We start from the raw sequence: 54,554 nt of genomic DNA, 5'->3' as shown, positions 1-54,554 counted from the left end.
ACCCGCTGCGCTTCTTCCTCGACGCGTACGAGGCGCTGGGCGTCAGCGGTGACACCGCAGGACATTTCCACCGCGAGCTCTCCGCGACGCTGGTCGCGGACGCGCGGCTGCTCGACGCGGGCGTTTCCGCGGCCGAGCTCGCCGGCTTGGACTACGTGAGCCTCGAGGGGTACCAGACCGGTCACCCGTGGCTCATCCCGAACAAGGGCCGGGTGGGCTTCTCCGATTCGGACGCCGAACTCTACGGCCCGGAATCGCGCCGCGCGCACCGGCTGCCGTGGATGGCGGTGCACCGCTCGCTGGCCGACTACCGCGCCGTGCCCGGGCTCGACCAGGACGTGCTGCTGAAGGCGGAGCTGGGCGACGAGGACGTGCGGGAGTTCACCGCGGTGCTGGCCGAACGCGGCCTGGAACCGGCGGAGTACGTGTTCATGCCGGTGCACCCGTGGCAGTGGGACCACGTGGTGGTCCCCGACTTCGCCGCGGAGATCGCGCAGGGGCTGATCGCGCCGCTGGGCACCGGATCGGACCGGTACGTGGCCCAGCAGTCGATCCGCACGTTCGCCAACGTCGACGACGAACACCGGCACTTCGTCAAACTGCCGCTGTCGGTGCTGAACACGCTGGTGTGGCGGGGATTGCCGACCGAACGCACCGTCGCGGCCCCGGCGGTGACCTCCTGGATCCAGGACCTCGCCGGTTCGGACGCGTACCTGCGGCAGACCGGGGCCGTGCTGCTCGGCGAGGTGGCCTCGGTGGCGGTGCGGCACCGCGGGTTGGAGCGCATCACGAACGTGCCCTACCAGTACAGGGAGCTGCTCGGCGCGATCTGGCGAGAACCGCTGGCGGGCAAGCTCGACAGCGGCGAGAGGGCGCGGACGCTGGCCGCGCTGCTGCACGTGGACGCCCACGGCACCGCGTTCGTGACCGAGCTGGTGCGGCGGTCCGGCCTCGACGCGCAGGACTGGCTGCGGCACCTGTTCCACGCGCTGATGCCGCCGCTGCTGCACTTCCTGTACCACTACGGCGTGGTGTTCTCGCCGCACGGGGAGAACACCATCTTCGTCTGCGACGAGAACGACGTTCCCACGCGGCTGGCGGTGAAGGACTTCGTCGACGACGTCAACATCAGCGAAACCCCGCTGCCGGAACTGTCCGGGATGCCGGCGGACGTGGACGACGCGCTGCTGCGGGAACCGCCGGAAATGCTGCGCCAGTTCGTCCAGAGCGGCTTGTTCGTCGGCCACTTCCGCTACTTCGCGCCGCTGGTGGAAGAGCACCTCGGCGTCTCCGAGAGCGCGTTCTGGACGCTGCTGCGCGAGGAGGTCCTCGACTACCAGCGCAACTTCCCGGAGCTGGCCGAGCGTTTCGAGATGTTCAACCTGTTCACCCCGCGCATCGACCGGTTGTGCCTGAACCGCAACCGGTTGCTGCTGGACGCCTACCGGGACCGCCCCGAACGACCGCACGCGGCGGTGCACGGCACGGTGCCGAACCCGCTGGCCGGCCAGGTGGACTGACAGGTCGTGCTCGGACGACGACAGGACAAGCGGCTGCACCGCTGTTGAAGCAGGCCCGGTGAACCCGTTCTCGAATCGTGTCCGCGCGGGCAGTGCTGCGCGCGGGAAGGACCGCGGGGCGGACCTTCCCGCGCGGGAGCGGATCAGCCGAGCGCGTCGGTGACGGCCTCGCGGAGGATGCCCAGGCCCTGCTCGAGTTCCTCCTCGGTCACGGTCAGCGGGGGCATCACCTTGACCACCTCGTCGTCCGGACCGGAGGTTTCCACCAGCAGCTTGCGGTCGAACGCGGCGCGTGCGACCTTCGCCGCCGATTCGCCGTCGGCGAAGCTCAAACCACGTGCCAGGCCGCGGCCCTTGGCGGTGCTGCCGGGGTGTTCGGCGGCGATCTTGCCCAGCACCTCACCGGTGCGTTCGCCCTTGCGTTCGGTGCTGCGGCGCAGTTCGTCATCGCTCCAGTAGTGCCGCAGGGCGGCGGATCCGGTGACGAACGCCGGATTGTTGCCGCGGAACGTTCCGTTGTGCTCTCCCGGCTTCCACACGTCCAGCTCCGGTTTGAGCAGCGTGAGCGCCAGCGGCATCCCGTAGCCGCCGATCGACTTGGACAGGCAGACGATGTCCGGTTCGATCCCCGCTCCTTCGAAGCTGAAGAACGGTCCCGTGCGGCCGCAACCCATCTGCACGTCGTCGACGATCAGCAGGATCCCGTGGTCGCGGCAGATTTCCCGCAGCCGGCGCAGCCATTCGTCGCGCGCGGCGTTGACGCCCCCTTCGCCCTGCAGCGTTTCCACGATCACCGCGGCCGGAGCGTCGAGGCCGCTGCCGGGATCGTGCAGCAGCCGTTCGAGGTGGCCGAAGTCCGGCTCCGGGCCGGTGTGGTCGTCGTAGGGCACGGGTGTGGCGTGCGGCAGCGGAACTCCCGCACCGCGGCGTTTTCCGGCGCTGCCGGTCACGGCCAGCGCCCCCAGCGTCATCCCGTGGAAGGCGTTGGTGAAGCCGATGACCTGGTGGCGCCCGGTGACCTTGCGGGCGAGCTTCAGCGCCGCTTCGACCGCGTTGGTGCCGGTCGGCCCGGGAAACTGCACCTTGTACTCCAGGCCGCGCGGGTGCAGCACGATGCGCTGCAGGTCTTGCAGGAAGTCGCGTTTGGCCGCGGTGGCCTGGTCCATGCCGTGCGTGACCCGGTCGTCCTCCAGGTAGTCGATGAGCGCGCGCTTGAGCACCGGGTTGTTGTGGCCGTAGTTCAGCGCCCCCGCGCCGGCGAAGAAGTCGAGGTGGGCATCTCCGCGCTCGTCGAAGAGCCAGCTCCCCCTGGCCCGGTCGAAGACGGTCGGCCAGTTCCGGCTGTAACTGCGCACTTCGGATTCCAGGGTGGCGAAGACGTCGTTCACGGTCCTCCATCCCACTCGGGCGCGCCGAGCATCGGATCGCGAGCGAACCGCCGCGGGCGGCGGGCTCGATGTACGGAATGCACGGAAAACACGTGGGACTGCCACGCGTTGCGCCGAGACGCGAGCAACATCGCGACGGCGGTCGCACTTCGCGCGGGCGCGGTGGATCGCTCCGCCGCCAGTTCGGGATGCCCGCAACATAGCAAGGCAGGGCGCGGATGTCAGTCGAGCAGGAGGGTATTCGACACCACACGCGCAGGAGTTTCCCGCGACGCGCCGATCCTCGGCCACGGCGCGCTCGGCGAGGACGCCGGGCCGGTCCGGGTGCTCAGGGTTTGCGCGCCACCGCGCCGTACATCGCCACGTCCTCGTCGGCGATCGCGCCGATCTCGCGCGGTTCGGGATGCCAGTGGTGCACCTGCACCAGACCGGGATCGACGAGCTCCAGCCCGCCGAAGAACGCTTGCGCTTCCTTCCCACTTGACCAGGCGTGTGTACGTTTCTCGAGAAAAGTACGCGACATTTCTCGAGAAACGTACACACGCCCGGCCGGGCCCACCTCGCGGCCGCGCTCGCCGCACGGGCGGCGGAGGGCCAGGTCAGGCAGGTGGTTCGGCGGCACCGGCGGAGGGGAACTGCGGGCTGCGCTTCTGCCGCAGCGCGGCAACACCTTCGGCCACGTCGGGGCCCATGAACCCGAGCATCTCGTACGCGGCGGACTGGTCGAAGATCGGCCCGGCGCTCCTGACCCAGCTGTTGAGCGCGCGCTTGGTCCAGCGCACGGCGGTCTGCGAGCCGGTGGCGAGGGTGTCGGCCGCGCCCAGCGCGCTGTCGAGCACCTGCTCGGCGGGCAGCGCCTTGCTCACCAGCCCGATGCGTTCGGCCTCGGCGCCGCTGAGCATCTCGCCGGTGAGCAGGTAGTAGCGCGCCTTCGCCATGCCCGCGAGCAGCGGCCAGATGATGGCCGCGTGGTCGCCCGCGGCCACGCCGAGCTGCACGTGGCCGTCGCCGAGCTTGGCCTCCTCGGCGCAGATCGAGATGTCCGCGAGCAGCGCGACGACCAGCCCGGCGCCGACGGCCACCCCGTTGATGGCCGAGACGACCGGCTTTTCGCAGTTGACGATGTTGTAGACGAGGTCGCTCATCTCGGAGAGCATGTGCGCGACCCGGTCGTGGTCACCGGCCATGCGCTCGACCATGTCCAGGTCGCCGCCCGCGGAGAAGGCCTTGCCCGCGCCGGTGATCACGGCGACCCGCGTGTCGGGGTCGGCGGAGACGTCGCGCCACACGCGCGCCAGTTCCGAGTGCATCACCTCGTCGGCCGCGTTGTACTTCTCCGGCCGGTTGATCGTGATCACGAGGACACCGTGCTCGCGGCGTTCGAAGGTCAACTGTTCGTAGTCGGCGTAGTCCATCGCGGTTGCCCTCCTCAGGCGGTTTCGAACATTCCCTGCGCGCATTCGGCGGCGGCCTGCTCGCGCGCCCTGCAGTGCACAGGGTGGACGTTCTCCCCGCCGGAGACGACCATGTCGTCCTTGCGCCCGACGATCGTGACGAACTCCGCGGAGTTCCAGGTGGCCAGACCGCACTCGTGCTGCGCGGCATCCTCGCGCCCGAGCGCCGCGAGCAGTACCGGGAGCTGATCGGCGGGGAGCAGGTGGTGAGCCGCAGGTCGGCACAGCGGGCGTGCGGACCGTGCCACTCGAGCTCCCCACCATGTCTTCGTACAGTTGCTGGACATGACCCTTGAGGACCTCCAACAGCGCCTGCGCGCTTTCGCGGATGAACGCGATTGGCACCAGTTCCACAATCCGAAAAACCTCGCCATGGCGTTGTCCGGCGAGGTGGGAGAGCTCGTCGAGGTCTTCCAGTGGCTCACGCCGGAGCAATCAGCCCAGATCATGAACGACTCCGCGGCCGGCGAGCGCGTGCGGCACGAATTGGCCGACGTGCTCGCGTACCTGCTGCGCTTGGCGGACGTGCTCGACATCGACATCCTGACGGCTCTGGACGCGAAGGTGAACCTGAACGCGGCCAAGTACCCGGTCGAGCTGTCCAGGGGGAGCGCGCAGAAGTACGACCAGCTCGGGCACGAGGACTGCTGAGGGGCCCGCTCCCGCCCACCCCGCCCTGGGTGTCTCCACCATGATCGATCCATTAGCCTTGTGGGGCAAGATCGCGGCCCGACGGGCACCGAAGTCGCCACTTCGTCGCTGCCCCCACCCGCGCGTGGACCACGCGTGCCCAGTGGGGGTTGGAAGTGGCGCTGGTTCGCCGGAACGCGGCGGAACTGCTCGACGAGGCGAAAGCCGACCGGTTGCACCTGCTCCTCAACGAGCAGGCCAAGTTCCAGTTGGGATCCCGGGTAGGAGTCTCCGAGGTGCGTTCCTGGCAACGCAGTCTGCCGGTGCTGCTCGGGGATCTCGCCGACGCCGGTCTCGGTCACGTCGAGGTGCTCCTGGAGCACAAGCTCCCGCACAGCCCGCGGCGCGTCGACGCCGTGCTCTGCGGGACGCACCCCAAGACCGGGGAACCCAGCTACGTGCTCGTCGAGTTGAAGCAGTGGTCGCACGTCGAAGCGGCACTCGGGGAACTCGTCCACGTCCCCTCTCACGGACCGGACCACCTGCTCCACCCGGTGGAGCAGGTCCGCCGCTACTGCTCGTACCTCGTCGATTCGACCCCCGCCCTGGCCGCACGCCCGCACTCCGTGCACGGAATCGCTTACCTGCACAACGCGCGCGATTCCGACGTCTCTTCATTGCGCGATCACGCGCTGAGCGACTACGGACGCCTGTTCACCCTCGACGACCGGGGCGAACTCGTCGACCACTTGCAGTCCAAGCTCGATCGAACTGGTGACAGCGACACCGCGCGCAAAGCGGCTGACGAGTTCCTGGACTTCCACCACGCGCCGTCCAAACCACTGCTCGACATCGCGACCAGGGAGATCCAGGAGCGCGAACAACTCGTCCTGCTGGACGAGCAGGAAGTCGCCTTCGAAACGGTCATGCAGGCCGTCCGCAAAGCTCGCGCCGCCAGCACCCGTACCGTGGTGATCGTCCTCGGTGGCCCCGGTTCCGGGAAGAGCGCTATCGCTCTCAACGTGGTCGGCGAACTCGCCCGGCAAGGCCGCACCGTGCATCACGCCACCGGATCCGGCGCCTTCACCCGCACGCTCCGCAAGATCGCGGGCAGCCGCAACACCCGCGTGCAGGGACTTTTCAAGTACTTCAACAACTACGTCGACTCCGAGGCCCGCGACCTCGACGTCCTGGTCTGCGACGAAGCCCACCGCATCCGCGAAACCAGCGTCAACCGCTTCACCAAGAAGGACGTGCGCGCACGCGCCGGACGTCAGGTCGACGAGCTGATCGGCGTCGCCTCGGTGCCCGTGTTCCTCCTCGACGAGAACCAGAACGTGCGCCCAGGAGAAATGGGGTCGCTGGAGGAGATCACCGCAGCGGCGGAAGCGAACGGTTGCAGCGTGGAAGTCGTCCGCTTGCAAGGCCAGTTCCGCTGCGGCGGATCCTCAGCGTTCGACACGTGGGTCTCACGACTCCTCGGGCTCGAACAGGCCGCGCCGACGGAATGGACCGAGCTCGCCGCTTCGACCGACGACGACTTCGCCGTCACCAGCGCCGGCTCCCCGCAGGAGATGGAAGCATGGCTGCGGGCCCGGCACTCCGAGTGCGGTGGCACCGCGCGCATCGCGGCTGGTTACTGCTGGCCGTGGAATGATCCGATCAGTACCGATCAGGGCAAACGACTCGTCGATGACGTCGTCATCGGTGATTGGCAACGCCCGTGGAACGCAAAACCCGACAAACGCGTCCCCGACGCGCCGGAGTCCTACTTCTGGGCCTCCGACGAACGCGGCTTCGGCCAGCTCGGATGCATCTACACCGCTCAGGGTTTCGAGTACGACTGGGCCGGGGTCATCATCGGTCCTGATTTCGTGCGCCGCGACGGGCAGTGGGTTGCACGTCGCAGCTACTCCCATGATCCCGCTGTGAAGAAGGCCAATGATCTGCACTTCGCGGGGCTCATCCGCAACACCTACAAGGTTCTCCTCACCCGCGGCATGAGGGGAGTCTGCGTGTACTCCCCCGACGCCGAGACGCAGGAGTTCCTGGAGCAGCTCACGCGATGAGCGGACGGGCCACTTCCGCGGGGTGCGTGCTCGGATGAACACCGTTCGTTGACGTGAGTTCCCGCGGGGCTGGCGCCCGTGCGCAACACGCGCGCTCGGGAGCGCTCGCGCGTGGTGGTTGGGGCGCCGCGCCAGGACTCGATGTAGCGCAGGGTTCGGCTCCAGGGCTCTAGCTCCAGCCTGCGGTTCCAAAACCCCTCTCACAGCGCGGCGAGCGCGGCGAGGATGCGCCGCAGCGTCGGCGCATCGCGGCGCCAGCCGGAGCCACCGAGCGACGGCATCGCGGGGTGGTTCCGCGACCGCTGCCGCGGCGACTCCGAGGCCAGGTGCGAAGTCGACGGCTGCGGTATCGGCAGCGTGCCCGACCAGCTCATCCGCCGCGGGCGCACCCGGCCTGTGGGGATCATCGCCGCGGCGGTCACTGCTGAACCTCGCGGTTGTGCGACCGGATCATTCGACGATCTCCCCTTCGATCACGGGGTCGGCTGTGTTCTCCTGCCGCAGTTCGCGCGCCAGGATCTCGAGGGCATCGGCCATCGCGCGCCGCTGGTGCGCGTCCACGCGACCGATCGGCACGTTCTCCGTGGCGTGGTGCAGCATCAGCGAGGCCTTCCGCATCTGGCATGCGAGGTGGTGGTCGGCGGCGCTCATCCGGACCGCCTCGCCTTCGGCGTTCCGGCCATGTCGTGCGCTGCCGCGTTGCACTCCGCGCAGGTCGGCCACAACCACGCGGCATCGCTGTGATCGGCGGTGACGGCCGCACTGCACAGCGCCGTCACATCGGTCCCGCTCTGCGGCCGGTGACCGGTGGTCGCGTGTCGTGCTCCATCGCCGGGACACCACGAGAACGGATGCGGTCGGTAGGTCATGCTTTTCCTCAGGCAATCTGCAGCGGTGCATGTGTTGAATTTGGTGCCGATTGGCACCAAATAAAGTGCCATTGCAGTTCCAACTGGCACAACACCTCGTCCGAGTGAACCAACATCGCGCTCACTCAAACGGTTATGCTGTGGCACATGGCTGGCACCACCCCGAAAGCGCGGGCCATCGGCGTGGAACTCCGTCGCGCGCGCGAAGACGCCGGACTCAGCGCGCGGCAGCTCGCTGACAAGCTGGAACTGAGCCACACCACCATCGGTCGGTGGGAGAAAGGGGAACGTGCGCCCCGCCCTGTGGACGTGGCGACCGTGCTCTCGGCCCTCGGTGCCGACAACCAGACGCGCGAAGAGCTGATCGAGCTCGCCCGAGACAGCGACGGCTCGCATTGGGTGGCCTCCAGCCTGCCCGCCCAGCGTCAGCAGCTGGCCGCATTGCTCGAACTGGAACGAACGGCAACCACGATCACCGAGATCTCGCCGCTGCTGGTCCCCGGTCTTCTGCAGACCAGTGACTACGCACGCGCGATGATGACCTCCGCTGACATTCCCGGGGATGAGCGTGAAACACGGGTGGCGGTTCGCGTCGGTCGACGCGATGCGATTACGCGTCGCAACCCGACGCATTACACGGCGCTGATCGGCGAGGCCGCGCTGTGGCAGACGATCGGCTCGGCCGATGTGATGGCCGAACAACTGGAGTACGTGCTCGAGCTGACCCAGCTCAACAGCGTGGATCTGCGAGTCATCCCCTTCATCAGCGGTTGGAACCCGGCGCTCGAAGGGCCGTTCCTGTTGATCGAGTCACAGGAGGGACCCGTCGTGCAGATCGAAAACCGCCGGTCAGGCCTGTTCCTGCACGAGGCGGCCGACGTCAGCGCCTATCGTGACGCCACCGATGCTGTGCTGAACTCTGCCTTGTCCTCTGAAGCGACATCCGAGCTCATCACCGGTGTCATCGAGAAGTGGAGACAGCAACAATGAGCGCCCCACAAGAACCGCGCAACTGGCGCAAGTCCACTCGGAGCGTCAACACGAGCACGTGCGTCGAGGTCGGTCGGATCGCCGACGGTGCGGCGGTGCGCGACACCAAAGACCGCGGTCGCGGTTACTTCACCACCACCCGCGGCCAGTGGAACGCCTTCCTCGCCGCGGTGAAGACCGACAAGTTCACCGGCTGAGCAACCGCCGAACGCACCAGCGCCCTCGACGCGGAAACTCCGCGCCGAGGGCGCTTTTCCGCCTCGGAGGAGTGCAGCTCCGGGTCGGCGAGCAGTTTGGCCTCGCTGCTCGGGATTGCGGATCAGCAGCAGGACTCCGAGGTCGATGCGGATCATGGTGGTCTCGCGACCGGCGAACAGCAGGCCGGGGCCAACCGGGCGACCTCCTCGACCGGCAGGGCGGTGCCTTCGCCGGTGCCGCCGGAGCGGCTGGCCCAGACCACGCGCGCGTTGGTGGACTCGCTGCGGACGGAACGTCCGAGCGGTGATGCGGCGTGCCGGGCAGTGCCAGCGCACCGCCAGCGGCTTCCGGTGCGGGCTGGTTCGGCCCGGTCGGGCGCAGCGCGCCTCGCCCGCGGAACTGCCGCAGACGAACGAGCTCGGCAGGTCCGGGCGATCGGTCGCGCTTCGCACGTACCGCCGCTTCCGGGATACGTTCGCACGATGACGAACACTGCGACACCGCTTTCCCGGATGCCGCTGCGGGTGCGTTACCACGAGTGCGACCCGCAGGGCGTCGTGTTCAACGCGCACTACCTCGCGTATGCGGACATGGCCAGCTTCGAGTGCGTGAAGGCGCTGTTCGGATCGCACGCCGAACTGCTCGCGCGGGGCGTCGACCTGGTGGTGGCCGAGTCGAACCTCCGGTACCTGGCGCCGTGCCACTTCGACGACGAGCTCGTCGTGACGGTCCGCACCGAACGCGTCGGCACGACGTCGCTGACGTTGCGCTTCGAGATGCACCGCGGTGACGAGCTGGTGGCCGAGGTCACCAACCGCTACGTCTGGATCGGCACCGAGACCACCACTCCGACGGCACCGCCGGAGGACGTCCGCAACGCCTTCCTCTCCGCTGCCTCCAGCAACGGCGGGTGACGCTCGCGCGGACCAGCGTGTGGCAGCAGCGCCCTCACACCAGCGGCTTTCCCATCCTCCTGCGCCGGCGCAGGTCGGCGAGGAAGAGGTTCAGCGGGAACCGGCGCACCGACGGCGGCAGGTTCAGCGCCACCACCCCGACGCCGCGCGTGAGGCGGTCGAAGCGGCGCTGGTCCTTCCCGCTCCAGCTCAGACCCATCTGCTCGCGGAAGGCCTGCGGCAGGAAGCCGGTGGTGACGAACCGGTTGAACCGTCCGAAGAGGACTCGCAGCGCGGCGGGCAGGAACTGCAGGTCGGCGATGGACAGCAGCATGTCCCGCACCGGCGGGTCGATGGAGACCTCCTGCAGCCCTCGCTGCCAGTACTGCTCGAACTCCTCCCGGCTTTCCGGCCACTTCTCGGCCGGCACCTGCAACGTCGTGCCCAGCGGCGCGGAGGCGGCGTAGACGGCTTCGCGCCGCTGCGGCGGGATCGGCTGCCCGGCCAGGGCCTCGTAGGAGTCCTCGAAGCCCTTGTACAGGCAGGCGGCCACCCACAGCTGCAGCTCCGCGTCGAAGGCGTTGTAGGCCACCGGGCTGGACTCGCCGGAGCGGACGTGCGCGTGCTGGCGGTTGACCGCCCGCCGGTAGACCTGCCTGTCCTCATCGGTGCCCATGGTCGCCACCGCGAGGTAGGTGAACGTGGTGCGGGCGCGTTTCCACGGGCGCTGGAACAAGTTCCCGCTGTCCACTGTGCTCTCGAGGACTCCGTGACCCACGCCGGAAAGTCCGAGCTGCATGATCACGTTCGCCGCTCCGGCCATCAGGCCGGCGCCGGCGACGAGGTCGTCGAACCGGTCCGCGGGCCGACGCGCGGGAGCACGCATGCCGCACCTCCGCACCCGAAGCTGTCTGCGCACGCATGTTATCAGCGAACGAGCACGCCGAACGCCGTGCGCAGGCGTTCGGCGTCGCCAGCGGCGTGCGCCGCGGGCCGCCACCGCTGCCGGCGAAGCGTCAGCAGAACGGCGGAGCGGCCCCGCCGAACCGGGCGAGGCCACCGACGCAATCCAGCGCCTCGGGAAACCCGAGCCCGACGGGCCGTCCTCGGCAGTGTTGACACCGGGGCGGCAGCGGGTCAGCGTTGAGCCACCTGGCAACGTGCGCCCGCTGTTCGCGACGAAGGGAACAGGCCGTGTCCACAGCAGAGCAGGTACGCCGCGCCGTCGACGGACTCACGATCACCGGACTGCTGCGGCGCAACGCCCGGCAGTACCCCGACCAACCCGCGCTGACCAGCGGCATCGGCCCCGACGCGAACACCCTGACCTGGTCGCAGCTGCGCACCGAGACCGCCGCGCTCACCCGCGGCCTGTCCGCCGCAGGGCTGCGCGAGCGCGACCGGATGCTCATCGCCATGTCGAAACGGCCCGAGCACTGGATCGTCGACCTGGCCGCGGTGCACCTCGGCGCGCTGCCGTGCACCACCTACGACACGCTCAGCACCGCGCAGATCCGCTTCATCGCCCACCACAGCGCCGCGACGGTCGTCGTGCTGGAGGGCGCCGAGCAGATGCGGAGCTGGGGCCCGGTGCTGGACGAACTTCCGCACCTGCGCGCCGTCGTCGTGATCGACCCCTCCGCCGCGCCGAGCGGTGATCCGCGGTTCGTCAGCTACGCCGACCTGCGCGGCGAACCGTCCACTGAGGACGCAGGCGCGCACTTCGAGCGGCTCACCGACGCGGCCACACCGGAGAAGCCGATGAACGTGGTCTACACCTCGGGGACCACCGGTGATCCGAAGGGCGTGGTGCTGTCGCACCGCAACGCCGTGCACGAGACGCTGATGCAGGAGGACATCCTGCCGGTGCCGGAGCACCCGCGTTCGGTGTCCTACCTGCCGCTGGCGCACATCGCCGAACGCATGCTCGGCATCTACATGCCCGTCGTCAACGCCGGGCACGTCACCATCTGCCCCGAGCAGTCGCAGCTGCTGCCGACGCTGGCCGAGGTGCGCCCGCACGGGTTCTTCGGCGTTCCGCGGGTGTGGGAGAAGCTCGCGACCGGGCTGCGGACCGAGCTCGACGCGCTGCCCGAACAGCGGAAGACCGCGGTGGACCAGGCCCGCGAGATCGCGCTGCGCGAATTCCGGCTGCGCTCTGCCGGATCCGAGGTTCCGCAGGAGCTCGCCGAGCAGTTCGCCCGCGTCGACGAGCGAGTGCTGCGGCCGATCCGGGCGGCGATCGGGCTCGACGAGTGCTACCGCGCGTGCAGCGGCGCGGCGCCCATCCCGACCTCGGTGCTGGAGTTCCTGGCCAGCGTGGGGCTTCCGGTCTACGAGGTGTGGGGTCTGAGCGAGACCACCGGTGCGGCCACGGTGAGCACGCCGGAGCTGTTCGCGCTGGGCGCGGTCGGCTCGCCGGGCCCGGGCATGGAGGTCACCGCGGCCGCGGACGGCGAACTGCTCATCCGCGGCCCCGTCGTCTCGCCCGGATACCTGCACGAGGACGGCACGATCGTCCCGGGAACCGACGAGGACGGCTGGTTCCGCTCCGGCGACGTCGGCACGGTCGACGAACGCGGCGTCGTCACCGTCACCGACCGCAAGAAGGAACTCATCATCACCGCCTCGGGGAAGAACATCGCACCGACGAAGGTCGAGTCACTGCTGCGCACGCATCCGCTGGTGGCGCAGGCCGTGGCGATCGGCGACAAGCGCCGCTACGTCACCGCGCTGCTCGTGCTGGACGAGGAGGCCGCTCCGGCGTGGGCGCAGGCCAACGGGATCGACACGGCCGAGCTCGCGGAGCTGGCGCAGCACCCGGAGGTGCACTCCGCGCTCGACGAGCACGTGTCCGCGGCGAACGGGCAGCTCGCCCGCGTCGAGCAGGTGAAGGACTACCAGGTCTTCGCCGGGCCGTGGACGGCGGAATCGGGCGAGTTGACGCCGAAGATGAGCCTGCGCCGCCGCGTCATCGAGGACCGCTACGCCACGGAGATCGAGGCGCTCTACGGCTGATGCTGCGCTGCTCCCCCGTCGGGCAACTGCTCCCCGTCGGGCGACGGGGCGGGCGGCGCCAGGCACCCGCTTTCTGGAACGACCCCAGAGAACTCAATTTTCATGAAAATTGTGCGCTGTCCCCACACTTTTGCGGGACAAATCATCACCACACGATCGTGAGTGGTCCACGGTGCATCCTCGGCCCGTCCGTCGAAAGGCCTCGGCACGCACGCTCGTGATCGCGGTGCTGGATGCGTCCCGGGCGGCCGGCTTCCACAAGCAGTCGGTTTCCGCGGATTGCCGGGTTACACGGGCAGTCGGTTTCCGCAGGTTGCCGGCCCCCGGCGGACGGCCCCCGGCGGACGGCCCCGGCGGACGGGCGTTGCGGTGACGCACGTCGCGGCGAACCGGGAACGCGTCGAGACTTGAACCTGACGCGGCGTCAGGGCCTAACTTCGACGTCACCGGCGCAGACGGCGCCGGAGGAAGCGAGAACCGATGCAGTCGGCGAACTCCGACCAGCTCCACAAGGTCGGCCAGCTGGCGGCAGCGACGGGCCTGACCGTGCGCACGCTGCACCACTACGACCACGTGGGGCTGGTGCGCCCGTCGCGGCGCACAGAGTCGGGACACCGCCTCTACGCCGAGTGCGACGTGCGGCGGCTGTACCAGGTGCTGGCGCTGCGCCAGCTCGGCCTCTCCCTGGACGAGACGGCCTCGGTGATGGCCGGTTCCGCCGACATCGCCGACGTGCTGGCCGCGCACCAGCAGTACCTCCAGCAGCAGCGCGCCGCGCTCGACCGGCTGGAGGCCCAGGTGGCCGCGCTGCGCTCGACGCTGCAGGAATCACCGTCGACATCGGTCGAGAGCTTCCTGGACCTCATCCGGAAGGTGATCATCGTGGACGAGACCGTGAAGCAGTACTTCGACGAGGACCAACTGGCCGCGCTGGCCGAACGCCGCCGGCAGTTCGGCGAACAGGCCATCGCCAACGTGGAGGCCGCCTGGAGCGAGCTGATCCCGCGGGTGCAGGCGGCCGTCGAAGCCGGCACGGACCCGACCGCCCCCGAGGCGCAGGAGATGGCCCGCGAGTGGATGGGTCTGCTCGAACAGTTCCACGGCGGCGACGAAGGGCTGCGCGACAGCCTCTACCGCATGCACGCCGACAATGCGGAACGGATCGAGCAGGAGCACTCCGGCCCCACGCCGGAGCAGATGGAGTTCATCAACCGCGCCAACGCCGCCCGGCAGAACGAGGGGTGATGAGCGCGCCCGCGCCGCGAAAGCAGCGCGGGCGCACCGTCGCCGCTGCCGCGGGCGCCCGGGCCTGCAAGCGTGTTCAGACGCAGGGCCCCAGGACGCCGACGAAGCCACATCGCTGCGGCCGTGTTCACCTCGCCGAACTACTGCACCTGACGAGCGGCCACTGCAGCACGTGCTGAAGAGGTCCGGTCACCGTGCCGCCACGGTGCTGGCGATGCTGACGCTGGCGGGCGGCGCGAGCGGGTGCAGCTTCAACTTCTCCGTGGGCGCGAAGCAGGCCGTGAGCAAGGACAGGTGGCGGAGAAGATCAACCAGCAGTTGGAGCAGCAGGTCGGTCAGCGCCCCCGACTCGGTGACCTGCCCGACGGATCCGTCCGCCGAGGAGGGCGCCGAAGAGCCGGCTAGACGGGGACCATCGCACGGATCGACCAGCGGTTGAGCGCAGCGTTGCGCGTTCGGCGCAGCCGCGAGCACTTCTCGTGATCGGATACGCGCACCTGCACGCAACAGGCGACTCGAACGGCCGCGGACAACGGTGGGATTCCTCCGATATCCGCCACGTTGCGAGTTTCGCCGGAGCAGCGGTACGGCCGTACCTCCCGCGCACGGAAACATCCGGTGAGTCACCGTCGAGTCTCGCCGGGAGAGGAATTGGCACAGCACCGCAAACATCCGCCCAACTGCGAAACGGCCATCCGAGAGAGGTGCAAGTGCGGTCACTGCGCGGGCACGAAACACGGCTGGCTCGGTGCCTTCGTCCTGGTCAGGAACGAAACATCGGAGGACCTGCACTACCTCGAACAAGACGTGGAGCGGCGCTGGCTCCAGGAGTGCGCCAAGCAGGACGCCAAGAACCAGAAGCGGCCGGAAGCCATTCTCGAGCACAAGAGGGCGGCCGTCGACTCGACACGCCTCGACCTGATCAAGTGGTTCCGCCGACGGAGGCTGGCGGAACGGGGGAACGGCCCTGTCGAACGCCTGGAAGGCCTCGGGACCGACCCCGCGCGCACCGACCGCGCGCTCGCAACGGCTTCCTCGGAAGACGAGCAGGCCGAAGCGGTGGGACACCTCCTCGGAGAAGTGCTCGATGACGTCGAAAGGACCGTCGGACCACTCCGAACCGAGACCCGCCGGGCCATGGCGGAGCACTTCTGGTGCGAGCTGCTCGTCCAGCTGGTGCTCGTGATCGAGGAGTCGAACCACCTGCTCAACGCGGTGCCCCGCACGGTGACGGCGAAAATCACGGAGTCGTACCACGTGCGCAAGCTCTCCGTGATCGACAAGAGGGTCATCACCGCCTGCGTGCGACAAGTCTGGAAGCGGCTGACCGACGCGCTCGGGCTTACCGTGATCACCGATGCCAAGCCGCTGCTGCCGGCGTTGCGCGTACTGGCGCTTCTGACGTGCAAGTCACCGCCCCGTCACCCGGCAGTGGTCCAGTACTGCGCGGACCCGCTCAAGAGCTTTCTGCTCCACAGAACGAAGAAGCGGCTCAGCTGGGTTTTCGGTGAGAAAGTCCCGCACATCACCTCCGACCTCGAAAGCGGTGCTTCGCTCGAACAACCGAGATGACGAACGCGCGGGTCACTACCTCGTTCGGCGCACCGTCGCCGATGACGTGCGTGGCGACCTGCCGACCCTCGGGAGGAAGACCTTTTCGACCGCGATGCCGACGGCGATCCCGACGAGCCGACCCGCTGACCTGCGGTGCGCCCCTGTTCCGGTGCGCCCCTGTTCCGGTGCGCCCCTGTTCCGGGTCCTTCCGGCAGACGCGTATTCTGGGCGGTGCCGGGCGAGATCTACCGCCCGCGCGACCGGCCCTCGATGGTTCCGGTCGCCGTCTTCATGCACAGCGCTTGTATCGGGCACGAGCGTGCCGGGGGTGGGCGGGCACGCCGGAAAAGTGAGGCGTCGTGCCGGAGCGCGTCTCCTATCGGAACTTGTTGTCCCTGTGCGGCCCCGTCCTGCCGGTGGTCGCCTTCTCGGCCCGGATGCCGCAGACCATGGCACCGATGGGGGTGCTGCTGCTGATCAGCGCCACCCAGAGCAGCCTCGGTGCCGCCGGGCTGGCCTCAGCTGCGCTGGCGATCGGCCAGGCCGTCGGCAGCGCGCTGATCGGGCGGCTCACCGACCGGCACGGGCAGCGTGCCGTGATCACCCCGGTGGCCCTGGTCAACGCCGCGCTGCTGGTGGTGCTCACCCTCATCGCCGTGCACGGTGCCGCGCTGTGGCTGTGCGCCGTTGCCGCGTTGGCCGCCGGACTGACCATCCCGCCGATCGGGCCGCTGTCCCGCACCCGCTGGATCCACCTCGTGCAGCGGCACGAACGTCCCGCCGCCGCAACGAGCACCGCGTTCTCCCTGGAAGGGGCGCTGGACGAACTCGGATTCGTCGTCGGACCGGCGCTGGTGGGACTGTTCGGCGCCGTCGCGGGCGCGGAAGCCACGTTGCCCTTCGCCGCGGTGTTGGGCGGTGCGGCCGGCACGGTGTTCGCGCTGCACCGCACGTCCCCGGCGGGCCAGGTGGACCACGCTCGCCCCGCCGAGGGGGCCCGCCGCATCGGAGGTCGGCGGGCGTTCGACCCGTTGCTGCTGGGACTGCTGGTGGCCATGGTGCTGCAGGGCATGATCTTCAGCAGCGTGCAGACCGGGGCAACCGCGCTGGCCGGGGAGGCCGGTCAGCCGGGTCTGGCCGGTGTGCTCTACGCGACGATGGGGGTGACCAGCGCACTCGCCGGACTCGGAACGGCTGCCCTGCCCAGGAGTTTCGACCTGCCGGCGCGGTTGCGGGCCACGACCGCGGCGATGTTGGCCCTGTCCGTTCCGGTGGTGCTGTTCGCCGACAGCACGGGGTCGCTGGCCAGCATCCTGCCGATCCTCGGCGCGGCCGTCGGTCCGTACATGATCACGGTGTTCAGCCTGGCTGAGCGGGTCGTCACCGCCGACCGGCTGGCCACGGCGATGGGTGCGCTCAACAGCGGCGTCGTCGTGGGATACGCCGTCGGCTCCTCGCTGTCCGGCCAGTTGTCCGATGTGCACGGTGCGACGGCGGCATTCGGGGTCACCGCGGCGGCGGCGCTGGTGGCGTGCCTGTTGGCGTTGGTCACCGCGGGCCGCTACTCGCGCCGTCGGGATCCGATCTCCGTCACCGGGCACACGGCCCGCACCGAGCTGGACCGGGCCTGATCCGCTGCTCCACCCGGCGACCTGCGGGATGCGGCGACTGCTGCGGGATCCAACGGGCGGGGCGCAACGGGGTGGATCCAACGCGGCGGGATCCAACGGGGCGGGCACGCGGCGCGGCGCTGCAGGGCGGCGCCGCGCCGCTCAGGACACGTCCAAGTGCCGCAGGCGTGGCCAGAGCGACTCCCAGGGTTCGCGCTTGCCGGAGCCCAGCCACACGCTCGCCTCGGAAGCGTTGGCAGCACCGTCGACCCTGCGCACCTCCGTGAAGTGGGGGCGCAGCTCGGCGGGGTCGGTGCCGACGTAGAGGACCTGGTCCTGCGTCTCGGGCGGCGGTGGGAAGTAGCCGTAGCTGCGGTTGCTGCTGTGCGCCTTCGGCAGGTCGTACTGGGGCGCATAGCTGTCGATGTAGGCGGCGATGATGTAGGTCTCGCCCATGATGGCGGTGCGGTCGCGTTCGTGCTCTGGCAAGCCGCGGTACGCGGCGGCGGTGCGCTGCGCGACCTCCGAACCTGTGGAGTCGCTCGCTTCGCTGTCCTGCATCCCCCTGGAGCCGTACTCGTCGGTGGAGGTGAACCCCGACACCAACATGCCACCGGCTGCTGCGGCGCTGAGCGCGAAGGCCGGCCACGCCATCCACCGCCGGCGGCGCTGACCCGCTTCTCGGCGCCGTTGCAACCCCACCGCGCCGACCGCGACGAGCAGCCCGCAAAATCCGCCCAGGTAGTACGGGCGGCTGAGCGTGGCCACGAAGACGACGTAGAGCACGAGAAACGTCACCGCGAGGAAGCGGTAGGAGCGCAGCTCCTCGGCGCGCAGCAACCGCCACAGGCCGTAGACGGCGAGCACGGTCCCGGCGACTCCGGCGATGCAGATCAGCGCAACCGCGATCCCGATTCGCCCCCCGTACAGCTCGGGGGCCTCCGCGGCCACCACCTCACCCATCCTGAGCTGCGGCCAACCGTGCACCGCCTGCCACGCCAGCGTCGGCAGTGCGATGAGCGCCCCGATCCCGCCCCCGAACCACAGCTTCGGACGGCGCAGCAGCTGCCGCGGGCCGAACACGAGCACGCTCAGCAGCAGGACGGCGCACAGCAGCAGCACCTGGAACTTGGTCTCGGCGGCGATGCCGGCGACCGCGCCGAGCAGGAGCAGCAACCGGTCGTCGCGCACCCGGATCCACCGCACCAGGGCCCAGAGGAGAACGAGCCATTGCAGGGGCTCGAGGGTGTAGGGGGCGAGCCAGTGGCCGGCCATGGCGGCCCACAGGGCGGTGGCCTGCGCGCCGGCCGTCATCACCTGGGCGCGGCGGTCACCGCCGAACTCGCGGGCGATGAGCGCGGCGACCACGACCGCGGCGGCGGTCGCCAGCACCGCGGGCAGTCGCAGCGCGAGCATCGAACCCGGCGCGATCCAATCCATCAGCCTGGCCAGCAGCGGCGTCACCGGCGGCTGGTCGGCCGATCCCCAGTCGAGGTGGTTGCGGCCGATGGCCAGCATGTAGGCCTCGTCGAACCAGTACCCGGGGTCGAAGCTCGCCGCGAGGTGCACCAGCGCGACCACCGCCGCGATCAGCAGCACCACCCACGTGGCCAGCGGCGGCATGCCGGTCGAACGCGACATGGTGGCTTGCGACATGACCTCTCCGACTGCTGTGGGCCGGCCCCGCCGCCACCGGTGGGTCCGGACGGACGGGATGGTCGACGTCGGGTGCTCGCGCGTGGAGCGGGCAGTGGAGTCGAGCTCACTGTGGACAGCGGCTCGGCCACTCCCCGGTTGCGGTGCCATCTCCTCCATGCTCCGCCATCGGCCGAGACGAACGAAGCCCTGGTCGGCGAAGTTCGCCGACCAGGGCCTGAAGAAGATCGGTCGCGGGCGACCTGGCTGTTGTGTGGAGCTGAGGGGAGTCGAACCCCTGACCTTCTCGATGCGAGCGAGACGCGCTACCTCCTGCGCTACAGCCCCATTTCGGTTGTGCAGGGACAGCTTAACAAGCGTGTGCGGCGCACTCGGGACACCCCCGCCTGTGAGGTCCGCTACTCCCCCGCTGCCCGCCGGTACGGCGGCTCCCACGTGCGTTCGTCCAGCTCGTCGAACAGCGGGTCCTCGTCGTCGAGCGCCACCGGTTCCGCGTGCGAGAGGTGCGCCACGGTCCCGGTGCGCCGCTGCGCCGGATCGGCACGCTCCTCCCGGTCCTCGTCGTCCCGTTCGTCGTAGTCGTCGTACTCGGCGTACCCGTCGTGGTCGGCCTCGTGGTCGTAGTAGTCGGTTTCGTCCCCGTCGGGGCGTCGATCGCCGTTCATCCGCGCCAGCCGGCGGTTGCGCACGTCCTCCTCGATGTGCACCTGCCGGCGCAGGTAGGTCAGGTATCCGACGACCGACAGGTCCACCAGGCCGTGCACCCACCACAGCGGCGTCCAGGCGAAGCCGGCGAGCAGGGCGGTGCCCACCGCCGCGGCCAGCAGGATCAGCACGATCCGCTGGCGCCGCGCGTACTTGGCCCGCGCGGCGAGCGCGGCCGCCTCCGGATCGAAGCCACCGCGACCCGGCCGGTAGCGCCGCCCGGCGCGCGCGTCCTCGCTGTGCACGCGGCGCGTATCCGCCTCGTCGTCGTAGTCGTGGTCCCGGTCGGAATCGACGACCTCACCGTCGTGCTCGACGCGCTCGTCGGTGAACTCGTCGCTGTCGCTGCCCGGCATCCCGTCGGCCTCCTCCACGTAATCGGGTCGCGCTTGGACGGTGGTCCCTCCCCGCACTGTGGTCGCAGCCCGCGCATCGCTGCCGCGACGCACCACACGTGCCGCCAGCGCGCTGTCGGTGGTCGTGGACACTTCCTGTCGACGGCGAGCGAACATCGGCACCAGCACGACCAACCACGCCACCGCCAGTGCGGCGAAGATCAACGAACTGAGCACGCCTCGCCACCTCCCCCTGGTCGCCGGCCGCACATGCCTTCACGCGTCACACTAGCCACATTCGCCACTGCTGTGTGGCAGCCACGCCGATTCGATGCGCTCGGCGAAACGCGACAACCGGGTCCGCACCGAAAGTAGTCCACCGCACCCGCTCCGCGGCGGAGACGAACCCGCATGTCGCGGACCGCTCCGAATCGCGCGAAAAACCGGGCGGACCCCGGCCGCGGGGCACCTACTCCGGGCGGTGCGCCCAGCCCCGCGCCAGCAGCGAGGCGACGACACCCGCCCCGGTCTCCTCCGCGGTCAACCCGTACACGAAGTGGTCCCGCCACTGGCCGGCCACGTCGAGGTAGCGCTCGAACAGCCCCTCGCGGCGGAACCCGACCTTCTCCAGCACGCGGATGCTCGCCCCGTTCTCCGGACGCACGGTGGCCTCCAAGCGGTGCAGCCCCACCGGCCCGAAGCAGTGGTCCACCGCCATGGCGAGCGCGCAGGTCGCGATGCCGCCGCCGGCGAGCCGTTCGGTGACCCAGTAGCCGATCCAGCCGGAACGCAGCGCTCCGCGGACGATGTTGCCGACGCTCAGCTGCCCGGCGAACTCGCCGTCGACGGCGATGACGAACGACAGCCCCTCGCCGCGCCGCGCGGTGCCGCGCAGCGTGGCCCACTGGCCCGGCCAGGCCAGCGCGGCGTGCCGCTCCTGCCAGTTGCCGAGGGACGTCGGCTCCCAGCGCTGCAGGTAGGCGCGGTCGCGCACCCGCGTGCGGCTCCAGGCGCGCGCGTCGCGCAGGTGCGGTGGGCGTAGCCGCACCACGCCGCGGGGCGTGGCCAGCGGGCCGAGCCGCGCGGGCCACCCGGGATGCCTGCCCGGGAAGGGCTCGGGCGTGGCGGGAGGAGGCATCCGAGCCTCACGAGCGGACGGACAGGAACCGGACGTCGACCTCGTCGCCCGCGTCGACCTCCGTCACCTCCGGGGCGAGGACGATCAGGCAGTTCGCTTCGGCCAGCGTGGCCAGCAGGTGCACCCCCGAGGTGCCGACCGGCTGCACGTGGTGACTGCCGTTGTGCGGGTCGCGCAGCAGCTGTCCGCGGATGTGGCTCTGCCGCCCCGCGGGTGAGCTCAGCGGCGACAGCAGCGTGGCCGCGATGGTGCGCCGGTGCGGGTTCGCCTTGCCGAGCGCGGAGCGGATCATCGGCCGCACCATCACCTCGAACACGGCCAGCGCGCTGACCGGGTTGGACGGCAGCACGAACGTCGGCACCCGGTCCGGTCCGAGGCGGCCGAAGCCCTGCACCGAGCCGGGCTGCATCGCCACCCGCGTGAGATCCATCTCCCCCAGGTCGGACAGCGCGGTGCGCACGCGCTCGTTGCCCTTTCCGCCGCCGCCGGCGATGACCACGACCTCGGACAGCAGCAGCCGCCCCTCGACCACTTCGCGCAGCCGGCGGTGGTCCCCGCCGAGCGCACCGACGCGGGTGACGTCGGCGCCCGCGTCGCGGGCCGCTGCGGCCAGTGCGTAGGAGTTGACGTCGTAGACCTGGCCCGCCCCGGGGGTGCGGTCGACGTCGACGAGTTCCTCGCCGAGCGAGATGACCGACACGCGCGGCCGGGGATGCACGAGCACCTTCTCCCTGCCCACTGCCGCGAGCAACCCGACCTGGGCGGGGCCGATCGGCGAGCCGCGCTGCACCGCGACGTCACCCGGCTGCACGTCCTCACCCGTCCGGCGGACGTAGGCGCGGGACGGGACCGGGTGCAGCACGCTGACCGCGTTCTCGTGGCCCTCGTGCTGCTCGACCTCCTCCCAGGGGACGACCGCGTCGGCCAGGGTCGGCAGCGGCGCCCCGGTCGCCACGGCGGCCGCCTGTCCCGGCTGCAACCGATGCGGGTGGTTCGAGCCGGCGGCGATCTCACCGACCACCGGCAGCACCGGTGCTCCTTCCACGGCGCCTCGCACGTCGACGCTGCGCACCGCGCAACCGTCGACGGCGGCCTGGTCGAAACCGGGCAGCGCGTGCTCGGCGACCACTTCCTCCGCGCACAGCATGCCCTGCGCTTCGAATATCCCGACCCGAACAGGGGCGGGCCGCACGGCCGCAGTGAGTACACGTGCGAGCTGCTCGTCCACTGACCTCATGGGTGTCGACCTCCCGCGTGCCCCGGGTACGCCGGTACCGCGCTTCACGGGGCCACCCGACGCACCAGCCATTCCCGCAGATCCGCGCCGTACTCCGGATCGTCCAACGCGAAGTCCACCGCGGCCTTGAGGAAACCGCCGGGATTTCCCACGTCGTGTCGCTCACCCCGGTGGACGACGACGTGCACCGGATGACCCTCCGAGATCAGCAACGCTACGGCATCGGTCAGCTGCAACTCGCCACCGGCACCCGGTTCGATCCGCCGCAGCGCGTCGAACACCGCGCGGTCCAGCAGGTAGCGGCCGGCGGCGGCGAGCGCGGAGGGCGCCTCCTCCGGGGCCGGCTTCTCCACCATGCCCCGCACGCGCTTGACGTCGTCGGCGTCGGTGTCCTCGGCGTCGAACACGCCGTAGGAGGACACCTGCTGCTGCGGCACCTCGAACGCGCACAGCACGCTGCCGCCGTGGCGCGCGCGGACCTCAGCCATCCGGTCGAGCACGCCGTGCGGGCGGACGAGGTCGTCCGGCAGCAGCACGGCCACCGCGTCGTCCTCCGCGTCCAGGTTCGCTTCGCCGCAGGCCACGGCGTGCCCGAGGCCGAGCGCTTCCTCCTGCACGGCGGCTTCGGCGGTGATGAGCTCCGCGGCGTGCCGGACCTTGTCGGCCAGCTTGTCCTTGCCGCGTTCGCGCAGCATGCTCTCCAGCTCGGGCTGCGGCTGGAAGTACTCGACGACGGCTCGCTTCTCCGGCGCCGTCACGACCACCAGGCGCCGCACTCCCGCTTCGGCGGCCTCGTTGGCGACGTGTTCGATACCGGGCGTGTCCACGACCGGCAGCAGTTCCTTGGGCACGGACTTCGTGGCCGGCAGGAACCGCGTACCCAGGCCGGCCGCGGGGACGATTGCGGTTCGAATCGGTGCGGGCATGCTCATACCGCCGCAGCCTATCGGCCTTCCCTACAGTGGGGCTGTGAGCGCATCGCGAAATTTCCCGACATCGAAGTCCGCTTGGCGCGAGCACCTGCTGCAGCGGCGCCGCGAGCTCGACCCCTCCGCGCGGTCGGCCGAGGCCGCGGCGCTGACGGAGCACGTGGCGGAGTGGCTGGCTGAGAAGTCCGTCACGACGGTCGCCGGGTACGTTCCGGTCGGCGAGGAGCCCGGCTCGGTGGAGCTGCTGGAGTCGCTGCTCCAGGCGGGCCACCGCGTGCTCGTGCCGGTCGTGGTGCGCGGGCGGCCGCTGGACTGGGCCGAGTACACGGGCCCGGACAGCCTGCAGCCGGCGACGTACGGGCTGCTCGAACCCGCCGGTGACCGCCTCGGCCCCGAGGCGGTGGGGCAGGCCGGTGCGCTCGTCGTGCCGGCGTTGGCGGTGGATCACCGCGGGACGCGGCTGGGCCGCGGCGCCGGCTACTACGACCGGTCGCTGCCGCTGGCCGCGCCGGAGGCCGAGCTGGTCGCGGTGGTGCGGGACGAGGAGTTCGTGCCGGAGCTGCCGGGTGAGGAGCACGACGTGCGGATGCCCCGGGTGCTCACGCCGCGGCGCGGTGTGGTGCGGTTGCCGCTGGAGCAGCACGAGCCGGCCGACGCCCCCACCGGGGTGTGACGTAGATGCGATTGCACGGGGCCGGTGGGTGACGCATTATCGTATTGGCACTCCTGCGCGGAGAGTGCCAATACGGATGTCGGAGGTAACCGCCGTGCCCACCTACCAGTACGCGTGCACCCAGTGCGATCACCGCTTCGAACAGGTGCAGCCGTTCAGCGAGGACTCCCTGACCGAGTGCCCGGAGTGCACCGGCCGGCTGCGCAAGCTGTTCAACTCCGTGGGCGTGGTGTTCAAGGGCAGCGGCTTCTACCGCACCGACAACCGGTCCAACGGCAACAACGGGTCCACCTCGAGCAGCGACTCGGGCAGCGACTCGAGCAGCGGCGGCGACTCGGGCAGCGGTGACTCGGGCAGCGGCGGCGACTCGGGGTCGAACTCCGGCGCCTCCGCGGGCGAGTCGAGCTCCTCGGGGTCCGGCTCGAACTCCGGCGGGTCGAACGGCTCGAGCAGCGGCTCGGGTTCCTCCGGCTCGGGGTCCTCCTCGAAGGCGGCCGCCTCCTCGTCTTCCTCCTCGTCCTCCTGACGCCGCCTGGCGCCCTCCGACTTGCCTGGCGCGACTCCTGAGCCGCCTGACACTGCCTGAGCCGCCTGGCACCGATCAGGCACAGCCGCCAAGGCCCACCTGCTCGTGCGGTCGGTTCTCCCTCCGCAGAGGGATGTCGTCACGGCGATCATCCACAGCGGGCCGAGTTGTCCACAGGCAGCGCCGAATCGACTGACACGGCTGGTCGTACCCGCTTAGCTTCGGACAGGTCCGACAGCGCAAGGGGGAACGGATGTCCGAAGCACGGGAGACGGCGCAAGCACCGCACGTCCGGCTGCTCACCAAACTGCGCACCACGTGGCTGGCGCTCACCGGCCCGCGCCTGCACGCGGCGCGGCGCATCGCGGCGGTGCTGCTGCTGTGCTGCTCGGGTGTGCTCGCCTTCGTTCCACCCGCCCAGCCGGACGGGCGCACGCACGTGCTCGCGGCCGCGCGCGACCTGCCACCGGGCCAGCCGCTGGCACGCGCCGACCTCACCCGCCGAGCCGTGGCCGAGGACGCCGTCCCGCGCGGCGCGCTCACGCAGGCCGAGGGGGCGCTCGGCCGCGCCCCGGCCACACCGGTGCGGTCCGGTGAGGCGCTCACCGACGTGCGCCTGCTCGGGCCCGCGGCCACGCGCGCGAGCACCGGCGATCCGGACAGCGCCGCTGTTCCGGTCAGGCTCAGCGACCCGGCGGTGGCGACGTTCCTCGAACCGGGACGCCGAGTGGACCTCGTCAGTGCCGCCGCGCACGCGACGGGACCAGCGGTGCTCGCGGAGAACGCCCCCGTGCTGGCGATGCGCGCACCGGACGGGAGCGACTCCGCCGACCGGATCGTGCTGGTCGGGCTGCCACGGGAGTCGGCTGCCTCCATCGCCGCGGCCGCGGCGCGGGAAGCGGTCACCGTCGCACTGCGCTGAGGGTTGAGTTGCTCCCGCCGCAGAACCCGTGCCCGCTCAGCGCGCCTCGTGGTGCGGAGGCCGGTTCTGGACGTGCCAGTCCTCGCCGGTGGCGGGGTTGCCGGTGGTGGGGTTGCCGGTGGCGGGGCTGCCGCGGTCGTCCTCGGTCACCTCGGGCAGGACGGTGCCGAAGATCCGATCGAGCCGCCGACGCCGCCGCGCCCGTTCCGCCGCGCGAAGCCGGGCGTCCTCCGCGCCGCCTGCACCGGAGTACCCACCGGAGGGAGCAGCCGCCCCGTTCGGGGAAACAGCCGCCTCGACGGCGGGGTCCGGCTCCGCGGACGGAGCACCCACCCCGCCGGAGGCAGAACCCGCCTCACCGGAGGGGGCCGTCTCAGCAGGAGGAGTGGCCGCCGCACGGGAGTGGATGCTCGGACGCGGATCCGCCATGCCCCCATTCTGCCGGAAGCTGCCGGACGATCACCGCCGACGTCGCCCGCTGGTACCGCACCGCGCGAGCGCATGATTTTCCAGCACGCGACGGTGATGACACCATGAACGCACGCGGACACCGGCGGTACGCAGCTGAGTCGCGCCGACGCCGGGTCGCCATCGACCGAGAGAGCTGGAGGCAGCAGTGGGTTTCATGGACAAGGCCAAGAACCTGGCCCAGCAAGCGCGCGGCAAGGCCGAGGAAGCGGCCGAAAAGGCCGGGCCGAGCGCGAACAAGGGCATCGACAGCGCCAAGGAGCAGCTGAACAAGGCCACCGGCGGCAAGTACCAGGACAAGATCGACAAGGCGAGCGACCAGGTGCAGGGCTTCATCAACCGCAACCAGTCGGAGGGCTCGCAGCAGCAGGACTCGCAGCAGGGCGGCCAGCAGCAGGGCGGCCAGCAGCAGGGCGGCCAGGCATCCGCCGAGGGTTCCGGCACGAACCAGGCCGAGGGCAGTTCGGACACCGACCGCAACGGCGGCGCCGAGGGCGAATCCGGGCGCGCCGAGCCCCCGAAGTCGCAGTGACCAAGCCGCAATGACCAAGCCGCAGCAACGGCAGCGGCGCCCCGGTAGCGACGACCAGTAACGGCGGCGTCGCGGGGAGAGCGGCTCGCCGCTGCCCGGGACCGCGGCGACGTCGCGCTGCCCGTGGCCGGACGACGGGCAGCGCGACTCCCCGCGGGATGCCCGTCGGACATCCCGCGTCGTGCGGTGCGGTCCGCATCGGCGACCGCCCGCGCACCACCTGACTACACGCCGGACAGGTTCTCGATCACGTGCGTGACCAGCGGCCGGAGCGTGGCCATGCCGTCGCGGACGGCTTCGCGCGAGCCCGCCAGGTTCACCACGAGCGTGCTGCCCGACACGCCGGCCAAGCCGCGGGAAATCCCGGCGTCGACCGCTCCCGCCGCCAGGCCGGAATCGCGCAGCGCCTCGGCGATGCCCGGGACCGGCCGGTCCAGCACTCCCGCCGTGGCATCCGGTGTGACGTCCCGCGGTGACACTCCCGTGCCGCCGACGGTGATGACCACGTCGACACCGCCGATCACGGCGGTGTTCAACGCGTTCCTGATCTCCACGGTCTCCCCCGCCACGGCCACCGTGCCATCGACGATGAACCCGTTCTCCTCGAGGAGTTCGGTGACCAGGGGGCCGATGTTGTCGTCCTGCTCCGCGTGGGCGACTCGATCGTCGACGACCACGACGAGGGCCCGCCCCAACCGCTGCGCACTGCGTTCCATGTTCGTCACAGTAGTGCCGGCGTCGGCGGTGGTCAGGCCCCAGTCGGTGTCGTCGGCGACGGGCCGCGGCCCGTCGCCGTGCTGCGTGCGCTCCGTCATACCTGCATTCTCCCTGCTCCGCGCGTCGCACGAGTCGCGCGCCTCATCGGGACTCGCCCAGTGTGACGTCGACCGTGCGCTCGTCGTTGCCGCCTTGCGACAGCGTGAGCTTCACCGTCTCGCCGGGTTTGTGCGAGCGCACCGCGGCGATCAACGTGTCCGGGTCCTGGATGAACCGGTCTCCCACCTTGGTGATGACCTCGCCGCGCCGCACGCCGGCCTGGCTGGCGGGAGCACCGTCGTGCACCTGCACGACCTGGGCACCGGCACCGCGCGCCGGTGTCACGGTCACGCCGAGGTTGGTGTGCGTGGCGGAGCCGTTCTCCATCAGCTGCTTGGCGATCCGCTGCGCCTGGTCGATCGGGATGGCGAAGCCCAGGCCGACCGAACCGGCCTGCTGCTGGCTGACGCCGGAGCCCGGGCTGTAGATCGCGGAGTTCATGCCGACCACGCGGCCGTCCCGGTCCACCAGCGGGCCTCCCGAGTTGCCGGGATTGATGGCCGCGTCGGTCTGGATCGCGTTCATCACGCTGGACTGGCTGCCGCTTTCGCCGCCGGCGCGCACCGGCCGGTTCTTCGCGCTGACGATGCCGCTGGTGACGGTTCCGGACAGGCCGAACGGCGAGCCGATCGCCACGACCTGCGAGCCCACCTGCAGGTCGTCGCTGCGGCCCAGTTCGGCCGGGGTGAGCCCGTTGATGTCGGCCTTGACCACGGCGAGGTCCGTGTTCGGGTCGGTGCCGACGACCCTCACCGGCGCGGAGCGGTTGTCGTGGAACTGGGCGTTGATCTGTCCGCCCCGCTCGCCTTCCTTCACGACGTGGTAGTTCGTGAGGATGTAGCCGTCGCTGCTGAGCACGATGCCGGATCCTTCACCGGACCCGCCCATCGAGCTGGTTTGCAGCTGCACCACGCTCGGCAGCACCTTGTCGGCGACCTGCTGCACCGAGCCGTTGGGGGCGTCGCTGGCGCTGCGGGCCGGGCGCTGCTGGTTCAGCGAAGTCGTCCCGGTGGTCCCGCTGTCGCTGCCCATCCGGTAGCCGACGTAACTGCCGGTGCCGCCGCCGATGAGCGCGGCGACCAGGGTCAGGGCCCCGACCGCGACGAACAGGCCGGTGCGTCCGGACTTCTTGCGCCTGCCTCCCTCCGGGGGCTGGTTCGACGGGGCGACCTGCGGCATCGGCGCGTAACCGTGCTGCTGCCAGCCGCCCGCGCCCGGATAGCCCTGCGGCTGCGTCGCGCCGTGCGGGCCTGCCTGCTGCGCCGGGTACGGCTGGTACGCGGGGTGCGGCGTGTAGCCGCCGCCCTGGTAGGCACCGGGATGACCGGTGCCCTGGTAGCCGCCCTCCTGCGGGCCGCCCTGGTAGGCACCGCCCTGCTGGCCGGACTGCGCCCCGGGCCACACCGGCCCGTGCGGCGCCGTTCCGGCCTCGGACTGACCGCTGTCCGCAGCTTCCCCCGCTCCGGAGGCGGCCGAAGAACTCTCGGACGGCCAGGGCTCGTCCCGGCCCTCGATCGGCTGATCTTCTCGGCGAGATTCGTCCGGGGTCTGGTCGGTCATGTCTCCACTCTGCGATACGCGCCTGAGAACCGCCTGAGCTGGCTCTGTGGACCTGTTTACGACCTGCTGGCAGTGGCCGGAAAAGCACCCGCCGCGGCGGCGAACCACCGCGGCCCGGTGCGCGGACACCTCGCCCGCGCCACTTCTGCCCACCCGGTCAACGCAGCCGCTGCGCGATGCGTTCCGGAGTGACGTCGTTGATCCACACGGCCATGCCCGACTCGGACCCTGCCAGGTACTTGAGCTTGTCCGCCGAGCGACGCACGGAGAACAGCTCGAACCGCAGCCACGCGAGGTCCCTGCCGGTGTTCACGGGAGCCTGGTGCCACCCCGCCACGTACGGCAGCGGCCGATCGTAAAGCCCGTCGAGCCGGCCGAGCACGTCGAGGTGGAGCGCCGCGAAGTCGTCGCGTTCGGCCTCGGTGAGCGCGGGCAGGTCCGGCACGCGGCGGTGCGGCACCACGTGCACTTCCACCGGCCAGCGCGCCGCGGCGGGCACGAACGCCGTCCAGTGCTCCGAGCTGGTGATCACGCGCCGCCCGCTCGCCCGCTCAGCGGCGAGCACGTCGCCCTGCACGTGGCTGCCGTGCCGCTCGTAGTGGTCGCGAGCGGTGGCCAGGTGGCGCTGCGTGCGGGGCGTGACGAACGGGTAGCCGTAGATCTGCCCGTGCGGGTGGTGCAGGGTCACGCCGATCTCCTCGCCCCGGTTCTCGAAGCAGAACACCTCCGCCACGCCCGGCGAGGCGCCGACCGCCGCGGTGCGGTCGGCCCAGGCGTCGACGACGAGCCGCGCGTGCTGCCTGCTCAACCGGGCGAACGCGGAGCCGTGCTCGGAGGTGAAGCACACGACTTCGCAGCGGCCGCGCGCCGGGGCGCTCGGCACCACGGACGTGCCGTCGACCGCCTCCGGCACGTCCGCACCGACGGCGCGGGAGAACGAGGGGAACTGGTTCTCGAACACCGCGACGTCGTAGTCTCCCTCCGGGATCTCGGTGGGCCTGCCGGGCGCGCTCGGGCACAGCGGGCAGTCGTCGGCCGGTGGTTTGTAGGTGCGGGACTGGCGGTGGGCGGCGATCGCCACCCACTCCCCGGTCAGCGGGTCCTGCCGCACCTCGCCGGCGGGGGCCTGTTCGGGCAGGTCGCGCGTGTCGGCGGCGAGGCGTTCCGGGGCCTCGTCGTGGTCGAAGTAGATGATCTCCCGGCCGTCGGCCAGCTGCCGTGCCGTGCGCTTCACTGCTGCTCCGTTCCCTGCTCCGTTCCCTGCTCCGTTCCCTGCTCCGCGTCCTCGCCGAACCCGGCGGGGGAATCCGCGCCACCGGTGCCGCCGGGCTCGCCGCGGGCGAGCTGCACCTGCGGGATCTCCTCGCGCAGCGCCGCCGCGGCCTCCTCGTCCAGTCCGGTGTCGCTGACGAGCAGGTCCACTTCGGTCAGCTCCACGATCGTGGAAAACCCGACGGTCGACCACTTGGCGCTGTCGGCGAGCACCGCCAGGCGCGCGGCTGCCTGCGCGAAGGCCCGGTTGGTTTCGGCCTCGGCGAGGTTGGGGGTGGTGAACCCGGCGGAGGTGGCCATGCCGTGCACGCCGAGGAACACCAGGTCCAGGTGCACCGAGCGCAGCGCCGCAGTGGCGACCGGGCCGACGAGCGCGTCGGACGGGGTGCGTTCTCCGCCGGTGAGCACGACGCTCTGGTCTGAGCGGCCGAGGCGCCACAGGGTTTCGGCGACGCGGACCGAGTTGGTCACCACGGTCAGCTCGGCGATGTCTGCCAGGTGCCGCGCCAGCGTCCACGTGGTCGTGCCCGCGGTGATCCCGATGGCGCTGCCGGGTTCGACCTGCTGCGCGGCCAGCCGCGCGATCCCTTCCTTCTCGGCGCGCTGCCGGGCGGATTTGGCTTCGAACCCGGGCTCGTCGGTGCTGTTGCCGGTTCCGGCGGTGGCACCGCCGTAGACCTTCTCCACGAGTCCGCGCCGTGCCAGCGCGTCCAGGTCGCGGCGGATGGTCATGTCGGACACGCCGAAGCGCCGCACGAGTTCGCTGACGCGGACCGCGCCGCTGCGCCGGACCTCCTCGAGGATCGCGTCCTGCCGTTGCCGCGCGAGCATGCCGCACCCCGCATCCGTCAGTGGAACCGAATCAAACAGAACCGAACACTACCTTGCCGCTGAAATACGCTCCCAGTGGGGTTTCCAGCAGTGCGGAACGTGCGGTGTTGTGCGTTACTGTTGGTTCTCCGACGGATTTCCGGGCAGGGACACGTGCAGCAGCGCACCGCCGTTCGGCGCGTCACCGGCCCAGACGTGCCCGCCGTGCCGCTCGGCGACCTGCTTCACGATCGACAACCCCAACCCGGAACCCGGCAGCGGACGCGACTCCGAGGACCGGTAGAACCGCTCGAAGACGTGCGGCCGGTCGGCCGGTTCGATGCCCGAGCCGCTGTCGGCCACCTCCAGCGCGGCGAAGCCGGTGCCCTCCTCGGCGCGCAGATCCACGCGCACCTGACCGTCCTCGGGGCTCCACTTGGCAGCGTTGTCCAGCAGGTTGAGCACGGCGCGTTCGAGCGCGGTGGCATCGCCGAGCAGCAGCCACGGGCGGGTGTGCACGTCGAAGCGCACGCGCGGCGCGCGCCGCTGGGCCCGCGCCAGGGCGCGCTCGACGACCTCGCTGAGCTCCACCGGCTCGTGCACGGCCTGCGGCGCGTCCTCGCGGGCCAGTTCCACCAGATCGCCGACGAGCGCGGACAGCTCGGACAGCTGCGCCCGCACGTCGGCGAACATCTCCTCGCGGTCCTCGTCCGACAGCTGCGGCGCGCCCGGCTGCGACTCGGCCAGGAGCAGTTCGAGGTTCGTGCGCAGCGAGGTCAACGGGGTGCGCAGTTCGTGCCCGGCGTCGGCGACCAGGCGGCGCTGCTGCTCCTGCGACTCGGCCAACGCCCCGAGCATGCCGTTGAAGCTCGTGGTCAAGCGGGCGAGCTCGTCATCACCGCTGACGGGGATCGGCTGCAAGTCCCCGGTCGCGGCGACGCGCTCGGTCGCGGCGGTGAGCCGCTTGACGGGTCGCAGCCCGGCGCGGGCCACGGCCGTTCCGGCAGCCGCCGCCAGCAGGATCCCCGCACCGCCCATGACGACCAGCACCACGGACAGCTGCGCCAGGGTCTGCTGCGTCGGGTTCAGCGACGTCGACAGCACCAGCGCCGAGCCCTTGCCCGCGGGCACGGCCACGACGCGGTGGTTCGTCGCCTGGTCCGTGCGCAGCGAGCGCTGGGCCTGGCCGTGCGCCACCGCGAGCTCGTCGCCGCCCGTCGGCGGACGCTCGCCGGCCGAGACCTCGCCGCCGTTGGCGAAGAGCACGCTCATCCGCATGTTCGTCGCCGACAGGAACGCGGCCGGCATGCGCTGCAGGTCGGGCGTTTGCACCAGCGGGCCTTCGGCTGCCTGCACCGCGCGTTCGGTCAGCGAGTTGTCCAACTGCTGGTACAGGCTGTCGCGCACGGTGACGAACGCGGCCACGGACACCAGCGCCACGGCCCCGGCCACGCAGATCGCCGCCAACCAGGTGACCCGGTTGCGCAGCGACACCCGCTGGAAATGGGCCCGCGGGCGGGTGATGCGGTCCGTGCCGGCGAGATCGGGCGGCGGGGGCGCGGACTCGGTCACGGCGGTGTCTCACGCAGCACGTAGCCGACCCCGCGCACCGTGTGGATCAGCCGGGGCTCCCCTTCCGCCTCGGTCTTGCGCCGCAGGTATCCGACGTAGACCTCGAGCGCGTTGCCGGAGGTCGGGAAGTCGTAGCCCCAGACGTCCTCCAGCAGCCGGCTGCGGGTCAGCACCTGCTTCGGATGGCCCATGAGCAGCTCCAGCAGCGCGAACTCCGTGCGCGTCAGGCTGATCGGCCGCTCGCCCCGCCGCACCTCGCGGGTGCCCGGGTCGAGCTCGAGATCGGAGAACCGCAGCGCCGGCGGGACGTCCTGCGGCGACTCGGGCGGCGTGGCGCGGCGCAGCAGCGCCCGCAGCCGCGCCATCAGCTCTTCCAGCGCGAACGGTTTCGGCAGGTAGTCGTCCGCACCCGCGTCGAGCCCGGCGACGCGGTCGGAGACCGCTTCGCGCGCCGTTAGCACGAGGATCGGCAGATCGTCACCGGTGCTGCGCAGGCGCCGCGCCACTTCCAGCCCGTCCACGCGGGGCATCATGACGTCGAGAACCATGGCGTCCGGCCGGTTGTCGGCCAACTGGTCCAGCGCTTGCTGGCCGTCCGCGGCCAGCTCCACCTGGTAACCGTTGAACCGCAACGATCTGCGCAGCGACTCGCGCACGGCACGATCGTCGTCGACGACGAGGATGTGCATGCCCGCCAGTGTTGCTCCTCGCCCTGAGAACCGCCTGAGAGGGTTCCCCGCGCGTGTCGGGGGGTGCGCTGCCTCACCCGCCGCGGCGAGCCGCTGGGGCGAACACGATCGGCGTTCAGCCCTCGCCGTCGTCGACCTCGACCGCTCCGGCCGGCCTGGTGGCCGACTCCTCCCCGCACGGGTCGGCGTGCCACGTGCCGAACGGGTCGGGGTAGGCGACCCAGCCCTCGCGCCCGGCGGCGAGCTCGGCGTCGGTGAGCAGCGTCCGGCGCAGCGCCCGGTCGGCGTCCTCCGGATCGGCGTCGTGCGTGATCACCACGAGCTCCTGCACCCGGTCGCCGTAGCGCTCGTCCCAGCTCAGCGAAGCCTTGAGGTGGTGCTCGGAGTCGAGCTCGGCGCGCTGCCCGGCGTCCAGCGCGGCCACGAGCAGCGGCGTGCGCTGGTCCTCGGACGGCCCCATCCCCACCCCAATCGGTAATGGTTTTCATCTGCTGGCGGACACGCTATCCTGATCCCGAGCAGATATGAAAATGGGTTTCATTATCGAGAGGTAGGTCATGTCGAAGCGGTGCCAAGTGACCGGGCGCGTGCCCGGGTACGGCAACCACGTCTCGCACTCCCACCGCCGCACGCGCCGGCGCTGGGAGCCCAACCTGCAGCGGCGGCACTACTGGCTGCCGTCCGAAGGTCGCTGGATCCGCCTGCGCGTGTCCGTCAAAGGCGTGAAGACGATCGACAGGCACGGCATCGAGACGATCGTCGCCCGGATGCGGAAACGAGGGGAGCGCGTCTGATGGCCGCCGGCGAACTGCGCCCGATCGTGAAACTGCGTTCCAGCGCCGGAACCGGCTTCACCTACGTCACCCGGAAGAACCGCCGCAGGACACCGGATCGGCTGCGACTGCGCAAGTACGACCCCGTCGTCCGCAGGCACGTCGAGTTCCGCGAGGAGCGCTGAAGGAGCACCGTGGCCAAGAAGTCGAAGATCGCCCGCGACCAGCAGCGGCGCGAGGTCGTCACCCGCTACGCGCAGCGCCGCGCCGAGCTGAAGCGCATCATCTCGACGCCGGACACCACGCCGGAGCAGCAGGAGCGGGCCCAGCGCGAACTGCAGCGCCAACCCCGCGACGCCAGCCCCACCCGGGTGCGCAACCGCGACGCGGTCGACGGCCGCCCCCGCGGCTACTTCCGCAAGTTCGGCCTGTCCCGCATCCGCCTGCGCGAAAAGGCCCACGCGGGCGAACTGCCCGGCGTCACGAAAGCGAGTTGGTAACGATGGCCCCTCCGCAACGCCGTCCGCGGCGCAAACCGAACCTGCTCGTGCGGGAAGGCGTCACCCGCGTGGACTGGAAGGACACCACGCTGCTGCGGAAGTTCCTCTCCGACCGCGGCAAGATCCGCTCGCGGCGGGTGACCGGGCTGACCGCCCAGCAGCAGCGCGAAGTCGCCCGGGCCATCAAGAACGCGCGGGAGATGGCGCTGCTGCCCTACCCCCGCCCGAAACCCCGCTGAGCAGGAGCGGAAACACGTCGAAGACCCCTGCGCCGCACGCGGCGGGCAGGAGGCGAACCGCCCGGGAAGCAACTCCGGCAGCTCCCCGGCGGGGACCGCCAGCGGTGCGGTGACCGCGTTCCGCGCGGACCCGGAACGCAGGTCCCGGCCGCGCGGCGGCCCCTCGCAGCGCCCGGTCGGGCAGGGCACGTCCCGGCCGGGCACCGCACCCCGCCAGCGGCGGGCGCCACCACCGGCGGCAGGTGGCGGGCATCACCAGGACACCCCGGCACGGGCACGCCCCGCAGCGGAGGCAGGATGGTCGCCGATGAGCGCACGACCAGAACAGCAGCGGTTGGACGACACCGGCCCGGGCGCCGACCTGTACGACGTGATCAACCGGCGCCGGGACGTGCGCGCCGAGTTCACCGGCGAACCCCTCGCCCCGGAGGTGCTGCACCGGGTGCTCTCCGCCGCGCACAGCGCGCCGAGCGTCGGCCTGTCGCAGCCCTGGGACTTCGTCCTCGTGCGCGACGTCGCCACGAGGCGCTCCTTCCGCGAGCACGTGCTCGCCGAACGCGACGTCTTCGCCGCCGAACTCGACGGGGAACGCGCGGAGACGTTCGCCAAGATCAAGGTCGAGGGCATCCTCGAATCGACGCTGAACGTGGTCGTGACCTACGACCCGGACCGCGGCGCCCCCGCGGTCCTCGGCCGGCACGCCATCGCCGACGCCGGGCTGTACTCGGTGTGCCTGGCGATCCAGAACCTGTGGCTGGCCGCCACCGCCGAGAACCTCGGCGTCGGCTGGGTGAGCTTCTACCGCGAGGAGTTCCTGCGGCAGCTGCTGGACATCCCCGCGCGGGTGCGGCCCGTCGCCTGGCTGTGCCTCGGGCCGGTGCACGAGCTGGCCGAAGCTCCCGACCTGGAACGGCACGGCTGGCGCAGCCGCACGCCGCTGGAAGAACGCGTGCACCACGAGTCCTACGGCCGCGGCGACCGGTGAACCACCGGTCGTCCGAAGGGGACGGATCCGTCCTCGTCGGACGAATCTGCTCGCCGTCCAAAGTGGCTGCTCGAGGTCGAACACCCGGAGCGCGAGCCTTTCCGGGGTTCCAGCAACGGAAGTCCGCACGCAACGCGACCCGAGACGTGCTGCTACCTGACGACGTCCTCCAGCACGGCCGTGTAGACGGTGTTGCTGGACCGCCCCCGGGTGTACGGATTGCTGAAGGTCACCACGTGCGCCCGCGCCGTGGCGAACACCTCCCCGAGCGCTGCGATGAGCTCCTCCTGCGGCGGATCGTCCGACCACAGCGCGAAAACCCCGCCCGGGTGGAGATGCCCGGCGAGCCGGCGCAGCCCTTCCGCCCCGTAGAGCCAGGCGTGGCTCGGGTCCAGCACGTGGCTCGGCGAGTGGTCGATGTCGAGCAGCACGGCGTGGAAACGTCGACCCGGAGTCTCGGCGTCGAACCCGCAACTGCCACCGGCCATCGCGAAGAAGTCCCCGTGCACCAGGTGGGTGCGCGGGTCGGACGTCAGCTCCTCCCCCAGCGGCAGCAGGCCGCGCCGGTGCCACTCGATGACTTCGCCGAGGGACTCCACCACGTGCAGCGAACACACCCGCTGGTCCTCCAGGGCGGCGCGCGCCGTGCAGCCGAGCCCGAGCCCGCCGACGACGACGTCGAGCTCGGTGGCCGGTGACGCGGCGAGCCCGAGCCGTGCGAGTTCGGTCTCCGCCACGGTGAACAGGCTGGACATGAGGAACTCGTCGTCGAGCTTGATCTCGTGCACGTCCCGTTCCAACGACCGGTCCCAGCGGCGACGCAGGCTGACCAGGCCGATCGGCGTCTCGCGCCAATCGAGTTCTTCGAAGCGGGCGCTCAATGGCGTCATCCCTTCTGCCGGACGGGACAGCGGCACGTCTGCCGCGCCGGTGGTGAGGCTACTCGGCGGTGCCGAGGACGTGTCGCAGGTCCAGTTCGGGGCGCAGGCGCAGCAGCGAGCGCAGCGCGATGTTGTCGGTGAACACGGCCAGCAGCGAGCCGTCGCGGCGTTGCAGGACCTCGCTGGTGCGGGTCTGCAGCTGCGGCCGCTGCTGCGGATCGCCGACCAGCCGCACCACGTGGTACGGCAGCCGCTCCAGTGTGATCGGGGCGCCGAACTCGCCCTCCATGCGCTGAGTGGCCACGTCGAACTGCATCGGCCCGACCGCGGCGAGCACCGGCGCTCCCCGCCCGCGCTCCTCGGAATGCAGCACCTGCACCACCCCCTCCTGGGACAGCTGCTCGATACCGCGGCGGAACTGCTTCGAACGGCCGGGATCGGTCGCGCGGGCCACGGCGAAGTGCTCCGGCGTGAAACTGGGGATGCCGGGAAACTCCACCGCCGGTTTGCCGCTGTAGAGCGTGTCGCCCACGCCCAACGCCGACGCGTTGACCAACCCGACAACGTCGCCGGGATAGGCCGTCTCCACCGTGTCGCGCTGCTGCCCGAAGACCTGCTGGGCGTACTTCGTCGCGAACGGCCTGCCAGTGGCAGCATGCGTCGCGGTCATCCCGCGGTGGAACTCCCCGGAACACACGCGGGCGAAAGCCACCCGGTCACGATGCGCCGGATCCATCCCGGTCTGCACCTTGAACACGAACGCCGAGAACGATTCGTCCACGGGCCGGGCGTCACCGCGGGCGTCCGCGCGCGGGCCCGGCGCGGGCGCGAGCCGGACCAGCAGGTCGAGCAGCTGTCCCACGCCGAAGTTGCGCACGGCCGAACCGAACAGCACCGGACTCGCCGACGCGGCATGAAACGCCGCGGTGTCGAGATCGCCGCCATCGGCCGAGAGCAGTTCCGCCTCCTCCACGGCCTGCTGCCACTCCGCACCCAGCTCGACAGCGGCCTCGTCCGGTGCCAACCGGCGCTCCGCCGCGAGGTGCGCACCGGCCGCCTGACGCTGGTAGCCGACGAACTCGCCGCTGTCCCGGTCCAGCACGCCGCGGAAGTCCCCGGCAACACCGACCGGCCAGGTCAGCGGCATCGGCCGCAGCCCGATCTTCGCGCGCAGCTCGTCGCACAGCTCCAGCGCCTCGCGGCCGGGCCGGTCCCACTTGTTGATGAACGTGATCACCGGGATGCCGCGGTGCCGACACACGTCGAACAGCTTGAGCGTCTGCGGCTCCAGGCCCTTGGCCGCGTCCAACAGCATCACGGCCGAATCCACCGCCGCCAACACGCGGTAGGTGTCCTCGGAAAAATCCGCGTGGCCCGGCGTGTCCAGCAGGTTGATCACGCTGTCGCCGTAGTCGAACTGCAACGCCGCCGACGTGATCGAAATACCCCGACTGCGCTCCATGTCCAACCAGTCGGAAACCACTCCACGCCGCCCGGCCTTGCCGTGCACCGCGCCGGCTTCGGAAATCACCCGCGCGTGCAGCGCCAACGCCTCGGTCAACGTCGACTTACCCGCATCCGGATGACTGATCACGGCGAACGTACGACGCCGCGCCGCCTCCCACGCCGGATCGGCATCGTGCGCGTCGGATGCCGCGCCCATCAGGTCTCCCTCGCTTCTGCCTGTTCGCTCGTACTCCCCGGATCAGCCCTGCGCCTGCAGCTTCGCCTTCTCCGCTCGGTCGCGCAGGGCGACGAGGATCACCGGGAGCAGGCCTGCGGCGATCAGCCCCAGCACGACGGGCAGCAGCCACGGAGCCACCGCGGACGTCTGCTCGGTGCGCCACATCACCGCGCACAGGGGCAGGAACGACACCCCGCACGCGGCGTTGAGCACCAACACCGCCTTCGCGGTGCGTGCGGCCGAGGCGCGGGTGGCCGGACGCTTGACCATTCCGGGCACGCGGTCGCGCGGTAGTTCGCTCTCCGGGACCGTCCGCGCGGCGCCGAACGCGCAGCCGCCCAGCAGCAGCGTCATCCCGAGGTAGGTGAGCGGGAGCACGAAGACCGCGCCGACGGACTTGCGCGACCACGCGTCCACCCCGCCCGGCCCGATGTGCTTCGGCACCAGTTCGGGCAGTTCCGGATATGCCATCGCACCCCAGGTGCCCATGGCGATCAGCAGCGCGATGCTCGGCAGCAGCCACGGCCACGGGAACGCCGGGCGGGAATCCGCGGTCATCACCATCCTACCGGGTAGCTCGTCCGATTCGTGCAGTGCCCGCCGGGAGACTACCCGGCGGTGCAGCTCCGGCGAGACCGGCTGCGGCGGGGGTCGGCATCGGCGGGGCCGGCTTCTGCGACAGGCCCCCTGCGAAGATCGGCTCCGGTGGGGTCGGCATCGGCGGGGTCGGACCGGCTCCGGCCGCGGGCCCACCTCGCCGCGACGAGCTCCCCGCACCCGCCGAACGTCCCGGAACTGTCGGTGGTCTCCGGCAGGATGCGCGGCATGTACGAGTCCGAGACCGAGCTCGACGAACTCCAGCAGCTGCTCGACGCTTCCCTGGCCCGATCCAGCGGGCACCTGCGGTCCATCGTCACCGGCGAGCGCACGCTCACGGCGCGGCAGCTGGTGGACGTCGTCAGCGGCATGTGCACCCTCGCGATCTCCACGGTGACCGCCGGTGGCGAGCCGCGGATCAGCGGCGCGGACGGCCACTTCCTGCACGGGCGGTGGGTCTTCGGCACCGACAGGTCGGCCGCGAAAGCCGCGCACCTGCGAGCGCGGCCCGCCGCGAGCCTCGCGCACCTGCGCGGGGAACAACTCGGCGTGTTCACGCACGGTGCGGCCGAGACCCTCAATCCCACCGACGGTCCCCAGGATCCGCACTGGCCCGCGGTGCTGGAGCACCTCACCGAGCACTACGGGGACTCGCCGCTGAACTGGGGCGACGTCGTCTACTACCGGCTCGAGCCGCACTGGATGGTCGTCTACGGCGATCCGGGCGAGCTGACCGGCGGCGCTCGGGACGAGTAGCACCGGCTGTTCGCCCCGCGGGGCGCACAGGCACTCCAACATCAGTGCCGTCAGCATCGGCTGCTGCCCCGGGCCCCATCTGAGCAGGCCGCGGAACGCTTCCAGCAAGGTCGGGGTTGCAGACAGCCGCCCGCGGCCGTCTGCAACCGGTGGTCACCGCCACGCAGGTTTACGGTGGTGGAATCTCGCGCAACCTGCAGAACGCTGAGGTGGGAGATGTCCGAGCGCGCACCGGAAGACCCTCAGGAGAACCGTAGCGGAACGGGCTCGCCGGGCGGGGGAGCAGAGCCGGAACCGGATCAGAGCGAGCTCGAGGGGCGCAGCGAGCAGCACGGGGAAACACCCGATGTCTACCTGAACGTTCCGGTTCTCAAAGTCGACGAGATCAACCTCGATGTCGAGGATCTCCGCGCCCGCGTCTCGCTGCAAGCCGAGGTACTGGATCTGCTCAAGCTCAACGTGGGCGTGGACGCCCACCTAGGGCATGTCGGCCTCGAGATCAACGGTGTCGAGGCCGAAGCTCTGCTCAAAGTTCGCCTCGACAACGTTGCGGCGATTCTCGATCGCGTGTTGAAGACGATCGATCGCAATCCGCAGATCCTCGAACACATCACCCGGGGTGTGGAATCGGCTGCCCGCAGCGTCGGTGAAGGGGCCGGTGAAGCGGTCCGCCAGGTGGGTCACGGCGCCGGTGAGGCGGTCGAAGAGGTGGGCGAGGGCGCCGGAGGGGCCGTTGACCAAATAGGGCGCGGTACCGGCGAAGCCGTGCAAGACGTCGGAGAAGGCGCAGGTGAGGCCGTGCAAGACGTCGGAGAAGGCGCGGGCGAAGCCGTGCAAGACGTCGGAGAAGGCGCGGGCGAGGCGGCCCAAGACGTCGGGCGAAGCACCGGCGAAGCCGTCAGTTCGACCGGCGAGCAGCACGGCACGCGGAGTGCTGGGGGAAAAGAGCAGGAAGCCGGGGAACCCCGCCGCCGCAGGACGAGCAAGCGCTCGGGAACGGCGTCCGGCAACCGGGAGTCTCCGAGAAGACCCCGGCCGCGGGAGGGGGGAGAGAACGCGTGACCGACGAGCAGCCGCCGGACGTGGAGTTCACCAGCACGGTCAGCGCGCACGAGCTGCGCTTCCGCGAGGTCCCGGAGAGCCGGGTGACCTTCACGGGGAACCCGGATCACGAGTCCAGCTCGGGCAGCGATCGCACCAACCTCCCCGACGCGGTTTCGCCGCGAGTCACGTACCGCGACATCCGGGTCGACTACCACATCGTGTCCCGGTTGAGGGCGGACAACGCTCGGGGGTGGCAGCAACGCTCCTGAACAGCAGCGCTGCTCGTGCGCGCTGAATAGTCGGCGCAACAGCGGGGTAGTCGGCGGCGAGGGCCGCCCGACGGCCACGTGCGTCGCATCCAGGTCTTTCGACCTGGTAGAGCCGGCGGAGATGCGCGATGCTTTTCCCGAGGAGCGCCGCAGCAAGCATCACGACGGGGGGAAGAGATGAAAACAGGACCTCGGATCGTCGCCGCAGTGGCCGTCGGTTACGTCCTCGGACGCACCCGGCGGATGAAAATGGCGATCACGGTGGGAGCTTTCCTGGCGGGGCGACGATTCGGAACCAACCCGAAGGAGCTGCTGCAGAAGGGCAGCGATCTCCTCTCCTCGTCGCCTGAGCTCAGCGAGCTCAGCAGCACGCTCCGCGGAGAGCTGCTCCAAGCAGCGAAAACAGCGGCCACTGCTGCTGCGAGCAACAAGATCGATGCCTTGGGTTCGAATCTGACCGAACGCGCCGCCAAGATCCGCGAGCCGAGTTCCGACGAGGCCGAGTCCTCCGACGAGGCCGAAGCGGACGAGCAACAGGCCTCGTCGACGGAAGCGGCAGACCAGCAGCGAGCGGAACCGGAGGAGGAACCGCGCTCGCGGCGCCCCGAAGGAGCACAACCACGCTCCACTCGTGCAAGCGATCGGAACACCGCAGAACGTTCGTCGCACGAGCGTGGACCTTCCGATCGCTCCACGGCGCGATCGAGACACCCGCGCCCACCTGCGTCCGACCGGTCGAAGCCGAAACCTCCCGCCACCCCTCGCCGCAGGGCGGCGGAGTCCGACCCGAGCAGCGGATCGCAGGAGGAGGGGACACCGAGCAAGAGTTCGACGCGTCGGAAACGGAGTGGCAACGATGGCTGATGACAACGAGGCCGAGCGCGGAGCAGGCCGCAGCCTGTTCGACGAACTCCCGATCGGCCACCTCAAATCGGCCGGCAAGGAACTCCTGGACGCGCTGGTGACTCGGGCGATCCGCTCGGTCAGCGGCAAAGTCGATTCTTTGACGGGACGGCTGACCGATGTTGCGGAGAACGGCGGCTCCGGACTCATGGCGGCCGTTACGGGCGCCAAGGAGGTGGCTGAAGGCGGCTCCCCCGCCAAGGGTGCGCTCAAGGCCGGCGTGACCGGAGTGAAGGAAAAGGCGAAGGAAGCCGTGGGCGCCGGCAGCAGTGGTGGTAGTTCCGGGGGCGGCGGGAGCAGCGCGAAAGTCGTCAACATACTCGAGGAGTTCGACGTCGGCTTGCCGCTGCGGGTCGCCTACAACCAGTGGACGCAGTTCCAGGATTACCCGGGCTTCACCCGCAAAGTCGAAAGCGCCGAACAGGAATCGGATGAAAAGGTCAACTGGAAGGCGCAAGTGTTCCTGTCGCACCGCAGCTGGGAGTCGACGATCATCGAACAGGTGCCGGACGAACGCATCGTGTGGCGCTCCAAGGGTTCCAAGGGGCATGTCGACGGTGCCGTAACCTTCCACGAACTGGCGCCGAGCATGACGCGCGTGCTCCTCGTTCTGGAGTACCACCCGCAGGGTTTCTTCGAGAAGACCGCGAATCTCTGGCGCGCGCAGGGACGGCGCGCTCGGTCGGACTTCCGGCACATCAAACGTCACATGATGACCAGCACCATCCTGGAACAGGAGGAATCCGAAGGCTGGCGCGGCGAAATTCGCGACCGGGAGGTCGTGCGGAGCCACGAGGACGTGCTCCGCGAGGAGCAGGAATCCAACCAGAGTGAAGATCACGACTACCAGGAGGACGAGGAACCGGACTACGACGACGAACAGTACGCGGAGGACGACTACGAAGCGTACGAGGACGAGCGGGGCGATGCGGCGCGGCACGACGAGTACGAATACGAGAAGGCCGATGAATAGTCTCCTACCGCCGCAGATCACGAGAAGAGCGGCACAGGACGGACTTCCGGCGAAAGCGGAACCTGATGCCCTCGGCAGATCGCGGCGAACCCCTTGCCGCAGCCGGACTTCGGGAGCAGGTTAGCGGCGCTCGAACCCCGCAGTCGAACCGTTGGACACCAAAACCCCTCCGAACGATGAAGAATCCGATCACCGCACATGAGCCTGCCCACCGATCCACTCGTGCGCCGCGACGCCGCTGGCGTTCTCGGTTGACTTCGAGTGCAGTCGAAGTTCTACGTTGCCGTTGTTCGGGCGGCGACCGGCCTCTCATCAACGACCGGCCCGCCCCATCAGCGACACGCAACGCGGAAAGGGCGGAGTGGTGGGCATGCAGGTGGTACAGGTGACGGGTTTCGGCGATCCGGCGGTGTTGAAGGCGGCCGATGCTCCCGATCCAGAACCCGGCCCCGGCGATCTCCTGGTTGAGGTGGAGGTCGCTGAGGTGTTGTTCCTCGACACCCAACTGCGCGCCGGCTGGGGTCGCGATTTCTTCACCGTCGAACCGCCGTTCGTCCCGGGCGTCGGCGTCGCCGGCCCGGTCCGCGCGGTTGGTGCGGGAGTCGACGCCGACTGGGGCGGTCGGCGGGTCATCGCGAGCACCTCGGCACCCGGCGAGTACCGCGGGGGCGGCTATGCAGAGCGCGCCGTCGCACCCGCGGCCCACGCCCACGTGATCCCCGACGGCCTCGACGCGCAGCACGCGATCGCCGCGCTGCACGACGGAGCGATGGGCATCAGTCGCGTGGCGAAGGCCGGGCTCCGCGTCGGGGACGCCGCGCTGATCACGGCGGCGAGCGGTGCGATCGGCACCTGGCTGGTTCCGCTGTTGAAGGCCGACGGCGTGACCGTCATCGCCGCCGCACGCGGCGAGCGGAAGTTGGCGCTGGCGGCCGAACGCGGTGCGGACGTGGTGGTGGACTACGGCGCCGACGGCTGGACGGACCAGATCGACCGCGAGGTCGACGCGGTCTTCGACGGCGCGGGCGGCGAGATCGCCACCGGGCGCTCGGACGGCTCCGGCGCGGCGGGCGGTACTTCTCCTACGGCTCCGCCACCGGATCCTTCCCCGACATCGAGGCCGCGGCCGCCCAGCGCGACATCGAGGTCATCGGGTTCCACGAGCGGTTCACCGCCGACGACATGCGCCGCGCGACGTCCGCAGCCCTCCAGCTGCTCACCGACGGGACGGTGGACGCCGTGATCGGACAGGTGGCCGCGCTCGATCAGGCGTGCAACGCCCACGCGGCGATCGCCGACCGCAGTGTCGCCGGCAAGACCCTGCTGATGCCCCGATGAGCGGCCCCTTCAAACTCTTCGACGCCGCCGCTCGTGCCGGCTCTGCCATCGCTGCCGCGTCGGCACAGCGGTGTCGGCGACCGGGCCAGTGGCTCGCTCACCGGTCAGCCGGGATCATCGGCCGCTCACGCCGTCATGCACCAGCGGCCGCGCTGAGCCGGATGGTGGCGATCGCCTTGTCGTCGTGGCCCTTCGACCGGGGGAACTGCTTCCCCGCGGGATCCGTGCGAGCTTCCCACTCGTGCGCGGTGGCGAGGAGCTCGTGCAGCCCGCTCGTGGAGCGGGTGGCGATGCTGCCCCAGTCCTGCGGTCCGATGTGCTCGAGCGTGTTGTAGGCGCCGTCGGTGGCCAGCACGGCCCACGGCACGTGGCTGCGCGGACGCGTCGCCACGCAGGCGTGCTCGGCCGCTCGCGGCTCGGCTTCGGCGATCCAGTAACCATCCGGCTGGTTGCGGTAGCGAGCTTGGTGCTCCTGCAGTCGACGCAGCAGATCGCGGTGGTACTCGTCGTAGCCGCTGCCGCGGGCGAGTCGAGCGCGGTACTCGGCCCGTTCCGGCAGGTCCAACGCGTCGATGCGCTCGTCCACCACCACGCCATCGGGCAGGACGATCGGCGTGTCGCCCAGCACGAGGGTGTCCACCTCGTCCTCGCGGACGCGCAGCACGGCGACGGTGCTCGTGGGCGCGTAGCCGGGGACGAGTTCCAACTTGTCGGCGGTGTCGGCGATCGCGCGCGCCAGGGCCGCGGTGAGCTCCACGTCCGGCTCGTGCGCCAGGCTGCGCCGCAGGGATGCGCCGAGTTCTGCGGCGTAGGTGCTCACCGGCACGGACACCGGACGGAACGCAGAAGCCCCGTCGAGCACGACGACGGCGTTGTCCGTCGTGAAGATCTTGTCATCGCTCTCGTCGAAGTCCGGCAGCTGCGCGGCAGCCACGGACAGCGCTGCACCGGACATGGCCTCATCAGACATGGAGCCTGCCACCAACTCGCTGTGCACGTTCTTCATGCGTCACGCTCCGCTCCCAGCAGGTCGACGTTTCGGCGCGGGCACCGGAGGTGCTGCGGTCGTTCCTCGGCGGCGAGGTGAACCCCCGCGGCCGGCTGATCGAGCAACGTGCCGAGTGCTCGCGGTGCGATCACGCCGGGACGGGAAGCGCGTTGCGGATCGTCTTGTCCGCGGTGACGCGGACGAGCGCGGCGGCCAGGTGGGCGAGTTCGTCCTCGGCGACGAGCTCGGCCAGCTTCTCGGAATCGGTGGGCAGCCCGATCCGCTCGGCGCCGTTGCGCGACTTCTTGTCGAAGTAGGGGCGGAGTTCGGGCCAAACGGCCTGGGCTTCGCGGCAGAAGATGTCCACGCCGACCGGTCCGAGGCGCGGTACTTCGCGGAGCCGCTCGCGGAGCGCGTCGACGTTGCCGTCCGCCTTCGCCCGGAGCTTGCGCAGGTCACCGCGGTGCTCGTCGAGCAGCAGCTGCGCGCCGTCGCCGAGCGCGCTGGCGGTGCTCTCGTCGTAGCGCACGTAGTGCCCCCGCCCGAGAGCATCGACCCGGTCCTGCCAGCTCGCGTCCAACATCTTCTGCGGCGTGCTGTAGGCGCGGAGTTCCCGCGCCGCGGACAGCGCGATCTCGGCCTTGATCCGCGTGGACAGCAGCACGGACAGCACCAGGAGCCGGTAGAGCGGGGAGGGCTGGTCCCGGAGTTTGATCCCGGCTTCGGCCGCGTAGGTGGTACCTGCCCGGTCCAGCAACGCGCGAGCCGTGTCCTGTGCGGTCATCGCCAACACCTCGTTCGATGCGCAGCGGGTCACCGAAACTCCTCCACGACCGCGTACCCACCACGCCGCTTCCCTATTCGGGGTTTCCGGGAGAGGGGCCGGACCTGCTCGCCGCGGTCGAGCGCACCCGGACCCGGCTCGAGCGCTCCGCCGCGGTCAGCTGAGACAGGGCCGCGTGCGCCCCTGCAGGCCGTGCTCGAAGTGCAGCCGCGTCCACGCGTCGTCCACAGATATCCGTAAACAGCTCGGACCGAGCCTCCTAGTGTTGATCGGAGAACTCCGAACGGAGCCGCTTCCTGACAGCCCCTGGGAAGGGTCCGCGTTCCCAGCCCGGAGGTGGGGATTCGCACCCCCGGGAATCCGTTTCGCACAGCGGATTCCCGGGGGAGTGCGGTCTTTCGAGGGCTCGCTGTTACTCGCTGAACACGCGGTGCAGGTCGTCGAGCACGCGGTTGGCCGCGAGCGGTCCGATGCCGAGGAACCACGTGTCGTCCGGGACCGGCTCGGCGTGCTGGTTCTGCACGGCGTTCAGCGCGGTCCACTGCGCTGAGCCGCGGATGTCGTCGAGCTGGTTACGCCCCTGGGCACCGTAGGTCGAGTAGAACACGTAGTCGGCGTCGGCGGCGCCGATCCGCTCGCGGCTGATCTCGGTGAAGGTGCCGCCGATCTGCTGGTTCTTCGGGCGCTCGAGCCCCGCGTCCTGCAGGATCGTGCCGATGAACGATCCGGTGCCGTACAGGCGGAGCTGTTCGCCGGTGGCGCGCAGCGCGCTGACCGTGGGGGCGTTCTCCCCACCGCCCACGAGTTCGCGGAGCTGCCTGGTGCGCTGGTCGTAGTCGCGCATGAGCTGCTCGGCCTTCTCGCCCTTGCCGAGCGCTTTCGCGTACAGCCGCAGGTTCTCCTTCCACGGTGCGCCCGTGGTTTCGCTGAACACGGTGGGTGCGATCTTGCTGAGCGTGTCGTAGCGCTCTTCGTCGCGGACCTTGCTGGACAGGATCAGATCGGGGTTCAGCGATGCGATCGCTTCCATGTTCGGCGAGCCGATCGTGCCCACGGTTCGGATGTTGCCCTCGGCCGCCTCGTTCAAGTAAGGGGGCAGGCCGCCCTGCGTGTCGGCGAGGACGGTACCGACCGGTTGCACGCCCAGCGCGAGCGCCGTGTCGAGTTCCCCCGTGTCGAGGACGACGACGCGCTTCGGGTCGCTCGGGACCTGCGTTTCGCCCATCGCGTGCTGGATGACGGGACCGTCCGCACCGGCCTGCTGCCCACCGGTGCCGGAGGACCCGCAGCCGGCCACCAGGGCGAGAACCAGGGCGATCACGAGCGCGCCGGCGCTCCGGAGATGTCTGTGCATGTTCGTCGGCCGTTTCCGAATCGGGGTTGTTCCAGTGGGGCATCCGGCCAGCGAGGACCCCAGGTATGCCGGGGGTCGGCTCGCCGGAGGAGGCAAACGGCGCTGGTGAAGCCTCTCCACTGTCGTCGCCGGAAGCATAGGCAAACCTAACCTAACCAGAAGAGCGAGGCCAAGCGACCCGGAGCATGGTCCCGTGCAAGAACTTCAACCTCGCAGGCACGCGCGTCGGAAACCTGATCCTCGGCGAGCTGGGGTTTGGCCTTCCTGCTGGAAGCCGGCGACGAGGCTTGCCGAACATCGGAAAGACAACCCAGGGGGCCGGGTGTCCAGGTGCGTGTTGTCGTTGTCGAGGCCAGGGTTACCCAGTGATGCTCGCCAGTGCCGTCGTGCGGATGGGTAGCGACTGAGGGGCCATGCAGGTTCGCGGCCGCAATCAGGTTGTTGACTTCGTCTCGATGGCGTCCGTGTTGAGCGTCAGTCCGGTTCCCCGGCATCGCGGGCACATGCGCTGACCAGCACCGACCGGGGAACCACGTTCCTGTGCATGCTGAACGTGGACGGCTTCAATCTGCCGCTGCCCGGCGCAGTGCTCGCACACTGGCCGGGGCCACAGCGCTCGCGGGAGTGCTTCAGCGTGCCGAATCACGGTCATGCGCTGGTCGCGCAGTTCTTCGGTTTCGTCGTCTTCTGGTCGTGCGTGTCGACGGCCTGTCGGTGCTGCTTCGTCGAGGGCTCGCTCGAACCCGCGCAGAGCCTGTTCCAGTTCCGTGCCGAACGACCCTCGTTTGCTCGTGTTCACCATGGTTCACCCCGCGTTGGCCGGATCGGTGATGACGTCCGGCGGAACCGGTGTGTCGTTGGCCAGGGCGCCGAAAAGCCGCTGCGCGGCGTCGCTGTCCCACTCGACCACGGAAGTCCCGTCCTCGGTTTCGCCGAAACCGCCGAAAGGCACCGTCGTGGTCACACCCTTGCCGGAGGCGATGCCCTGCATGGCGAAGCCGAGCCTGCCGAAGTGCCAGACGTGGTCACCACTGTCCACGCGGAAGGACTGCGAGGTGTCGAGGATCAGCGGGAACAACCGGAACGGGTTGGCCAACACCTGCGGGCTGGAGACCTTCTCGGTCAGCGCTGCCAGGAACTGCCGCTGACGCTGGATCCGGTCGAGATCACCGTCCGCGCTGGCGCGGCTGCGCACGAACCCGAGCGCCTGCGGACCGCGCAGCGTTTGACAGCCGGGCTGCAGGTCCAAGTTCGCCTTCGGGTCCTGCATGGGTTCCTGGACGCACACGTTGACCCCGCCGACCGCGTCGGTGATGCCGGCGAAGCCGCCGAGACCGACCTCGGCGTAGTGGTCAACGCGCACGCCCGTGTTGCTCTCCACGGTCTGCGTGAGCAGCTGCGGGCCGCCGTAGGCGAAGGCGGAGTTGAGTTTGTCCTCTCCCCGCCCGGGAACGTTCACCAGCGAGTCCCGCGGCAGGCTCACCATCGTCGGTTCGCCCCCGCTTTCCGGGACGTGCACGAGCATCACCGTGTCGGTGCGCCGACCGGCAGCGTCACCGGTGCCGAGCTCGGCCCGTTGTTCGCTGCCCAAACCCGCGCGGCTGTCCGAGCCGACCAGCAGCCAGTTCGTGCCCGGCCCGTCCTGAGGCCGATCCGTCCCGGCCGGCAACGCCGGCCCGCGCTTGAGCGAAAAATCCACATAGGCCAGAAAGCCGACCAGCGCCAGCAGCAGCACCAGGAGCACGACGATGAAAGCGCGCCCCCAGCGCCGCTTCTTCGGCGGCCCCGGAGAACGCGGCTGCGCCCGGTAACGCGGTTGCGCGTACGCCATAGGTGTTTCGTTCCTTTTCTGCACCAGCTCGCCAGCGAGCCGGAATGGTCAAATCCAACTGTGACCCCCGACCATCCGACAGGCGAGCATGCCAGCTGTCGAAGGTTTTGCCACAGGAGGAATCCCACAGAAGGGAAAACGATTCCACCTCCTGGGGACAACTTCTCAATAACATCACCGCGCCACAGGATATTCAGCGCCAGCTCCGACCAGTACAATCCGGAAGCGGAATATTTGATACCGCTTTTACGTTCCGCGTATTCGTGCTCGCTGTCAGTGTTGCGACCAGGGGTTGTAGTGCGTAGACGCAGTTCTGCACAATCACGAACCATGAATTACTACCCCCGGCACGGACCACATCCTCATCCGCCGCAAAACCCGGGCCATTACCCGCCACCGCCCGGCGACCACTACGGCGAGAAGCCTCACCACGGAGGTGGATCCGACGCGGTCGCGAACATCGTGCGCATCGTGACCGGCCTCGTCGTGGCGACTTTCGTGCTGCATATCCTTTTCACCGTTTTCGAGGCCAACCAGGGCAACGAATTCGTCTCGTTCGTCTACGGATCGGCGCAGGTCCTGGTGCTTGGTCTCGGCGACGTGTTCACTCCCGACGACGCCGTGCTCGGAGTGGTGCTCAACTACGGGCTGGCCGCGCTGATCTACCTCGTCATCGGCACCTACGTCATCAAGCTGCTGCGCCGCTGACAGACCCGGTAAGTGGCTCTCGGCAATGGCCGGGACGGGCCAATAGTGCTGGTCTCGCTGTGCGGACCAGGAACCGAGAAGCTGCGACGTGCGCTGCTGGCGCTTGCCGCGAGTGGCGGTCCCACCCCTCTCGCCGGCAGGCGCCAGCTCATGCGGGGGCGGTTGCTGCCCGGCCCGGGCGATGAAGGAACATGCGATTCGTGAGTGACGCAGGGGGCCTGCTCGCCGACCGCTACCGGCTGCAGCGGCGACTCGGCAGCGGTGCGATGGGCGTGGTGTGGCTGGCCACCGACGAGCGGTTGCAGCGCCCGGTTGCAGTCAAACAACTCGCACCGCAGCACAGAGCCGATGCTGCCCAATCCGACGAAGCGCAACAGCGGGCCATGCGTGAAGGCCGCATCGCGGGACGGCTGCACCACCCCAACGTCGTCGCGGTCCACGACGTGACCGAGCACGAGGGCCTGCCCGTGCTGGTCATGGAATACGTGCCCGCGCGCAGCCTCGCCGACGTGCTGATCGAGCGGGGCACACTCGCCCCCGCGGAGGCGGCCGCGATCGGCGGCCAGGCCGCGGAGGCGCTCGTGGCCGCGCACGAAGCCGGCATCGTCCACCGGGACGTGAAACCGGGCAACGTGCTCATCACCGAGGACGAAACTGTCAAGATCACCGACTTCGGCATCGCGCACGCCGCCGGCGACATCACCGTGACGCAAACCGGGTTGCTCAACGGAACGCCCGCGTTCCTCGCACCCGAGATCGCCCGTGGCAATCCCCCCGCACCAGCCTCCGACGTGTTCTCCCTCGGCGCCACGCTCTACGCCGCCGTCGAGGGGCATCCGCCGTTCGGGCAAGGGACGGACAACGCGTTGGCCGTCCTGCACGAGGCCGCCGCCGGAGATATCCCGCCCCCGCAGTGCGCGGGCCCGCTCGCTCCGGTCCTCGCCCAGGCCATGGCGGCTGACCCCACCGCCCGGCTGGGGCCGCAACAGCTGGGCACCAAGCTGCGCACCGTCACGTCGGACCGCTCGGCCGCCGCCACTCAGCCCATCGGGGACGCGCCGACTCAACCTATGTCGGCGGTGGTCGCCTCGGCCGGAACTCGCGGAGGCACCCGGGTGGCCGCTGGTCTTGCACCGTGGTCCGGGCAGGACACGGGCACGGCCAGTCGGCGCCGCCGACCGTTGCTGCTGACAACCATCCTCACAGCCGTGCTGCTCGTCGGTCTGAGCACCATCCCACTCCTGACCACGGGCGAGGATGCACCGCCGGCACGAGCGAAACCCGCGGTCACACCGGGGGAACTGGAACGCGTGGTTTCCGACTACTACGCCCTGCTGCCGGGCCACCCCGGAAACGCGTGGAGCCGCCTGGGACCGCGGATGCGCGCCCAGGGCCAGCAGCAATACCACAACACCTGGCGCCAAGTCTCCGATCTCACCGTTACCGCACCGCCCCGTGCTGGCAGCGAGCCCCGTGCTGACAGCGAGAAGACGGTCCGCGTGAGCATCGAGCTAACCCACCCGGATGGAGCGACCGTCCGTGAACGCCACACGCTCGGCATGACGACGCGGAACGGCGTCCCGCTGATCAATTCCGACACGGTTCTGCACGCGGACACCTCGACACCACCTCCACCACCGCCACCGGAACCCGCCGAAGAGGAAGCTTCAAAGAGCGAAGGCGAAGGCTCGAACAACGAGGAAGAGAACAAGAAGGAAAAGAACAAGAAGGAAGAGAACGACAAAAAAGAAGAAGACGACGATGGAGACAAGAGGGAGAAGCACAAAAAGGACGAAGAGAATTAGTCTGCCCCTCTGAGGCTCGACCGCCTTCCCTTGAGGGGACGCCTGCCCCCAAAGATAGTCCACGACGCATTGATCGTGACAGAAATTCGTTCGATTCCCTCCTCCCGGCAGCTGATCTGTACGAGGTTTGCCGCATGCCACGCATCCACAAGCAGGCGAGCCAGTACGCCCGGAACAGCATGGCCGCCCATCGGTTGTGACCGTGGTGGCCCGGCTGCGCAGCGCAACCACGCTTTTCGCGTGAAGGCGCGCCCAGGCGGCCACCCGAGCCGCGCAGGGATGCGGCCGCCCGCCGGGCCACCTACGAGGCTCGACGGCGACCCGGCAGCCAGCCGCAAGCGAGCGTGCACAGCTGCACCCAACGGCGGTCCCTGCCGTGGACACGCCGTCTGCATTCCGCCCGCGTTCGGTGACGCCGGCCGCCCACCGCTCGCGCTCGGCCGCCGTGGGTCCGCCAGGACCGGCGCCAGCCGCACGCTCGGCGGACCCACGGCCTGGCCGCAGCGCACGGGCAAGCTGGTGGGCGGCTCTCACCGGACGCACGGGTAAGTAGGCAGGCGGCCCCGGCAGGGGCCGCCCTTGATGCAATAGAGAAAGTCTGAACACACGCACACTGAGGCTGTGCACTGGGATTTTCCGTGCTCCTGGATAGCGATCGAGGGCTGCCTCACAATCCACGGTTGGGTGTTCGTTCGCAACTGGCCGTGCCCTGCATTGCCCTATGACATGGCGGGGATGAACCACCCAACAACGGCGATTACTGCTAGGGCAAGGAAAACATAGCGCGCAATCTTGGTTGCCTTGCTTCTGTCGTGCAGCTTCGCAGTGAGTATCGCAAGCCCTACGCCCGAAATCAGAGCAAACCCGACACCAGCGAAAACGATCATCTCGTTCTCGATGGAGACCGTAGAGCTGCCAATCTTGCTCGCCACGGCGAGGGGGACAACGTAAAGCCAGATCACTACGCCGACCGCATACAGTCCCCAGCCGATGACAGCGCCGGCTGTTCCGCGCTTGTTCATGTCACGAGACATCGTTGTGCCAGAGTTCTCCATCTTGCTGCCTACTTCCCTGCGACCACACGCGCCAGGCCGTCAACCGTCTTCTCCGAGTCCCAATACCCCAGGTGGCCGCCCAGAGTCTTCGTAGGAAGTTCCCGTGCTCCGAACTCATCCGCCGACGGGTCTCTGCCGTACCAACGGTCGGCACCTGGTTCGAAAAGGTCGAGCGGGTTCCCCGAGCCCGCGGCCTTAATCGGGTCCACACCGCCGGTACCGGACCACACCTGGTGCGGCTGCACGCCGAGCTCGCTGGCGTGGTCCACGCCGACACCAGGGGAGCCCATAAATACGATGTCATCCGCGTGGACACCATGGTCCCGGGCCGCGTAGCCGACTTCGGTCGTGCCGTACGAGTGCGAAATGATCGAATTGTGGCTGGGTGATCCGTCGTGGGTGGCGCGCAGGCCCTCCTGGAACTGGGCGAGGTCCTTGCTGCCCTGCTCTGCGTAGTGCTCCGACCCCGCCGTGACCAGGGACTCAGGGCTCTCATAGTCGATATACGTCACAGACGAGAAACTCTCCCCTGGTGCGCGCTGTTGAGCCTGGTCGATCACCTTTTCCCCGTTGTGGACGTAGTCGACGGCGTTACCGAGTGACGAGTACGTCCCGGGGACCGTCGTGGAGACATGATCGGCGGTGTCGGGATTGCCACTCGCGATGATGACTTGGCCTCGATAGTTCTCTGCTGAGTCAAGCGAGAGCAGATACCGGTTGTTGCCATCACGCGTCAGGTTCTCGACCTTGTCGAGACCCTCTTCCGCGTTGCGGAGTTGGTCGAGCCGCCAGCTGTAGCGTGTGCGTTTACGCGCATCGTCTTCGCCGAACTGGGTGTTGTCCAGCCACTGCTCGTAGAACCGGATCTGCTTGCGCAAGTTCTGCCGTTGCTCCCCGAGCAGCCTGCGGTTTGCCTGGTGACGCGCCATCGCTGGTACTCCATCGGCAGACCCCACCATCTTAGGGAACCGGTCAGTGAGGTCGGCGCGCTGCGCTGACGACATCGACGACCACACCGCATTAACAGCAGCGGGACTGTTCCCTGCGGCGCGTTCAAACATGTGCTTAGTGGCCTGCTCCGCGCTGGACTCCATCGCGGTTGCCGCCTGAGCCAGTCCACCGGCGGCCGCACTGGACGGATGCACACCTGCCTGCGCCCACTTCTCGGCCTGCGAGATGCCCTTAAGCTGTCCCTTGGCCCTGTCGAGGGAGTTCACGAACGTCTCGTGGGCTGTGCGTTCTTTTTGTCGTGCTCCTTCGATCGTGGTTTTGGCTTCCTCGTAAGCCGCTTGTTGTTTGGCCTGGCGAGCTTGAGCAGCCTCGAATACTGCGAGATCGTTCGAATACCGCTCTGACTCTGCGGCCGACATTCGTCCTTTTGGCTTGTCCGGCTTCACAGCTGTGAACGGCGTCGGTGGCATGATCGTGTAAGCGCGGACTGTCAGCTCGCCATCGCGGGCCACCTGCTTGGCCTGCTCCATCCGTGCCTTCACAGTGTCGAGTTCATCAGCCAACGTGTCGTGAGCGCGAGCCGCGGCAGGGGCGACTTCCGCGAGTGCGTCACCGTCGGTGCCTTGCTGCTTCGCCCAGCCCTGGAAGGCTTCCGAGGCAGCTCCCTCCCATTCACCCGCCGCGCGTGTGTGCGACTGGTGCGCTCCGGTCGCAGCGGTTTCGGTGTGCTCCCCGAACTTGCGCAGCTCTTGCGCGAACGAGCGCGCCTCGCCGGGATTACCGGCCACGAAGGTGTTCAGCGTCATCAGTTGTCACTGCCCCAGTGCGTTGAAGAGTCCCGCGTTGTCGTCGTCGGTC

Annotated in this window: 59 protein-coding genes, 1 tRNA gene and 1 pseudogene (2 of these 61 only partly in view); 26 read left to right on the top strand and 35 right to left on the bottom strand. The window is 69.8% G+C overall.

The window, feature by feature from the left end:
• Positions 1-1,520: the 3' portion of an IucA/IucC family protein gene (locus ACVGV2_RS03135; protein WP_459164544.1), read on the top strand. 259 nt of this gene lie to the left of the window's left edge; the window shows 1,520 of its 1,779 coding nt (coding positions 260-1,779); the start codon falls outside the window, past its left edge; it ends in the stop codon at positions 1,518-1,520.
• Positions 1,521-1,663: 143 nt separating this feature from the next.
• On the opposite strand, the gene ectB is transcribed toward ACVGV2_RS03135, so the two are convergent.
• The 4 genes from ectB to ACVGV2_RS03115 form a co-directional block, all read right to left on the bottom strand.
• Positions 1,664-2,908 carry a diaminobutyrate--2-oxoglutarate transaminase gene (ectB, locus tag ACVGV2_RS03130; protein ID WP_459164543.1) on the bottom strand — a complete coding sequence of 415 codons (1,245 nt, stop codon included), beginning with the start codon at positions 2,906-2,908 and terminating at the stop codon, positions 1,664-1,666.
• A gap of 328 nt (positions 2,909-3,236) precedes the next feature.
• Complete coding sequence (locus ACVGV2_RS03125) at positions 3,237-3,431, bottom strand: SAM-dependent methyltransferase (RefSeq protein WP_459164542.1); 195 nt, start codon at positions 3,429-3,431, stop codon at positions 3,237-3,239.
• Between the two features lie 76 nt (positions 3,432-3,507).
• Complete coding sequence (locus ACVGV2_RS03120; RefSeq protein WP_459164541.1) at positions 3,508-4,323, bottom strand: enoyl-CoA hydratase/isomerase family protein; 816 nt, start codon at positions 4,321-4,323, stop codon at positions 3,508-3,510.
• A 14-nt stretch (positions 4,324-4,337) separates the two neighbouring features.
• Entirely contained in the window at positions 4,338-4,610 is a 273-nt protein-coding gene (locus ACVGV2_RS03115) for a hypothetical protein (protein ID WP_459166098.1), read from the bottom strand.
• Positions 4,611-4,647: 37 nt separating this feature from the next.
• Between ACVGV2_RS03115 and ACVGV2_RS03110 the strand changes: the two genes are divergently transcribed.
• Both ACVGV2_RS03110 and ACVGV2_RS03105 read left to right on the top strand, forming a co-directional pair.
• Positions 4,648-5,013 carry a nucleotide pyrophosphohydrolase gene (locus ACVGV2_RS03110; protein ID WP_459164540.1) on the top strand — a complete coding sequence of 122 codons (366 nt, stop codon included), beginning with the start codon at positions 4,648-4,650 and terminating at the stop codon, positions 5,011-5,013.
• A gap of 155 nt (positions 5,014-5,168) precedes the next feature.
• Positions 5,169-7,061, top strand: coding sequence for a DNA/RNA helicase domain-containing protein (locus ACVGV2_RS03105; protein ID WP_459164539.1), 1,893 nt, complete (start codon positions 5,169-5,171; stop codon positions 7,059-7,061).
• A 200-nt stretch (positions 7,062-7,261) separates the two neighbouring features.
• Here ACVGV2_RS03105 and ACVGV2_RS03100 read toward each other — a convergent pair whose 3' ends face one another.
• From ACVGV2_RS03100 to ACVGV2_RS03090, 3 genes are read right to left on the bottom strand one after another with little or no spacing between them, the layout of a single operon-like run.
• The gene (locus tag ACVGV2_RS03100; RefSeq protein WP_459164538.1) at positions 7,262-7,483 is read right to left on the bottom strand and encodes a hypothetical protein; all 222 of its coding nucleotides are present in this window, start codon (positions 7,481-7,483) and stop codon (positions 7,262-7,264) included.
• A gap of 28 nt (positions 7,484-7,511) precedes the next feature.
• On the bottom strand, positions 7,512-7,712 hold the full coding sequence (locus ACVGV2_RS03095) for a hypothetical protein (protein ID WP_459164537.1): 201 nt from the start codon (positions 7,710-7,712) through the stop codon (positions 7,512-7,514).
• A complete protein-coding gene (locus ACVGV2_RS03090) occupies positions 7,709-7,930 on the bottom strand; it encodes a zinc finger protein (RefSeq protein WP_459164536.1) in 222 nt (73 codons plus the stop codon). Before ACVGV2_RS03090 ends, ACVGV2_RS03095 begins: the two co-directional genes overlap by 4 nt.
• A 147-nt stretch (positions 7,931-8,077) precedes the next feature.
• Here ACVGV2_RS03090 and ACVGV2_RS03085 point away from each other — a divergent pair, with 147 nt between their 5' ends.
• From ACVGV2_RS03085 to ACVGV2_RS03075, 3 genes are all read left to right on the top strand, one after another.
• Positions 8,078-8,920: a helix-turn-helix domain-containing protein gene (locus ACVGV2_RS03085; RefSeq protein WP_459164535.1), complete on the top strand. Its 843-nt coding sequence runs from the start codon at positions 8,078-8,080 to the stop codon at positions 8,918-8,920.
• The gene (locus ACVGV2_RS03080; protein ID WP_459164534.1) at positions 8,917-9,117 is read left to right on the top strand and encodes a DUF397 domain-containing protein; all 201 of its coding nucleotides are present in this window, start codon (positions 8,917-8,919) and stop codon (positions 9,115-9,117) included. Before ACVGV2_RS03085 ends, ACVGV2_RS03080 begins: the two co-directional genes overlap by 4 nt.
• Before the next feature lie 483 nt (positions 9,118-9,600).
• Positions 9,601-10,032 (top strand): acyl-CoA thioesterase, encoded by a 432-nt coding sequence (locus ACVGV2_RS03075; protein WP_459164533.1) that lies wholly within the window; start codon positions 9,601-9,603, stop codon positions 10,030-10,032.
• Positions 10,033-10,066: 34 nt separating this feature from the next.
• On the opposite strand, the gene ACVGV2_RS03070 is transcribed toward ACVGV2_RS03075, so the two are convergent.
• Entirely contained in the window at positions 10,067-10,897 is an 831-nt protein-coding gene (locus ACVGV2_RS03070; protein ID WP_459164532.1) for an oxygenase MpaB family protein, read from the bottom strand.
• 308 nt (positions 10,898-11,205) lie between these two features.
• On the opposite strand from ACVGV2_RS03070, the gene ACVGV2_RS03065 reads away from it, so the two are divergent.
• Together ACVGV2_RS03065 and ACVGV2_RS03060 are read left to right on the top strand one after the other, a co-directional pair.
• On the top strand, positions 11,206-13,029 hold the full coding sequence (locus ACVGV2_RS03065; RefSeq protein ID WP_459164531.1) for an AMP-dependent synthetase/ligase: 1,824 nt from the start codon (positions 11,206-11,208) through the stop codon (positions 13,027-13,029).
• Positions 13,030-13,509: 480 nt separating this feature from the next.
• A complete protein-coding gene (locus ACVGV2_RS03060; RefSeq protein WP_459164530.1) occupies positions 13,510-14,274 on the top strand; it encodes a MerR family transcriptional regulator in 765 nt (254 codons plus the stop codon).
• Positions 14,275-14,463: 189 nt separating this feature from the next.
• On the opposite strand, the gene ACVGV2_RS03055 is transcribed toward ACVGV2_RS03060, so the two are convergent.
• Positions 14,464-14,748, bottom strand: coding sequence for a hypothetical protein (locus ACVGV2_RS03055; RefSeq protein ID WP_459164529.1), 285 nt, complete (start codon positions 14,746-14,748; stop codon positions 14,464-14,466).
• Between the two features lie 333 nt (positions 14,749-15,081).
• Between ACVGV2_RS03055 and ACVGV2_RS03050 the strand changes: the two genes are divergently transcribed.
• Positions 15,082-15,846, top strand: coding sequence for a hypothetical protein (locus ACVGV2_RS03050; RefSeq protein ID WP_459164528.1), 765 nt, complete (start codon positions 15,082-15,084; stop codon positions 15,844-15,846).
• Positions 15,847-16,187: 341 nt separating this feature from the next.
• Complete coding sequence (locus ACVGV2_RS03045) at positions 16,188-17,459, top strand: MFS transporter (protein ID WP_459164527.1); 1,272 nt, start codon at positions 16,188-16,190, stop codon at positions 17,457-17,459.
• A 141-nt stretch (positions 17,460-17,600) separates the two neighbouring features.
• Here ACVGV2_RS03045 and ACVGV2_RS03040 read toward each other — a convergent pair whose 3' ends face one another.
• From ACVGV2_RS03040 to ACVGV2_RS03015, 6 genes are all read right to left on the bottom strand, one after another.
• Complete coding sequence (locus ACVGV2_RS03040) at positions 17,601-19,094, bottom strand: ArnT family glycosyltransferase (protein WP_459164526.1); 1,494 nt, start codon at positions 19,092-19,094, stop codon at positions 17,601-17,603.
• 254 nt (positions 19,095-19,348) lie between these two features.
• Positions 19,349-19,421 (bottom strand) — tRNA-Ala (locus ACVGV2_RS03035).
• Between the two features lie 71 nt (positions 19,422-19,492).
• Entirely contained in the window at positions 19,493-20,371 is an 879-nt protein-coding gene (gene sepX, locus ACVGV2_RS03030) for a divisome protein SepX/GlpR (protein ID WP_459164525.1), read from the bottom strand.
• Between the two features lie 232 nt (positions 20,372-20,603).
• Complete coding sequence (locus ACVGV2_RS03025; protein ID WP_459164524.1) at positions 20,604-21,272, bottom strand: GNAT family N-acetyltransferase; 669 nt, start codon at positions 21,270-21,272, stop codon at positions 20,604-20,606.
• A 7-nt stretch (positions 21,273-21,279) separates the two neighbouring features.
• A complete protein-coding gene (glp, locus tag ACVGV2_RS03020) occupies positions 21,280-22,509 on the bottom strand; it encodes a molybdotransferase-like divisome protein Glp (protein ID WP_459164523.1) in 1,230 nt (409 codons plus the stop codon).
• A 44-nt stretch (positions 22,510-22,553) separates the two neighbouring features.
• Complete coding sequence (locus ACVGV2_RS03015; RefSeq protein WP_459164522.1) at positions 22,554-23,441, bottom strand: UTP--glucose-1-phosphate uridylyltransferase; 888 nt, start codon at positions 23,439-23,441, stop codon at positions 22,554-22,556.
• 37 nt (positions 23,442-23,478) lie between these two features.
• On the opposite strand from ACVGV2_RS03015, the gene ACVGV2_RS03010 reads away from it, so the two are divergent.
• Both ACVGV2_RS03010 and ACVGV2_RS03005 read left to right on the top strand, forming a co-directional pair.
• Complete coding sequence (locus tag ACVGV2_RS03010) at positions 23,479-24,111, top strand: 5-formyltetrahydrofolate cyclo-ligase (RefSeq protein WP_459164521.1); 633 nt, start codon at positions 23,479-23,481, stop codon at positions 24,109-24,111.
• 76 nt (positions 24,112-24,187) lie between these two features.
• Positions 24,188-24,346: pseudogene (locus ACVGV2_RS03005) on the top strand (FmdB family zinc ribbon protein); the annotation flags it as partial.
• A gap of 14 nt (positions 24,347-24,360) precedes the next feature.
• Here ACVGV2_RS03005 and ACVGV2_RS03000 read toward each other — a convergent pair.
• The gene (locus ACVGV2_RS03000) at positions 24,361-24,690 is read right to left on the bottom strand and encodes a hypothetical protein (RefSeq protein WP_459166097.1); all 330 of its coding nucleotides are present in this window, start codon (positions 24,688-24,690) and stop codon (positions 24,361-24,363) included.
• Positions 24,691-24,890: 200 nt separating this feature from the next.
• Here ACVGV2_RS03000 and ACVGV2_RS02995 point away from each other — a divergent pair, with 200 nt between their 5' ends.
• Positions 24,891-25,559: an SAF domain-containing protein gene (locus tag ACVGV2_RS02995; protein WP_459164520.1), complete on the top strand. Its 669-nt coding sequence runs from the start codon at positions 24,891-24,893 to the stop codon at positions 25,557-25,559.
• 36 nt (positions 25,560-25,595) lie between these two features.
• Here the strand turns inward: ACVGV2_RS02995 and ACVGV2_RS02990 are convergent, their stop codons facing one another.
• Positions 25,596-25,988: a hypothetical protein gene (locus ACVGV2_RS02990; protein WP_459164519.1), complete on the bottom strand. Its 393-nt coding sequence runs from the start codon at positions 25,986-25,988 to the stop codon at positions 25,596-25,598.
• 196 nt (positions 25,989-26,184) lie between these two features.
• On the opposite strand from ACVGV2_RS02990, the gene ACVGV2_RS02985 reads away from it, so the two are divergent.
• A complete protein-coding gene (locus ACVGV2_RS02985) occupies positions 26,185-26,559 on the top strand; it encodes an antitoxin (protein WP_459165848.1) in 375 nt (124 codons plus the stop codon).
• Positions 26,560-26,783: 224 nt separating this feature from the next.
• On the opposite strand, the gene ACVGV2_RS02980 is transcribed toward ACVGV2_RS02985, so the two are convergent.
• The 7 genes from ACVGV2_RS02980 to ACVGV2_RS02950 form a co-directional block, all read right to left on the bottom strand.
• The gene (locus ACVGV2_RS02980; RefSeq protein ID WP_459165847.1) at positions 26,784-27,275 is read right to left on the bottom strand and encodes a MogA/MoaB family molybdenum cofactor biosynthesis protein; all 492 of its coding nucleotides are present in this window, start codon (positions 27,273-27,275) and stop codon (positions 26,784-26,786) included.
• Between the two features lie 142 nt (positions 27,276-27,417).
• The gene (locus tag ACVGV2_RS02975) at positions 27,418-28,935 is read right to left on the bottom strand and encodes a S1C family serine protease (RefSeq protein WP_459164518.1); all 1,518 of its coding nucleotides are present in this window, start codon (positions 28,933-28,935) and stop codon (positions 27,418-27,420) included.
• Between the two features lie 157 nt (positions 28,936-29,092).
• The gene (gene galT / locus ACVGV2_RS02970) at positions 29,093-30,169 is read right to left on the bottom strand and encodes a galactose-1-phosphate uridylyltransferase (RefSeq protein ID WP_459164517.1); all 1,077 of its coding nucleotides are present in this window, start codon (positions 30,167-30,169) and stop codon (positions 29,093-29,095) included.
• On the bottom strand, positions 30,166-31,038 hold the full coding sequence (locus ACVGV2_RS02965) for a DeoR/GlpR family DNA-binding transcription regulator (protein WP_459164516.1): 873 nt from the start codon (positions 31,036-31,038) through the stop codon (positions 30,166-30,168). The genes galT and ACVGV2_RS02965 overlap by 4 nt, the downstream gene beginning before the upstream one ends.
• Positions 31,039-31,152: 114 nt before the next feature.
• On the bottom strand, positions 31,153-32,589 hold the full coding sequence (locus ACVGV2_RS02960) for a HAMP domain-containing sensor histidine kinase (protein WP_459164515.1): 1,437 nt from the start codon (positions 32,587-32,589) through the stop codon (positions 31,153-31,155).
• Entirely contained in the window at positions 32,586-33,278 is a 693-nt protein-coding gene (locus ACVGV2_RS02955) for a response regulator transcription factor (protein WP_459164514.1), read from the bottom strand. The genes ACVGV2_RS02960 and ACVGV2_RS02955 overlap by 4 nt, the downstream gene beginning before the upstream one ends.
• A 115-nt stretch (positions 33,279-33,393) precedes the next feature.
• Positions 33,394-33,738, bottom strand: a complete 345-nt coding sequence (locus tag ACVGV2_RS02950; protein WP_459164513.1) for a hypothetical protein — start codon at positions 33,736-33,738, stop codon at positions 33,394-33,396.
• A gap of 97 nt (positions 33,739-33,835) precedes the next feature.
• Here ACVGV2_RS02950 and rpmB point away from each other — a divergent pair, with 97 nt between their 5' ends.
• From rpmB to bluB, 5 genes are all read left to right on the top strand, one after another.
• Entirely contained in the window at positions 33,836-34,072 is a 237-nt protein-coding gene (rpmB, locus tag ACVGV2_RS02945) for a 50S ribosomal protein L28 (RefSeq protein WP_459164512.1), read from the top strand.
• Positions 34,072-34,236, top strand: a complete 165-nt coding sequence (rpmG, locus tag ACVGV2_RS02940; protein WP_459164511.1) for a 50S ribosomal protein L33 — start codon at positions 34,072-34,074, stop codon at positions 34,234-34,236. Before rpmB ends, rpmG begins: the two co-directional genes overlap by 1 nt.
• 9 nt (positions 34,237-34,245) lie before the next feature.
• Entirely contained in the window at positions 34,246-34,551 is a 306-nt protein-coding gene (rpsN, locus tag ACVGV2_RS02935) for a 30S ribosomal protein S14 (RefSeq protein ID WP_459164510.1), read from the top strand.
• A 2-nt stretch (positions 34,552-34,553) separates the two neighbouring features.
• Entirely contained in the window at positions 34,554-34,790 is a 237-nt protein-coding gene (gene rpsR, locus ACVGV2_RS02930) for a 30S ribosomal protein S18 (RefSeq protein ID WP_459164509.1), read from the top strand.
• Between the two features lie 307 nt (positions 34,791-35,097).
• Positions 35,098-35,775: a 5,6-dimethylbenzimidazole synthase gene (gene bluB / locus ACVGV2_RS02925; RefSeq protein WP_459164508.1), complete on the top strand. Its 678-nt coding sequence runs from the start codon at positions 35,098-35,100 to the stop codon at positions 35,773-35,775.
• Positions 35,776-35,927: 152 nt separating this feature from the next.
• On the opposite strand, the gene ACVGV2_RS02920 is transcribed toward bluB, so the two are convergent.
• The 3 genes from ACVGV2_RS02920 to ACVGV2_RS02910 are packed head-to-tail and all read right to left on the bottom strand — an operon-like array spanning position 35,928 to position 38,898.
• Positions 35,928-36,656: a polyamine aminopropyltransferase gene (locus tag ACVGV2_RS02920; protein ID WP_459164507.1), complete on the bottom strand. Its 729-nt coding sequence runs from the start codon at positions 36,654-36,656 to the stop codon at positions 35,928-35,930.
• Positions 36,657-36,714: 58 nt separating this feature from the next.
• Positions 36,715-38,319: a peptide chain release factor 3 gene (locus ACVGV2_RS02915; protein WP_459164506.1), complete on the bottom strand. Its 1,605-nt coding sequence runs from the start codon at positions 38,317-38,319 to the stop codon at positions 36,715-36,717.
• 42 nt (positions 38,320-38,361) lie between these two features.
• On the bottom strand, positions 38,362-38,898 hold the full coding sequence (locus ACVGV2_RS02910) for a DUF1648 domain-containing protein (RefSeq protein ID WP_459164505.1): 537 nt from the start codon (positions 38,896-38,898) through the stop codon (positions 38,362-38,364).
• 267 nt (positions 38,899-39,165) lie between these two features.
• Between ACVGV2_RS02910 and ACVGV2_RS02905 the strand changes: the two genes are divergently transcribed.
• The 5 genes from ACVGV2_RS02905 (at position 39,166) to ACVGV2_RS02885 (ending at position 44,125) form a co-directional block, all read left to right on the top strand.
• Positions 39,166-39,693, top strand: a complete 528-nt coding sequence (locus ACVGV2_RS02905) for a pyridoxamine 5'-phosphate oxidase family protein (RefSeq protein WP_459165846.1) — start codon at positions 39,166-39,168, stop codon at positions 39,691-39,693.
• A gap of 216 nt (positions 39,694-39,909) precedes the next feature.
• Positions 39,910-40,755: a hypothetical protein gene (locus ACVGV2_RS02900; RefSeq protein ID WP_459164504.1), complete on the top strand. Its 846-nt coding sequence runs from the start codon at positions 39,910-39,912 to the stop codon at positions 40,753-40,755.
• Positions 40,752-41,006, top strand: a complete 255-nt coding sequence (locus tag ACVGV2_RS02895; RefSeq protein WP_459164503.1) for a hypothetical protein — start codon at positions 40,752-40,754, stop codon at positions 41,004-41,006. Before ACVGV2_RS02900 ends, ACVGV2_RS02895 begins: the two co-directional genes overlap by 4 nt.
• A gap of 856 nt (positions 41,007-41,862) precedes the next feature.
• Complete coding sequence (locus ACVGV2_RS02890) at positions 41,863-42,882, top strand: SRPBCC family protein (protein ID WP_459164502.1); 1,020 nt, start codon at positions 41,863-41,865, stop codon at positions 42,880-42,882.
• A gap of 370 nt (positions 42,883-43,252) precedes the next feature.
• Complete coding sequence (locus ACVGV2_RS02885; protein ID WP_459164501.1) at positions 43,253-44,125, top strand: alcohol dehydrogenase catalytic domain-containing protein; 873 nt, start codon at positions 43,253-43,255, stop codon at positions 44,123-44,125.
• Between the two features lie 228 nt (positions 44,126-44,353).
• On the opposite strand, the gene ACVGV2_RS02880 is transcribed toward ACVGV2_RS02885, so the two are convergent.
• The 5 genes from ACVGV2_RS02880 to ACVGV2_RS02860 all read right to left on the bottom strand — a co-directional run bounded on the left by ACVGV2_RS02880 (position 44,354) and on the right by ACVGV2_RS02860 (position 49,177).
• On the bottom strand, positions 44,354-45,226 hold the full coding sequence (locus ACVGV2_RS02880) for a hypothetical protein (RefSeq protein WP_459164500.1): 873 nt from the start codon (positions 45,224-45,226) through the stop codon (positions 44,354-44,356).
• 130 nt (positions 45,227-45,356) lie between these two features.
• Positions 45,357-45,992: an endonuclease gene (locus ACVGV2_RS02875; RefSeq protein ID WP_459164499.1), complete on the bottom strand. Its 636-nt coding sequence runs from the start codon at positions 45,990-45,992 to the stop codon at positions 45,357-45,359.
• A 412-nt stretch (positions 45,993-46,404) separates the two neighbouring features.
• Entirely contained in the window at positions 46,405-47,346 is a 942-nt protein-coding gene (locus tag ACVGV2_RS02870; RefSeq protein WP_459164498.1) for an ABC transporter substrate-binding protein, read from the bottom strand.
• Positions 47,347-47,779: 433 nt separating this feature from the next.
• Positions 47,780-48,148: a hypothetical protein gene (locus ACVGV2_RS02865; RefSeq protein ID WP_459164497.1), complete on the bottom strand. Its 369-nt coding sequence runs from the start codon at positions 48,146-48,148 to the stop codon at positions 47,780-47,782.
• A 3-nt stretch (positions 48,149-48,151) separates the two neighbouring features.
• Complete coding sequence (locus tag ACVGV2_RS02860; RefSeq protein WP_459164496.1) at positions 48,152-49,177, bottom strand: LCP family protein; 1,026 nt, start codon at positions 49,175-49,177, stop codon at positions 48,152-48,154.
• Positions 49,178-49,648: 471 nt separating this feature from the next.
• On the opposite strand from ACVGV2_RS02860, the gene ACVGV2_RS02855 reads away from it, so the two are divergent.
• Together ACVGV2_RS02855 and ACVGV2_RS02850 are read left to right on the top strand one after the other, a co-directional pair.
• On the top strand, positions 49,649-49,885 hold the full coding sequence (locus ACVGV2_RS02855) for a hypothetical protein (RefSeq protein WP_459164495.1): 237 nt from the start codon (positions 49,649-49,651) through the stop codon (positions 49,883-49,885).
• Positions 49,886-50,085: 200 nt separating this feature from the next.
• The gene (locus tag ACVGV2_RS02850) at positions 50,086-51,690 is read left to right on the top strand and encodes a serine/threonine-protein kinase (protein WP_459164494.1); all 1,605 of its coding nucleotides are present in this window, start codon (positions 50,086-50,088) and stop codon (positions 51,688-51,690) included.
• Positions 51,691-52,409: 719 nt separating this feature from the next.
• Here the strand turns inward: ACVGV2_RS02850 and ACVGV2_RS02845 are convergent.
• The 3 genes in view from ACVGV2_RS02845 to ACVGV2_RS02835 are tightly spaced (at most 41 nt apart) and all read right to left on the bottom strand, a layout consistent with a single transcriptional unit that may run on beyond the window.
• Positions 52,410-52,712, bottom strand: a complete 303-nt coding sequence (locus ACVGV2_RS02845; protein WP_459164493.1) for a hypothetical protein — start codon at positions 52,710-52,712, stop codon at positions 52,410-52,412.
• Between the two features lie 41 nt (positions 52,713-52,753).
• Complete coding sequence (locus ACVGV2_RS02840) at positions 52,754-54,502, bottom strand: alpha/beta hydrolase (RefSeq protein WP_459164492.1); 1,749 nt, start codon at positions 54,500-54,502, stop codon at positions 52,754-52,756.
• Between the two features lie 6 nt (positions 54,503-54,508).
• Positions 54,509-54,554 carry the end of a hypothetical protein gene (locus ACVGV2_RS02835; RefSeq protein WP_459164491.1) on the bottom strand. The gene runs 227 nt beyond the window's last position, so the window shows 46 of its 273 coding nt (coding positions 228-273); the start codon falls outside the window, past its right edge; it ends in the stop codon at positions 54,509-54,511.

This window comes from Bounagaea algeriensis (assembly GCF_054491375.1).
Note: the sequence above shows the minus strand (reverse complement) of the source record. Positions and strands in the feature narration are given on the sequence as shown.

Excerpts from the sequence above, each read along its gene's own strand:
- ACVGV2_RS03015 (WP_459164522.1), bottom strand. The coding sequence starts at position 23,441 with ATGAGCATGCCCGCACCGATTCGAACCGCAATCGTCCCCGCGGCCGGC.
- ACVGV2_RS02865 (WP_459164497.1), bottom strand. The coding sequence starts at position 48,148 with ATGGTGAACACGAGCAAACGAGGGTCGTTCGGCACGGAACTGGAACAG.
- ACVGV2_RS02980 (WP_459165847.1), bottom strand. The coding sequence starts at position 27,275 with ATGGAACGCAGTGCGCAGCGGTTGGGGCGGGCCCTCGTCGTGGTCGTC.
- ACVGV2_RS02845 (WP_459164493.1), bottom strand. The coding sequence starts at position 52,712 with ATGAACAAGCGCGGAACAGCCGGCGCTGTCATCGGCTGGGGACTGTAT.
- ACVGV2_RS02870 (WP_459164498.1), bottom strand. The coding sequence starts at position 47,346 with ATGCACAGACATCTCCGGAGCGCCGGCGCGCTCGTGATCGCCCTGGTT.
- ACVGV2_RS02950 (WP_459164513.1), bottom strand. The coding sequence starts at position 33,738 with ATGGGGCCGTCCGAGGACCAGCGCACGCCGCTGCTCGTGGCCGCGCTG.
- ACVGV2_RS02880 (WP_459164500.1), bottom strand. The coding sequence starts at position 45,226 with ATGAAGAACGTGCACAGCGAGTTGGTGGCAGGCTCCATGTCTGATGAG.
- ACVGV2_RS02965 (WP_459164516.1), bottom strand. The coding sequence starts at position 31,038 with ATGCTCGCGCGGCAACGGCAGGACGCGATCCTCGAGGAGGTCCGGCGC.
- ACVGV2_RS03090 (WP_459164536.1), bottom strand. The coding sequence starts at position 7,930 with ATGACCTACCGACCGCATCCGTTCTCGTGGTGTCCCGGCGATGGAGCA.
- ACVGV2_RS03125 (WP_459164542.1), bottom strand. The coding sequence starts at position 3,431 with ATGTCGCGTACTTTTCTCGAGAAACGTACACACGCCTGGTCAAGTGGG.
- rpmB (WP_459164512.1), top strand. The coding sequence starts at position 33,836 with ATGTCGAAGCGGTGCCAAGTGACCGGGCGCGTGCCCGGGTACGGCAAC.
- rpmG (WP_459164511.1), top strand. The coding sequence starts at position 34,072 with ATGGCCGCCGGCGAACTGCGCCCGATCGTGAAACTGCGTTCCAGCGCC.
- ACVGV2_RS02890 (WP_459164502.1), top strand. The coding sequence starts at position 41,863 with ATGGCTGATGACAACGAGGCCGAGCGCGGAGCAGGCCGCAGCCTGTTC.
- ACVGV2_RS03120 (WP_459164541.1), bottom strand. The coding sequence starts at position 4,323 with ATGGACTACGCCGACTACGAACAGTTGACCTTCGAACGCCGCGAGCAC.
- ACVGV2_RS03025 (WP_459164524.1), bottom strand. The coding sequence starts at position 21,272 with ATGCCTCCTCCCGCCACGCCCGAGCCCTTCCCGGGCAGGCATCCCGGG.
- ACVGV2_RS02900 (WP_459164504.1), top strand. The coding sequence starts at position 39,910 with ATGTCCGAGCGCGCACCGGAAGACCCTCAGGAGAACCGTAGCGGAACG.
- ACVGV2_RS02875 (WP_459164499.1), bottom strand. The coding sequence starts at position 45,992 with ATGACCGCACAGGACACGGCTCGCGCGTTGCTGGACCGGGCAGGTACC.
- rpsR (WP_459164509.1), top strand. The coding sequence starts at position 34,554 with ATGGCCCCTCCGCAACGCCGTCCGCGGCGCAAACCGAACCTGCTCGTG.
- ACVGV2_RS03080 (WP_459164534.1), top strand. The coding sequence starts at position 8,917 with ATGAGCGCCCCACAAGAACCGCGCAACTGGCGCAAGTCCACTCGGAGC.
- ACVGV2_RS03070 (WP_459164532.1), bottom strand. The coding sequence starts at position 10,897 with ATGCGTGCTCCCGCGCGTCGGCCCGCGGACCGGTTCGACGACCTCGTC.
- ACVGV2_RS02985 (WP_459165848.1), top strand. The coding sequence starts at position 26,185 with ATGGACAAGGCCAAGAACCTGGCCCAGCAAGCGCGCGGCAAGGCCGAG.
- ACVGV2_RS02905 (WP_459165846.1), top strand. The coding sequence starts at position 39,166 with ATGTACGAGTCCGAGACCGAGCTCGACGAACTCCAGCAGCTGCTCGAC.
- ACVGV2_RS03060 (WP_459164530.1), top strand. The coding sequence starts at position 13,510 with ATGCAGTCGGCGAACTCCGACCAGCTCCACAAGGTCGGCCAGCTGGCG.
- ACVGV2_RS03085 (WP_459164535.1), top strand. The coding sequence starts at position 8,078 with ATGGCTGGCACCACCCCGAAAGCGCGGGCCATCGGCGTGGAACTCCGT.
- ACVGV2_RS03040 (WP_459164526.1), bottom strand. The coding sequence starts at position 19,094 with ATGTCGCAAGCCACCATGTCGCGTTCGACCGGCATGCCGCCGCTGGCC.
- ACVGV2_RS03095 (WP_459164537.1), bottom strand. The coding sequence starts at position 7,712 with ATGAGCGCCGCCGACCACCACCTCGCATGCCAGATGCGGAAGGCCTCG.
- ACVGV2_RS02915 (WP_459164506.1), bottom strand. The coding sequence starts at position 38,319 with ATGGGCGCGGCATCCGACGCGCACGATGCCGATCCGGCGTGGGAGGCG.
- ACVGV2_RS03110 (WP_459164540.1), top strand. The coding sequence starts at position 4,648 with ATGACCCTTGAGGACCTCCAACAGCGCCTGCGCGCTTTCGCGGATGAA.
- ACVGV2_RS02885 (WP_459164501.1), top strand. The coding sequence starts at position 43,253 with ATGCAGGTGGTACAGGTGACGGGTTTCGGCGATCCGGCGGTGTTGAAG.
- bluB (WP_459164508.1), top strand. The coding sequence starts at position 35,098 with ATGAGCGCACGACCAGAACAGCAGCGGTTGGACGACACCGGCCCGGGC.
- glp (WP_459164523.1), bottom strand. The coding sequence starts at position 22,509 with ATGAGGTCAGTGGACGAGCAGCTCGCACGTGTACTCACTGCGGCCGTG.
- ACVGV2_RS02840 (WP_459164492.1), bottom strand. The coding sequence starts at position 54,502 with ATGACGCTGAACACCTTCGTGGCCGGTAATCCCGGCGAGGCGCGCTCG.
- ACVGV2_RS02955 (WP_459164514.1), bottom strand. The coding sequence starts at position 33,278 with ATGCACATCCTCGTCGTCGACGACGATCGTGCCGTGCGCGAGTCGCTG.
- ACVGV2_RS02975 (WP_459164518.1), bottom strand. The coding sequence starts at position 28,935 with ATGACCGACCAGACCCCGGACGAATCTCGCCGAGAAGATCAGCCGATC.
- ACVGV2_RS02860 (WP_459164496.1), bottom strand. The coding sequence starts at position 49,177 with ATGGCGTACGCGCAACCGCGTTACCGGGCGCAGCCGCGTTCTCCGGGG.
- ACVGV2_RS02995 (WP_459164520.1), top strand. The coding sequence starts at position 24,891 with ATGTCCGAAGCACGGGAGACGGCGCAAGCACCGCACGTCCGGCTGCTC.
- ACVGV2_RS02910 (WP_459164505.1), bottom strand. The coding sequence starts at position 38,898 with ATGACCGCGGATTCCCGCCCGGCGTTCCCGTGGCCGTGGCTGCTGCCG.
- ACVGV2_RS03075 (WP_459164533.1), top strand. The coding sequence starts at position 9,601 with ATGACGAACACTGCGACACCGCTTTCCCGGATGCCGCTGCGGGTGCGT.
- ACVGV2_RS02990 (WP_459164519.1), bottom strand. The coding sequence starts at position 25,988 with ATGGCGGATCCGCGTCCGAGCATCCACTCCCGTGCGGCGGCCACTCCT.